This is a genomic window from Pelagibacterium lacus, assembly GCF_003345525.1.
Classification (GTDB): Bacteria; Pseudomonadota; Alphaproteobacteria; order Rhizobiales; family Devosiaceae; genus Pelagibacterium; species Pelagibacterium lacus.
In genome coordinates this window covers 1-40,934 of record NZ_QQNH01000025.1, presented here as the reverse complement: position 1 = coordinate 40,934, position 40,934 = coordinate 1, and the positions used below count along the sequence as shown (strand labels likewise).

General features: G+C 65.0%; 37 protein-coding genes and 1 pseudogene. 17 read left to right on the top strand and 21 right to left on the bottom strand.

The window, feature by feature from the left end:
* Nucleotides 1-155 (bottom strand): IS1/IS1595 family N-terminal zinc-binding domain-containing protein (locus DVH29_RS16740; RefSeq protein WP_369333223.1); only part of this gene is annotated, 155 nt, incomplete at its 3' end.
* Nucleotides 156-348: 193 nt separating this feature from the next.
* Between DVH29_RS16740 and DVH29_RS13665 the strand changes: the two genes are divergently transcribed.
* Nucleotides 349-1,368 (top strand): alpha/beta hydrolase, encoded by a 1,020-nt coding sequence (locus tag DVH29_RS13665; protein WP_147276097.1) that lies wholly within the window; start codon nucleotides 349-351, stop codon nucleotides 1,366-1,368.
* Nucleotides 1,369-1,489: 121 nt separating this feature from the next.
* A complete protein-coding gene (locus DVH29_RS13660) occupies nucleotides 1,490-2,224 on the top strand; it encodes a DUF1013 domain-containing protein (RefSeq protein ID WP_114646745.1) in 735 nt (244 codons plus the stop codon).
* Nucleotides 2,225-2,335: 111 nt separating this feature from the next.
* On the opposite strand, the gene DVH29_RS13655 is transcribed toward DVH29_RS13660, so the two are convergent.
* Nucleotides 2,336-2,512 (bottom strand): YdcH family protein, encoded by a 177-nt coding sequence (locus tag DVH29_RS13655; protein ID WP_114646744.1) that lies wholly within the window; start codon nucleotides 2,510-2,512, stop codon nucleotides 2,336-2,338.
* A gap of 147 nt (nucleotides 2,513-2,659) precedes the next feature.
* Between DVH29_RS13655 and DVH29_RS13650 the strand changes: the two genes are divergently transcribed.
* Together DVH29_RS13650 and DVH29_RS13645 are read left to right on the top strand one after the other, a co-directional pair.
* Nucleotides 2,660-2,875, top strand: coding sequence for a YdcH family protein (locus tag DVH29_RS13650; RefSeq protein WP_114646743.1), 216 nt, complete (start codon nucleotides 2,660-2,662; stop codon nucleotides 2,873-2,875).
* A gap of 68 nt (nucleotides 2,876-2,943) precedes the next feature.
* Nucleotides 2,944-3,756 carry a siderophore-interacting protein gene (locus tag DVH29_RS13645; RefSeq protein ID WP_114646751.1) on the top strand — a complete coding sequence of 271 codons (813 nt, stop codon included), beginning with the start codon at nucleotides 2,944-2,946 and terminating at the stop codon, nucleotides 3,754-3,756.
* A 16-nt stretch (nucleotides 3,757-3,772) separates the two neighbouring features.
* Here DVH29_RS13645 and DVH29_RS13640 read toward each other — a convergent pair whose 3' ends face one another.
* Entirely contained in the window at nucleotides 3,773-6,037 is a 2,265-nt protein-coding gene (locus tag DVH29_RS13640) for an AI-2E family transporter (protein WP_114646742.1), read from the bottom strand.
* 166 nt (nucleotides 6,038-6,203) lie between these two features.
* Here DVH29_RS13640 and purE point away from each other — a divergent pair, with 166 nt between their 5' ends.
* The 3 genes from purE to rpsU all read left to right on the top strand — a co-directional run bounded on the left by purE (nucleotide 6,204) and on the right by rpsU (nucleotide 8,138).
* Nucleotides 6,204-6,668, top strand: coding sequence for a 5-(carboxyamino)imidazole ribonucleotide mutase (gene purE / locus DVH29_RS13635; protein WP_114646741.1), 465 nt, complete (start codon nucleotides 6,204-6,206; stop codon nucleotides 6,666-6,668).
* Nucleotides 6,661-7,761: a 5-(carboxyamino)imidazole ribonucleotide synthase gene (locus DVH29_RS13630; protein WP_114646740.1), complete on the top strand. Its 1,101-nt coding sequence runs from the start codon at nucleotides 6,661-6,663 to the stop codon at nucleotides 7,759-7,761. Before purE ends, DVH29_RS13630 begins: the two co-directional genes overlap by 8 nt.
* 155 nt (nucleotides 7,762-7,916) lie before the next feature.
* Nucleotides 7,917-8,138, top strand: a complete 222-nt coding sequence (gene rpsU / locus DVH29_RS13625) for a 30S ribosomal protein S21 (RefSeq protein ID WP_114646750.1) — start codon at nucleotides 7,917-7,919, stop codon at nucleotides 8,136-8,138.
* A gap of 126 nt (nucleotides 8,139-8,264) precedes the next feature.
* Here the strand turns inward: rpsU and DVH29_RS13620 are convergent, their stop codons facing one another.
* The 7 genes from DVH29_RS13620 to DVH29_RS13590 all read right to left on the bottom strand — a co-directional run bounded on the left by DVH29_RS13620 (nucleotide 8,265) and on the right by DVH29_RS13590 (nucleotide 15,116).
* Entirely contained in the window at nucleotides 8,265-9,068 is an 804-nt protein-coding gene (locus DVH29_RS13620) for an alpha/beta hydrolase (protein ID WP_114646739.1), read from the bottom strand.
* Between the two features lie 64 nt (nucleotides 9,069-9,132).
* On the bottom strand, nucleotides 9,133-9,777 hold the full coding sequence (locus DVH29_RS13615) for a DsbA family oxidoreductase (RefSeq protein ID WP_114646738.1): 645 nt from the start codon (nucleotides 9,775-9,777) through the stop codon (nucleotides 9,133-9,135).
* 132 nt (nucleotides 9,778-9,909) lie between these two features.
* A complete protein-coding gene (locus tag DVH29_RS13610) occupies nucleotides 9,910-11,313 on the bottom strand; it encodes an NAD(P)(+) transhydrogenase (Re/Si-specific) subunit beta (RefSeq protein WP_114646749.1) in 1,404 nt (467 codons plus the stop codon).
* A gap of 7 nt (nucleotides 11,314-11,320) precedes the next feature.
* Nucleotides 11,321-11,623: a proton-translocating transhydrogenase family protein gene (locus DVH29_RS13605; RefSeq protein WP_114646737.1), complete on the bottom strand. Its 303-nt coding sequence runs from the start codon at nucleotides 11,621-11,623 to the stop codon at nucleotides 11,321-11,323.
* The gene (locus DVH29_RS13600; RefSeq protein ID WP_114646748.1) at nucleotides 11,623-13,056 is read right to left on the bottom strand and encodes a Re/Si-specific NAD(P)(+) transhydrogenase subunit alpha; all 1,434 of its coding nucleotides are present in this window, start codon (nucleotides 13,054-13,056) and stop codon (nucleotides 11,623-11,625) included. Before DVH29_RS13600 ends, DVH29_RS13605 begins: the two co-directional genes overlap by 1 nt.
* 40 nt (nucleotides 13,057-13,096) lie before the next feature.
* On the bottom strand, nucleotides 13,097-13,270 hold the full coding sequence (locus DVH29_RS13595) for an aa3-type cytochrome c oxidase subunit IV (protein ID WP_114646736.1): 174 nt from the start codon (nucleotides 13,268-13,270) through the stop codon (nucleotides 13,097-13,099).
* A 40-nt stretch (nucleotides 13,271-13,310) separates the two neighbouring features.
* Nucleotides 13,311-15,116: a M3 family oligoendopeptidase gene (locus DVH29_RS13590; protein ID WP_114646747.1), complete on the bottom strand. Its 1,806-nt coding sequence runs from the start codon at nucleotides 15,114-15,116 to the stop codon at nucleotides 13,311-13,313.
* Between the two features lie 204 nt (nucleotides 15,117-15,320).
* On the opposite strand from DVH29_RS13590, the gene DVH29_RS13585 reads away from it, so the two are divergent.
* From DVH29_RS13585 to dxs, 4 genes are all read left to right on the top strand, one after another.
* A complete protein-coding gene (locus DVH29_RS13585; protein ID WP_114646735.1) occupies nucleotides 15,321-16,805 on the top strand; it encodes a sigma-54-dependent transcriptional regulator in 1,485 nt (494 codons plus the stop codon).
* 151 nt (nucleotides 16,806-16,956) lie between these two features.
* Nucleotides 16,957-18,597, top strand: a complete 1,641-nt coding sequence (locus DVH29_RS13580; protein ID WP_158541677.1) for a L,D-transpeptidase family protein — start codon at nucleotides 16,957-16,959, stop codon at nucleotides 18,595-18,597.
* A 178-nt stretch (nucleotides 18,598-18,775) separates the two neighbouring features.
* A complete protein-coding gene (locus DVH29_RS13575) occupies nucleotides 18,776-20,380 on the top strand; it encodes a peptidoglycan L,D-endopeptidase MepK (protein ID WP_147276096.1) in 1,605 nt (534 codons plus the stop codon).
* 95 nt (nucleotides 20,381-20,475) lie between these two features.
* On the top strand, nucleotides 20,476-22,416 hold the full coding sequence (gene dxs / locus DVH29_RS13570; RefSeq protein ID WP_114646732.1) for a 1-deoxy-D-xylulose-5-phosphate synthase: 1,941 nt from the start codon (nucleotides 20,476-20,478) through the stop codon (nucleotides 22,414-22,416).
* Between the two features lie 36 nt (nucleotides 22,417-22,452).
* Here the strand turns inward: dxs and DVH29_RS13565 are convergent, their stop codons facing one another.
* Nucleotides 22,453-22,731, bottom strand: coding sequence for a DUF2312 domain-containing protein (locus tag DVH29_RS13565; protein ID WP_114646731.1), 279 nt, complete (start codon nucleotides 22,729-22,731; stop codon nucleotides 22,453-22,455).
* Between the two features lie 240 nt (nucleotides 22,732-22,971).
* Here DVH29_RS13565 and DVH29_RS13560 point away from each other — a divergent pair, with 240 nt between their 5' ends.
* Entirely contained in the window at nucleotides 22,972-23,451 is a 480-nt protein-coding gene (locus tag DVH29_RS13560; RefSeq protein WP_114646730.1) for a DUF1036 domain-containing protein, read from the top strand.
* The gene (gene pyk, locus DVH29_RS13555) at nucleotides 23,448-24,884 is read left to right on the top strand and encodes a pyruvate kinase (protein ID WP_114646729.1); all 1,437 of its coding nucleotides are present in this window, start codon (nucleotides 23,448-23,450) and stop codon (nucleotides 24,882-24,884) included. The genes DVH29_RS13560 and pyk overlap by 4 nt, the downstream gene beginning before the upstream one ends.
* Before the next feature lie 122 nt (nucleotides 24,885-25,006).
* On the opposite strand, the gene ykgO is transcribed toward pyk, so the two are convergent.
* From ykgO to DVH29_RS13510, 9 genes are all read right to left on the bottom strand, one after another.
* Nucleotides 25,007-25,132 carry a type B 50S ribosomal protein L36 gene (gene ykgO / locus DVH29_RS13550; RefSeq protein ID WP_114646728.1) on the bottom strand — a complete coding sequence of 42 codons (126 nt, stop codon included), beginning with the start codon at nucleotides 25,130-25,132 and terminating at the stop codon, nucleotides 25,007-25,009.
* A gap of 144 nt (nucleotides 25,133-25,276) precedes the next feature.
* The gene (locus DVH29_RS13545) at nucleotides 25,277-26,305 is read right to left on the bottom strand and encodes an ABC transporter ATP-binding protein (protein ID WP_114646727.1); all 1,029 of its coding nucleotides are present in this window, start codon (nucleotides 26,303-26,305) and stop codon (nucleotides 25,277-25,279) included.
* Nucleotides 26,302-27,282, bottom strand: a complete 981-nt coding sequence (locus DVH29_RS13540) for an ABC transporter ATP-binding protein (RefSeq protein WP_114646726.1) — start codon at nucleotides 27,280-27,282, stop codon at nucleotides 26,302-26,304. The genes DVH29_RS13545 and DVH29_RS13540 overlap by 4 nt, the downstream gene beginning before the upstream one ends.
* 19 nt (nucleotides 27,283-27,301) lie before the next feature.
* Nucleotides 27,302-28,246 carry an ABC transporter permease subunit gene (locus tag DVH29_RS13535; protein WP_114646725.1) on the bottom strand — a complete coding sequence of 315 codons (945 nt, stop codon included), beginning with the start codon at nucleotides 28,244-28,246 and terminating at the stop codon, nucleotides 27,302-27,304.
* Between the two features lie 9 nt (nucleotides 28,247-28,255).
* The gene (gene oppB, locus DVH29_RS13530) at nucleotides 28,256-29,179 is read right to left on the bottom strand and encodes an oligopeptide ABC transporter permease OppB (RefSeq protein ID WP_114646724.1); all 924 of its coding nucleotides are present in this window, start codon (nucleotides 29,177-29,179) and stop codon (nucleotides 28,256-28,258) included.
* 234 nt (nucleotides 29,180-29,413) lie between these two features.
* Nucleotides 29,414-31,036, bottom strand: coding sequence for a peptide ABC transporter substrate-binding protein (locus DVH29_RS13525; RefSeq protein WP_114646723.1), 1,623 nt, complete (start codon nucleotides 31,034-31,036; stop codon nucleotides 29,414-29,416).
* A gap of 161 nt (nucleotides 31,037-31,197) precedes the next feature.
* Nucleotides 31,198-32,484, bottom strand: a complete 1,287-nt coding sequence (locus DVH29_RS13520; protein WP_114646722.1) for an acetyl-CoA C-acetyltransferase — start codon at nucleotides 32,482-32,484, stop codon at nucleotides 31,198-31,200.
* Nucleotides 32,485-32,487: 3 nt separating this feature from the next.
* Nucleotides 32,488-34,455: a 3-hydroxyacyl-CoA dehydrogenase NAD-binding domain-containing protein gene (locus DVH29_RS13515; protein WP_114646721.1), complete on the bottom strand. Its 1,968-nt coding sequence runs from the start codon at nucleotides 34,453-34,455 to the stop codon at nucleotides 32,488-32,490.
* 64 nt (nucleotides 34,456-34,519) lie between these two features.
* Nucleotides 34,520-37,000: an acyl-CoA dehydrogenase gene (locus DVH29_RS13510; protein ID WP_114646720.1), complete on the bottom strand. Its 2,481-nt coding sequence runs from the start codon at nucleotides 36,998-37,000 to the stop codon at nucleotides 34,520-34,522.
* 293 nt (nucleotides 37,001-37,293) lie between these two features.
* On the opposite strand from DVH29_RS13510, the gene DVH29_RS13505 reads away from it, so the two are divergent.
* The 4 genes from DVH29_RS13505 (at nucleotide 37,294) to DVH29_RS13490 (ending at nucleotide 40,433) form a co-directional block, all read left to right on the top strand.
* A complete protein-coding gene (locus DVH29_RS13505) occupies nucleotides 37,294-39,015 on the top strand; it encodes a long-chain-fatty-acid--CoA ligase (RefSeq protein ID WP_114646719.1) in 1,722 nt (573 codons plus the stop codon).
* The gene (locus DVH29_RS13500) at nucleotides 39,012-39,416 is read left to right on the top strand and encodes a MerR family transcriptional regulator (RefSeq protein WP_114646718.1); all 405 of its coding nucleotides are present in this window, start codon (nucleotides 39,012-39,014) and stop codon (nucleotides 39,414-39,416) included. The genes DVH29_RS13505 and DVH29_RS13500 overlap by 4 nt, the downstream gene beginning before the upstream one ends.
* Nucleotides 39,417-39,505: 89 nt before the next feature.
* Entirely contained in the window at nucleotides 39,506-40,195 is a 690-nt protein-coding gene (locus tag DVH29_RS13495; RefSeq protein ID WP_158541676.1) for a DUF421 domain-containing protein, read from the top strand.
* Between the two features lie 28 nt (nucleotides 40,196-40,223).
* The gene (locus tag DVH29_RS13490; protein WP_114646716.1) at nucleotides 40,224-40,433 is read left to right on the top strand and encodes a TOBE domain-containing protein; all 210 of its coding nucleotides are present in this window, start codon (nucleotides 40,224-40,226) and stop codon (nucleotides 40,431-40,433) included.
* Nucleotides 40,434-40,436: 3 nt separating this feature from the next.
* On the opposite strand, the pseudogene tsaA reads toward DVH29_RS13490, so the two are convergent.
* Nucleotides 40,437-40,874 (bottom strand): annotated as a pseudogene (gene tsaA / locus DVH29_RS13485) (tRNA (N6-threonylcarbamoyladenosine(37)-N6)-methyltransferase TrmO); the annotation flags it as partial.
* Nucleotides 40,875-40,934: the final 60 nt, after the last annotated feature.

The window sequence follows — 40,934 nt, the reverse complement described above, 5'->3', positions numbered from 1 at the left end:
ATGTACATCTCGATCGCCATCGCCTTGGTCTTGGCGCTGAAGCGGGGCTGGCTGTCGGTGCTGTAGCGGCCGCAGGTACGGCAGCAATAGCGTTGATGGCCGGCCTTGCGCCCGCGTTTGATCAGGTCCGTGCCGTGGCAACTGGGGCAATCCATTGCGTTCCTCCTTGCGCAAATCACCCCTCCACAAGAATCCAAAAAGAGGCCCGTGTAAACAATCCCCGAACTTGGGGGACGATCCGGTCACGTTTTTGTCAGGGTTGCGAAACAGACTTGCTCCGAATCCGCCTTGTGGCGATTCTTGCATGTGAGGCGGGGGCGCCGCTTGGAATGGGTATTTGACGTCGGCATGACACAGACTGCCATTCGATTCCTGGGAGGGCTCGCCGTCCTCGCAGCCCTCGTCCTGCTGATCTACGGGCTGGTGATCGCCTTCGCCTATACCTTCCAGCGCGAAATGGTCTTCCCGCGCCGCTTCGTCAACGCCGTGCCCTTCCAGGCCATGGTCGGCCCCGATTTCGAGCGCATCGTGCTCGAAACCAGCGATGGCGAACGGCTCAAGGGCTATTTCAAGGCCCCGGTCGCAGAGTCCCCGGTCATCGTCGCCTTTCACGGCAATGGCAGCGTGCCCGAACCCATGGCGGTGCGTTTCGGCAATCCCCCCTGGGCCGATGCCGGGTTCGGCGTGCTCACCTTCGCCTATCGCGGCTATCCCGGCTCGACGGGCCTGCCCAGCGAGGAGGGCCTGCTGCTCGACGCCGAGGCCGCCATCGCCTTTGCGCGCCAGCGCGCGCCGGCCAGCCGGCTGGTGCTGATGGGGCATTCGCTGGGCACCGGCGTCGCCGTCGCCATGTCCGAGCGCCATCCCAGCCTGTCGCTGGTGCTCGAAGCCCCCTTCTCCTCGCTGCCCGACGTGGTCGCGGCCACCATGCCCTTCCTGCCCGGCCAGTTGCTGCACGATACCTTCCTCTCCGCGCGCCGCATCGCCACCGCGCAGGCGGGAACCATCATCATCGTCCATGGGGAGCGCGACACGGTGATCCCCGCCTTCCTCGGCCGGCGCCTCTTTGCCGCCGCCCCGCATGGGGTGTTCATGTCGGTGGAGGATGCGGACCACCTCAACCTGCGCGGCGTGCGCGACCGCGAAATCCTCGATATCGTCCTCAACGGCTATCCGCCCGAACCCACACCCCAGAGCGAGCCGGTCGGCTCCCCCGATCCGCTGCTGGCCGGCGCCGAGACCGCTCCGGCCATCCTCCCGGTCGGCTCGCCCGACCCGGTTGCCGACGGGGAAGCGCCGCCGCCAAGCTCGACCCTGCCCCGGGCCGAGATCGGCTCCCCGGACCCGATCCTCGCGGCAAGGCCATGATTGCGCATTGCATGCGCGGCCGTTCGGCCTTATATTAACTGCCAAATTCCCCCTCATTCCGATCACGGCGAGGCGGGCGGCCCCGGAGGAACACCGGGCCGCAGCACAGGAGAGATATACCATGGCCACGCAATTGCTGATGCCCAAGGCGACCGCCGTCTGGCTCGTCGAAAACACCGCGCTCTCGTTCAAGCAGATCGCCGATTTCTGCACCCTGCATCCGCTGGAAGTCCAGGGCATCGCCGATGGCGACGTCGCCGGCGGCATCCGGGGCGTCAATCCGATCCAGAACGGCCAGATCACCCGCGAGGAGATCGCCCGGGGCGAAGCCGACGAAACCTACCGGCTGCGGATTTCCGAGCCCAAGGTGAAGGTCGCCGCCCCCAAGCGGCGCGGCCCGCGCTACACTCCCACCTCGCGGCGGCACGAACGCCCCAACGCCATCAAATGGCTGGTGCGCAACCATCCCGAGCTCAAGGACGCCCAGATCATGCGCCTGGTCGGCACCACCAAGTCGACCATTGAATCGGTGCGCGACAACACCCACTGGAACGCCGCCAACCTTACGGCCATGGACCCGGTGACCCTGGGCCTGTGCAGCCAGATGGAACTCGACATGGAAGTGCGCAAGGCGGCCCGCGCCGCCGGCATCACCGAGGATGCGCCCGAAGGCACCCGTCTGATGACCGCCGAGGAAGCCCTGAGCCGCGCCCAATATGCCGGCGAAGAGGGCGAAGCCGGTGCAGAACGCGAGACCGGGGACAGCGCCTATGACGCCGAGCGCGAGGCCGAATCAGTGTTTGCCAAGCTCAAATCCCTCAAGGGCGCCGACGCCGACGAAGACGATCGCGGCTGACCACGCCGGACCCATGGTGCAGCGTCCGCATCGGAGCGGGCGTTGCCCGGGCAATAAAAAAGGCCGCAGCTTGCGCTGTGGCCTCACAGATTTGCATAAGAAACAGTCCGCCTAGTGGGCAGGGCCACGCTGGGCGCGGTTCATTTCATCCTTGAGTTCGAGCTTCTTGCGCTTGAGAGCCGCGATCAGCAGGGCATCCCGCGACGGGTGCCGCATTTCTTCGCTGATCTTGCGATCCAGATCCTGGTGTCGCCGCTCCAGAGAGGTGATGTAAGTCTGTGAGGTCATAGTCACTCCTTTCCATCAGTTGGACGACAATATCGTCACACTCTTTGCCGGCTTTGTCCAATGGCAAATCTGTGGCAAGAATGAAATGTCGTGACTGCGCCGCTCTTGATCGGCGCGGCCTCAATGCCTATCGGGGAGTGGCCGTCCATGCTCGCACTGGACAAGGAACTGGAAGCCAGGCTCGGCCTCGAACTGGCCACCAAACGCCAGGAGCATACCGATCTCGACGCGGCCATCAGGACGCTGCTTGCCTCGGGTATCGCCGATGCCACCCTGATCCAGCGCCTCAAGAAGCGCAAGCTGGCCCTAAAAGACCGCATCGTGCAGCTCGAACGGATCATCCTGCCCGACATCATCGCCTGACGCCATGTTAATTTGACTTTGCCGATCAGCATTTGTACGGCTTGTCCGAAACAACAATGGTGAACTTCATGTCAGGCACTGAACGCGGCGTCGAACGCATCCGCCACGAACTCAAATTCCGCATTGCCAGCGTCGTCGGCACCGAGCGCATCACCCCCAAGATGGCGCGCATCACGCTGACCAGCGACGATTTCGACAGCTTTGTTTCGCTGGCCTATGACGATCATTGCAAGGTGTTCTTCCCCGAGGCCGGGCAGAGCGAGTTTCCGCTGCCCCAGCGCGGCGAGAACGGACTGGTCTTTCCCGATGGCCGGCGTCCCGAAGCGCGCGACTATACCCCGCGCTCCTACGACAACGCGGCCAAGACCTTGATCCTCGATTTCGTGCTGCATGGCGACGGCCCCGCTTCGAGCTGGGCCGAGACCGCCGAACCCGGCGACCGGATCGGCATCGGCGGACCGCGCGGCTCCTTCGTCGTCAAGGGCGCATTCGACTGGTATCTGCTGATCGGCGACGAGACGGCCCTGCCGGCCATTGCCCGGCGCCTCGAGGAACTGCCCAAATCCGCCAAGGCCATCGCCATCATCGAAGTGGCCGACAATGGCGAGATCCAGACCATCGACGCCCCCAAGGGCGCCGAAATCCACTGGCTGAGCCGCGAAGGCGCCGAACCGGGCGACCCCGACCGCCTTCTGGGCGCCGCCCAGGCGCTGGCGCTGCCCGAAGGCGACGGCTATGTCTTCATCGCCGGGGAAAACCGGGTCAGCAAGGCGCTGCGCACCCATTTCGTCGATACCCTCGGGCACAATCCCGACTGGATCAAGGCGGCCGGATACTGGCAGGTCGGGGCGGACGATTTCGACGACGGCCACGCCCACTGAGACGGAACGCCGGAGGTCATCCGTCGATGGCCTCCTTTTCATCGGCCTCCTGGCGCCGCACCAGTTCGTTGATCTCTGCGGCAAGGTTTCGCGCCGAGGCTTCCAGGGTGTCGATCTCCGCGTCCTTGTAGATGCGCGGCTCCTGGTCGAAGACCGCCAGCACGGCGCCGATCTCGCTGTCCGCCCCCCGGATCGGCGCCCCGGCATAGGCCCGCACTCCGGTCTCGATGACGCCGCGCAGCCGGGCAAAGTCCGAATGCTGCAGGTCCTCGATGATCAATGACCCGCCGCTTTCGAGCACCTGCCGCGCCAACTGCTCGGCATGGCTGGCCTCCCCATCGGCCTCCGCCGGCCCGGCCAGCGGCAGATAGGTCACCATGGAGACCGTCGCCCCGATCTCCTGCGCCAGATGGCGCAGCACCTCGGCAATGCCCGGATCGGCGGCGGCGCGGGCCGAAAGCGCGCGCGCCCGGGCCCGCAGGTCGCCCAGCGCCTCCAGGCTGACCGCAGTGCCCCGCGTGTCGTCGCCCAGCGCCACGGCGATGGCCTGCTCGGCCTCGGCCACGCTGGCGGCCACGGCCGCGATGTCGGCGGTAGCCTCCGACCCGTTGCGGGCCCGCAGATCGGGATGGAAATAGCCGGTGACGATGGTGAGGCCGGGCTTGAGACGCTTGAGCCTGCGCGCCGCGTAGCGGGCGTAAATCTCCGGCTTTTCCTCCAGATAGCACAGGCAGGCGATGTCGGCTGCCCTGAGGTCGAGTTGGCCGATCCCCTCCTTGCGCAAGGCCAGCGGCGCCATGACGCGCACGCTGTGGCCCATGGCGCGCACCCGTTCGCCAACCATCAGCGCCATAGCGTGGTCGAGCTCGGTCTTGCCCCCGAACACCATGACGCGCGGCTGGGTTTCGCCCGGGCCCGTGCCTTCACCCTCCTCGATGCCCTCGATCACCTCCGAGAGGGTTTCCACCACCCGGTGGCGATGGGAAGGATCGGCGAGATCGCCGGCCACATCGGCCTGCGCCAATTGCAGCGCCGGCAGCGCGATGGCGTCATAGAAGGTGCCGATCGAGGTGGCCTCGATCTCGCGGTCGGCCAGTTCGGTCGCCTCCTCGACATTGCCGGCGATCAGCCGCTGGTAGAAGCGCTCCTGCGGCAACAATACCGGCGCGCTGCCGAGAAGGGTTTCGATGAAGCCCATATGCGGCACATAGCGCGCCATGACGACGAGGCAGACGGTCAGGGGCATGGAGACGATCAGCCCGATCGGTCCCCAGAGCGTGGCCCAGAACATCGCCGCGACCAGCACGGCCAGCGGCGTGAGGCCGGTGGAATCGCCGTAAAAGCGCGGCTCGACGATGTTGTTGGAGACGATCTCGATGACCAGATAGAGCCCGATCACCCCGAACAGCATGGTCCAGCCCGGATCGACGGCGATCGCGAGCATGACCGGGAAGGCCGCGATGATCAGCGTGCCCACGAAGGGGATGTAGCGGAAGATGATGGCCAGGAGCCCCCAGAGGATGGCATTGGGCACGCCGAGCAGCAGCAGCCCGCTGCCGAACACGATCCCGTAGCCGGCGCTGATCGCCGCCTGGGCCAGGAGATAGCGTCCCACCCGGCTCGAAGCCTCGTTCAGGGCTTCGGTGCTCGATCGCAGGTCGCCCCGGCTGGCCAGTTTGAGGAAGCGGTCGCGCAATTCCTCCCGCTCGAGGAGGAGAAAGATCAGGAAGATGGTGACGATGAGGGTCGAGGTCAGCGGGCCGATGATGGAAAAGAACACAGTCTGCGCCGCTTCCATCGAGCCCGCGCCGCCATCGACGATGGTGACGGGCATGGGCGCGCCTTCCTCGACCGCTCCTGCTCCCGCCCCCACCTGGGCACCCACCTGCTCGATGGTGGAGACCAGCCGGTCCACCACCTGCCCGCCGCCAAAAGTCTCCTGAAGCATGCGCAGCTTTTCGCTGATCGTCGCCTGGTAGCGCGGCAGGTCGGAGGCCAGCGAGAGGAATTGCGAGAACGCCACATAGGCGATGCCGCCCAGCAGGACGATGACCGCCAGCACCGAAGAGATCACCGCCAGCACATAGGGCAGGCCCACCCGGCGCAGGGCGTTGACCACAGGCCCCAGCGCAAAGGCCAGCAGCACCGCCATGACCAGCGGAACGAAGATGCCGCGCCCCAGATAGAGCACGGCGACGAGCAGAACGAAGGTCAATATGGCCGAGAGCGGTTGCCCTGTCGGCGGAGCCTGCACCGGCACGGCCGGCGAACGCTTGTCCATGGTTGTCCCCAAAAGCCCCCCTTTGGGCCTGCCCTATTAATGCGCGCGCTCTGTCAAACGTTCCGTCGCCCGTTCGCCTTGAACCGCAGGGTGATTTCGGCTACAGCCACGGCTTAGCCAAAAGAGGGTCGGACTCTTGGTGTCATCTCCCCCTATCGCCATCGTCATGGGCAGCCAGTCGGACTGGCCGACCATGCGCTTTGCCGCCGAAACCCTGGAAGCGCTGCGGATCGATTACGAAGCCCGCATCGTCTCAGCCCATCGCACGCCGCTGCGCATGGTCGATTTCGCCACCTCGGCGCGCGATGAGGGGTTCCGGGTGATCATCGCCGGCGCGGGCGGCGCCGCCCATCTGCCGGGCATGATCGCATCGATGACCACCCTGCCCGTATTGGGGGTGCCGGTGGAATCCAAGGCCCTGCGCGGCGAGGACAGCCTGCTCTCCATCGTGCAGATGCCGGGGGGCGTGCCCGTGGGCACCCTCGCCATCGGCAAGGCCGGCGCCATCAACGCGGCGCTGCTGGCCGCCTCCATCCTCTCGCTCAGCGATGAGGATCTTGCCGAACGCCTCGCCGAATGGCGCGAGCGGCAGACCAATGCGGTTGCGGAGTTCCCCAAGGACGATGACTGAGTCTTTCCCCCTCAAGCCCGGCGCGACCATCGGTATTCTCGGCGGCGGGCAATTGGGCCGCATGCTCTCGCTCGCCGCCAGCCGGCTGGGCATGCGCACCCATATCTTCTGCCCCGACGCCGCCAGCCCCGCCTTCGACGTCACCCCCTGGAAGACGGTGGCCGATTATGGCGACGTGGCGGCGCTGCGGGCCTTTGCCGGCGCGGTCGACGTGGTGACCTATGAGTTCGAGAACGTGCCCCTGGCCACCGCCCGGGTTATCGCCGAGCATGTGACGCTTTATCCCGGCCCGCGGGCACTCGAAGTCAGCCAGGACCGGCTGGCCGAAAAAGGGTTCCTGAGCCATGCGGGGGTGGCCATTGCCCCCTATCACCCGGTGCGCGCCGCCGACGATCTGCCGGCGGCGGTCGACGCCATCGGCCTGCCCGCCGTGCTCAAGACCACCCGGCTGGGCTATGACGGCAAGGGCCAGCGCATCCTGCGCAGCCCCGGGGACGCCGAAGCCGCCGTCGCCGAGATCGGCGGGGTCGACCTGGTCCTCGAAGGCTTCGTGCCGTTCGAAAAGGAAATCTCGGTGATCGTCGCGCGCGGACGCGATGGCGCGGCGGTAACCTATGACCCGGCCGAGAACGTCCACGCCAACCACATCCTCAAGACCTCGACCCTCCCCGCCGCCATCTCCCCGGCGGCGGCGGCCATGGCCCGCGACATCGCCACGAGGATTGCCCAGGCCCTTGACTATGTCGGCACCATGGGGGTGGAATTCTTCCTCGTCGCCGATGGCGAGGCGCCCGAACTCCTCGTCAACGAGATCGCGCCCCGCGTTCACAATTCCGGGCACTGGACGGAGGCTGTCTGCGTCACCGACCAGTTCGAGAACCATATCCGCGCCATTTGCGGCTGGCCGCTGGGCCAAACGACGCGGCTGGCCGATGTGGTGATGGAAAACCTCATCGGCAACGAGATCGCCGATATTGCCGGCCTCGCCGCCGCGCCCGGTGTCCGGCCCCATGTCTATGGCAAGGCCGAGGCGCGGGCGGGGCGCAAGATGGGGCACGTCAATCGCGTCGTGCTGCCCGAGGCCACGAAGTGAGCGGCTCGGCCCGCCAAACTCTGGACAAAGCCCGACTCTTCTGTTAATTCCGCGACCACGGCGACCGGTTTATGCCGGTCGGCGCCGTAACGCTTTTGCGTTTCGGTGTTTGATTTCCAACCGAATTTCTCTAACCGAAAGGGCGGGTGTTCCGCGTGCAAGTAGTCGTTCGCGATAACAATGTCGATCAGGCGCTCCGGGCGCTGAAGAAGAAGTTGCAGCGCGAAGGTGTGTTTCGCGAGATGAAGCTTCGCAACTATTACGAAAAGCCTTCCGAAAAGAAGGCTCGCCAGAAGGCCGAGGCTGTCCGCCGGGCCCGCAAGCTGGCGCGTAAGCGTGCGCAGCGTGAAGCTGGCATCACGACCGGTCGTCGCTAGTCTTTGTTTGGCGCGCTTCCGCTGGAAGCGCTTCAGCCTGCGACTGTTCGACACGAACGTATTTGCAAGAAACGCCGTCCCGCAAGGGCGGCGTTTTCGTTTGCGCTGTGTCGCGTTGAAACGCTTCTATCGGCCACCCGCCTCGGCAAAGAACGCCTGGGCCCGGCCCCAGATGCCGCGCGCCCAGAGATCGCCATGGTCGGCGCCCTCCTCGATCCACAGAAGATAGGGATTGGGGGCCTCCACATAGAGCCGTTCGCCATTGGAGACGCCGACCGTCATGTCGGCCGTGCCATGGGCGACCATGAGCGGCTCCTCGACCGCCCCGATCCAGTCATTGGAGCGGAACTGATCGAGCATCAGCCACGCCACCGGCGCGAAGGGATAGCGCTCGGCGGCGACATTGACCGCCGAATAGAACGGGGTTTCGAGCAGCAGCGCATCGGCCGCCCGCTGGCTGGCCACCCAGACCGCCGGCGAAGCGCCCAGGGAGCGCCCCCAGACGACGATGGCGTCCTCCCGCTCGGCCAGCCAGTCGAACGCTGCCAGCGCATCGGCGAGGATATGATCCTGGGTGATCTCGCCAGGCGACAGCGGGAAACCGCGATAGTCGACCGACAGGAACCCGTAGCCGGCTTCGACAAACGCGGCAAAGCGCTCATGCTCGGCGGAAAAGCTGCCCGTATTGCCCTTGAGATAGAGGATGGCCGGCAGAGCGTCGGCCGGCGGCGCATACCAGCCGGCGATCACCTCGCCCTCGCTGGTCGGGATGGAGACGATCTCGGCTGCCATCCCCACCGCCTGCGGGTCGAAGATCTCCCCGGCCGGGCTGAAAAAGAAGCTGCGCTGATTGACGTAGAGATAGGCGAGCAACCCGCCATAGACCACGACGAGCAGCACCACGACGCCGATGGCGATCTTCTTGACCATAAAAATCCCTCCCGGCCGCCTCAGGGTATTGCCAGCCCCTGATACCGCCGGGAGGACTGGGCGTCTAGTTCAGCGCCTCTTGCCCCAGCGCCACGCGGAAGGCCCGCGCGAACACTTCCGGCGGCTGGCCGCCCGAAATGGCGAACTGGTTGTTGAAGATGAAGAAGGGGACGCCATTGATGCCCTGCTGGCTGGCCGAGACCGCCATGGCCTTGGTGGTATCGAGTTCCGCCTGATCGGTGATCAGCGCCAGCGCCGCCTCGCGATCGAAGCCGTGCGCCGCGGCGATATCGGCCAGCAGCGCATTGTCGGTGATGTCGCGGCCTTCGAGGAAATAGGCGGCGGCGAAGGCCTTGGCGAGCGCGTATTGCTGCTCGGGCGCGGCCGAACGGATCAGCGTATGCGGCTTGACCGTGGGATAGCTCATGGGCTGGACGGAGAGATCGAGCGGCACGCCGGCATCGCGCGCCGCGGCCTCGACACGCCCCTGCATGGCCCCGATATCGCCGCCATATTTGGCCTCGAGCCTTTCCTTGGTATTCTGCCCCGCCTCGGGCGTCGAGGGGTCGAGGAGGAAGGGATGGTGGAAAATCTCCACCTTCACAGCGTCATCGAGCAGGGCCAGCGCCTGATCCAGCCGCGCCGTGCCGATCAGGCACCACGGGCAGACGATATCGGTGAACAGATCGATGCGAATGGCCTGGGTCATGAAAATCCTTCTCTGTTGCGCCCAAAATGGGCACGCGCCTGCCCGCGCTCAAGTACGCACAGCGGTGTAACCGAAAACAAAAGGGCCCGGAAATCGCTTCCGGGCCCTTTGCCGATGATCGCAATCGCGAAATCAGTGGTTCATCGACTTGACGATGGCCTCGGTGACCTTCTTGGCGTCGCCGAACAGCATCATGGTGTTGTCGCGGAAGAACAACTCGTTCTGCACGCCCGCATAACCGGCGGCCATGCCGCGCTTGATGAACAGCACCGTGCCGGCCTTCTCCACGTCGAGGATCGGCATGCCGTAGATCGGCGAGGTCTTGTCGGTCTTGGCGGCGGGGTTGGTCACGTCATTGGCGCCTATGACGAAAGCCACGTCGGCCTGGGCGAACTCGGAGTTGATGTCCTCGAGCTCGAACACTTCGTCATAGGGCACATTGGCTTCGGCCAAGAGCACGTTCATGTGCCCCGGCATGCGGCCCGCCACCGGGTGGATAGCGTATTTGACGTCGACACCGGCCGCCTTGAGCTCGTCGGCCATTTCGCGCAGCGCATGCTGGGCCTGGGCCACCGCCATGCCGTAGCCGGGCACGATGATGACCTTGGAGGCGTTCTGCATGATGAAGGCGGCGTCTTCCGCCGAGCCCTGCTTGACCGGGCGCTCCTCGACACCGCCGGCGGAAGCGGCGGCATCGTCGCCCCCGAACCCGCCCAGGATCACCGAGATGAAGCTGCGGTTCATGGCCTTGCACATGATGTAGGAGAGGATGGCGCCCGAGGAGCCGACCAGCGCACCGGTGATGATCAGCGCCGTGTTGCCCAGGGTGAAGCCGATGCCCGCTGCCGCCCAGCCCGAATAGGAATTGAGCATGGACACGACGACCGGCATGTCCGCGCCGCCGATCGGGATGATCATCAGCCCACCCAGAATGAGGGCGAGGATGGTGATCGCCCAGAAGGCCATGGGATCGGCAGTGAGCGAGAAATACCAGACCAGCACGACGATCGCCACGGCGACCGCGATGTGGATGAGGTGCCGCGCCGGCAGGAGGATCGGCTTGCCGCTCATGCGGCCGTCGAGCTTGGCGAAGGCGATGACCGAACCGGTGAAGGTGAAGGCACCGATGGCCGTGCCGATGCTCATTTCGATGAGCGCCTGCACATGGATATGGCCCGGCTCCCCGATGCCGAAGGCGACCGGGGCATAGAGCGCCGCGGCGGCCACGAACACGGCGGCAAGGCCGACCAGCGAGTGGAAGGCCGCGACGAGCTGCGGCATCGCCGTCATGGGCACGCCGCGCGCGATGAACGCGCCGATGCCGCCACCGATGGCAAGGCCCCCGATGATCAGCACCCAGGCGAAAGGATCGGTGGGCGCCGCGATGGCCAGCGTGGTGAGCACGGCGATGGTCATGCCGACCATGCCGAAGGTATTGCCGCGCCGTGCCGTGGTGGGCGAGGAGAGCCCGCGCAGGGCGAGAATGAACAGCGACCCGGCGACCAGATAGGCCAGGGCCGCGATATTGGCGGAAATCATGTCCTCAGCCCTTCTTCTTGTACATCGCCAGCATGCGCTGGGTGACGAGGAAGCCCCCGAAAATGTTGACGCTCGCCAGAATGAGCGCCACGAAGCCGAACCAGCGGGCCGGGCCGGGCTCGCCGACGCTGGCCACGCCCACGGCGAGCAGCGCACCCACCACGATCACCGAGGAGATCGCGTTGGTCACCGCCATGAGGGGGGTATGAAGAGCCGGAGTCACCGACCAGACGACGTAATAGCCGACGAAGATCGCCAGCACGAACACCGAGAGAAAAAAGAAAAAGGGATCAACGACGCCGCCCATTATGCCTCTCCATCCGATTTGATCACAGTCTTTTTCGCGGCAGGTTTTTTCGCTGCGGGCTTGCGGGCCGGGGCCTTCCTGGCCGCAGGCTTGGCGGCTTCGGGAGCGGCCTCAGCGGTTTTCGATGCAGCGCCGGTCTTGGCCGGGGTGCGCTTGCGCGCAGGCTTCTCGCCGGCCACCGAAACCGCACCGGCCGTCGCGACCTTGGCCTCTGCCGCCTTGGCGGCGGCGCCGGTCTTGGCGGGCGCCTTGGCAACGGGCTTGTCGGCTTCAACCGGCTTGGGCTCGGCTTTCGCAGCCGCGCTGGCGGCTTCGGCGAAATTGGGGTGGACCACCGCACCGTCGCGGGTGAGCAGCGTCGCCTTGACCAGTTCGTCCTCCCAATCGACCTTGAGCGCCTTGGCGTCCTTGTCGATCATGGTCTCGAGGAAAGCGAGGAGGTTCTTGGCATAGAGCTGCGAGGCGGTGGCGGCGATCTTGCCGGCGCGGTTGAGGAGACCGATGATGGTCACCCCGTTATGCACCACGACTTCGCCGGGACGGGTCAATTCGACATTGCCGCCACGTTCGGCGGCGAGATCGACCAGCACCGAACCCGGAGCCATGGATTCGACCATCGCTTTGGTGACGAGCCTCGGGGCCGGACGGCCGGGGATCAGCGCCGTGGTGACCACGATATCCTGCTTGGCGATGTGACCCGCGACAAGCTCGGCCTGGGCCGCCTGTTCCTCTGGGGTCAGCTCACGCGCGTAGCCGCCGCTGCCCGAAGCGTCTTTGAGCGCATCGGTCATGATGAACTTGGCGCCCAGCGATTCCACCTGCTCGCCCGCCGCGGCGCGCACGTCGGTGGCCGAGACGGCGGCACCGAGGCGGCGAGCGGTGGCGATGGCCTGCAGGCCGGCGACGCCGGCGCCCATCACGAACACCTTGGCCGCGCGCACCGTACCGGCGGCGGTCATCATCATGGGCATGGCCCGGTCATAGGCCAGCGCCGCCTCGATCACCGCCTGGTAGCCGGCGAGGTTGGCCTGCGAGGACAGCACGTCCATGACCTGGGCGCGCGTGATGCGCGGCATCAGTTCCATGGCCAGGACGGAGAACCCGGCTCCGGCCAGCGCGGCCAGCGCCGCTTCGTTTCCATAGGGATCGGCGACGGCGAGCACCAGCGCGCCCTTGGCCGCGCCCGACAGCGCCCCGACCTCCGGCCGCCGGACCGCGAGGATCACATCGGCGCCCTTGACGGCGGCGGCGGCGGTGGCCTCAAGGCTCGCCCCGGCGGCTTCGTACTGGCCGTCCAGAATGCGCGAGGCGTCCCCCGCTCCTTTTTCGACGCTGACCGTCGCACCGAACCCGATGAGCTTGGCGACGGTCTCGGGTGTCGCGGCAACACGGGTCTCGCCCCCCGCGCGCTCACGCATGACCGCAATTTTCATGAAAAATTCCCTCTTGTGACCCGCCATGCGGGCCTGTGCCCTAGGCGACGAAAACCAGATACAGAACGACCAGAACGGCCGCGGTGACGATGGTCGACCACTTCAGGCCACTCATGAAGGCACCGTAGGTCTTGGTGTGCTCGACGAGGTCCTTTTCCTTCTGCGACTCGGTCAAGGGCTTGTCGGTATAGGTTGCGACCATTTCTTCGGCCATGTCGTATTCCCCTGTTGATCTGAAAAAGCGATGGGCCCCTTTAGGGCTGAGTTTGCTCGAGTTCGTCAATGAGTCTTTCGATCATCGACAGTCCCAGCGACCAGAATTGCGGATCGCGCGCATCGAGCCCGAAGGGTGCCAGCAGTTCCGAATGATGCTTGGAGCCCCCGGCGCTCAGCATTTCGAAATAGCGTTCGGCAAAGCCTTCGCTCGATTTTTCATATTGCGCAAAGAGCGAATTAACCAGGCAATCGCCGAATGCATAGGCGTAAACATAGAAGGGCGCGTGAATGAAATGCCCGACATAGGTCCAGAGTGAGCCATATTCCTCGGGCAGGCGGATGCCCGGTCCCAGGCTCTCGCGGGAAATCTCCATCCAGAACCTGTCGAGTTCCTCGGCCCGCAATTCGCCTTCGCGGCGCGCCAGATGCACTTTGCGCTCGAAGGTGTAGAACGAGATCTGCCGCACCACGGTGTTGAGCATGTCCTCGATCTTTGACGCGATGAGCGCGAAACGCTGCCGGGGATCGCTGGTCTGGTCGAGAATGGCGCGGAAGGTCAGCATCTCCCCGAACACGCTGGCCGTTTCGGCAAGGGTCAGGGGCGTGGGGGCCATCAATTCACCCTGCGACGCCGCCAGCCGCTGATGCACCCCATGGCCCAACTCATGGGCCAGCGTCATCACGTCGCGCGTCCGGCCCATATAGTTGAGCATCAGATAGGGATGCGCCGTGGTGACGGTGGGATGGGCGAAGGCGCCCGGCGCCTTGTTGGGCTTGACCGGCGCATCGATCCAGCCGCTGTCGAAGAAGGGCTGCGCGATCTCGGCCAGCCGCGGCGAGAACCGCCCATACGCGTCGAGCACGGTGGTCTTGGCGGTTTCCCAATCGAAGATGCGATCGTCGGAGGTGGGCAGCGGCGCATTGCGGTCCCAGGGGTCGAGCTGGTCCTTGCCGAACCATTTGGCCTTCATCTGGTAGTAGCGATGGGAAAGCCGCGGATAGGCCTCGCGCACCGCCTTCTCCAGCGCCTCGACTACCTCGCGCTCCACCGAATTGGCCAGATGCCGGCTGTCGGCGACGTCCTCATAGCCGCGCCAGCGATCGGAAATCTCCTTGTCCTTGGCCATCACATTGGTGATGTGGACGAAAAGCCGCTTATTGTCCGAAAGGGTCTTCGACAGGGCCTTGAACGCGCTGGCGCGCTTGGCCTCGTCCTTGTCACTGAGCAGATTCAGCGTCTGCTCGAGGCCCAGCGTCTCACCATCGACCTCGAATTTGAGCGAAGCCATGGTTTCGTCGAACAGCCGGTTCCAGGCCGCGTGGCCGGTGACATATTTGTCATGGAACAGCTCTTCCACGCGATCTTCGAGCTGATAGGGCCGCGATTTGCGCAATTCGGTGAACCAGGGGCGGTAATGGGCCAGGTCGGCGCTGCGGCCGAAGGCGGCGTCGAGCACATCGTCCGCGATGCGGTTGATCTCCAGGGCGAAGAACAGGGTCCGCGTCGAAAATGCGGTCAGCTTGTCCTGGGTATCGCCGAGGAATTTGGCGCGGTCGGGATCGGCGGTGTTCTGCGCATAGTTGAGATAGGCGAACGAGCCCAGCCGCCCGAACACCTCGTCGAGCTTTTCATAGCGCCGGACCGCCGCGACCAGCCCATCGGACCCGGCGAGGCTTTCGAGCTTGCTCTTGTAATCGGCCTCGAACGCCCTGGTCTCGGCCTCGAGAAAAGCGAGGTCGGCCTTGAGTTCTTCCGACCCCACCCCGGGATAGAGATCGGACAGATCCCATTCGGGCAGATCGCCGAACTGATTGTGGGTCGATTGCGGGACGGCAGAGGTCATGATGGGTGGACTCGACGGAAATTCGGTATGGCGCCGCACCATATCGGCGCCGCCGCCATGTGCCAAGGGCACGCCTTGCCGCGCCCCATCCTTAAACGCCTGTTAAGCGATGGCTTCTAGCCTGACCCAAATCGGCACAGAACGGCGATTCGCAGCACCGATCGCCGTGCCGGCGTTTTGTTGGGTCCGGAGTCGCTCGCCCATATGCACAAGGTTCTCATCGTCGACGATGATCCCATCCATTGTCGATTGGCCGGCGAAGTGGTCGCCCGCGCCGGGTTCACGCCGCTGATCGCCCATTCCGGCCGCGAAGCCATGGATGTGCTGAGAAAGACCACCGGCATCGGCGCCATGATCCTCGATCTCGTCATGCCCGATATGGACGGCATGGCGGTGCTCGAAGCGCTGCGGCGGGAATCGATCGCCCTGCCGGTCATCGTCCAGACCGCCCAGACCTCCCTCGACGCGGTGATCTCGGCCATGCGGCTGGGGGCGGTGGATTTCTTCGTCAAGCCCGTCGCCCCCGAGCGCATCACTATCTCGCTGCGCAACGCCCTCAAGCTGGGGACGCTGGAGACCAGCCTCAAGGCCGAGCGCGCCCGCCGCGACGGCAGCTTCTCCTTTGCCCATATCATCGCCTCCAGCCCGGCCATGGCCCGTACCCTCACCGTGGGCAAAAAGGCCGCCGCCAGCACCATTCCGGTGCTGATCGAGGGCGAATCCGGGGTCGGCAAGGAATTGCTGGCCCGCGCCATCCAGGGCACCGGGGACCGGGCCGGCAAGCCGTTCATCACCGTCAATTGCGGCGCCATCCCCGCGAATCTCGTCGAATCCACGCTGTTCGGGCACGTCAAGGGAGCGTTTACCGGCGCCACCGCCGACGCGCCGGGCAAATTCCGCGAGGCCCATGGCGGCACGCTGTTTCTCGACGAAGTGGGGGAATTGCCGCCCGAGGTGCAGGTCAAGCTGCTGCGCGCCTTGCAGGAGGGCGAGATCGAGCCGGTCGGCGCGGCAAGGGCGACAAAGGTCAATGTCCGGGTCATCTCGGCGACCAATCGGCGCCTGCTCAACCTGACCAGGCAAGGCCTGTTCCGCGAAGACCTCTATTACCGCCTCAACGTGTTTCCCATCTACCTGCCGCCCCTGCGCGAGCGGCGCGAGGACATCCCGGCCCTTGTCGAGCGCTTCATCGCCCGCTTCGCCGCCGAGGAGGGCCGCCGGGTGGTGGCCATCGCCCCAGACGCGCTGGCCATGCTGAAAACCTTCGACTGGCCCGGTAATATCCGCCAACTGGAAAACGCGGTGTTCCGCGCCGTGGTGCTGGCCGATGGGCCGCTGCTCACCCTGGGCGACTTCCCCCAGATCGTCGCGGCGGTCGAGGGGCGCGACGCCGCCCAGCAGACCGGCGCGCGGGGCTTCACCCCCACGGTGCCCGTCCATATCGATGACGCCCCTGCCCTGCCGCGCCTGCCGGTCCCTGAACCGACGCCGGTGCCCGGACGGTTCCTCGACGATGCTGGCAATCTTCTGCCGCTGGCCGAGATCGAGCGCGACCTGATCGCCTTTGCCATCGATCACCACGCCGGACGCATGGCGCAGGTGGCCCGCCAGCTCGGCATCGGCCGCTCGACCCTTTACCGCAAACTCAAGGAATACGGGATCGAACCCGGAGCGCAACATGTTGCCTGAAAGCCTCAATGATCCGCGTTCGACGATGACGCAAATGCGAGCCGGTTGGCCGGCCCGCCATCCCCACATAGACTCCAATCTGCGGGCATCCGTCTCAGATTCGCCGGAGACGGCACCGGCACGATGGAAACGAATGGATATGGGCTTGGGGATGAAGACGCTCTTTCTCGCAGCGCTGGCGGGCGTGTCTCTGCTGGCGTTCCCTTCGGTGTCGTCCGCCTATCAGACGGTTTCGGTGGCCGGGGTCGAAGCAACCCGCATTCTCATCGCCCCGCCGCGCAACGATCTCGAACGGTCCATCCGGGCCGGCTTGCAGCAAGCGCTTGACGACGCCACCGGCGCCCGGGCCGGCGCCGATGCCCGCCAGCTCTATTATTTCTACGGCACGCGCCATTTCGCGCCGCTCTGGCTGGAGGAAACCACCGACGGCATCGTCTTTTCCGCCGCGGCGGAAAGCGTCATCGCGCTGTTCGAGGACGCCAATCTCCAGGGCCTCGATCCCGACGACTATCGCCTCGAAGGGCTCGATGTCGCCGCCGCGTCGGGCAACCCGCACGCGCTGGCCGGGCTCGAAGCCGCGTTTTCGGCCGCCATCCTGCGCTATGCCACCGACGCCCATGCCGGGCGGCTCGATCCCCGCACCGTCTCGGGCTTCATCGACGTCGCGCCCAAGACGGTCGACGAAGCCGAGCTGTTTTCAGCACTGGCCGCCAGCGGCGACCCGGCATCGGTCCTGATGCGCTACCACCCCACCCATCCCGAATTCGTCGCCCTGCGCGATCTCCTCGCCCGACACGAGGCCGGTGAGTTCGAAGCGCGCGAGCCGATCGCCGAAAGTGGGCTGATCAAGCTCGGCATGCACGATCCGCGCGTCCCGCTGCTGCGCGACCGACTGGAGATCGACGCGCCGATCGGCGGCGATGCAGCGGTCTACGACGCCCAGCTGATGGCCGCGATCGAGGCCTTCCAGACCCGGATGGGGCTCAACCCCGACGGAGTGGTGGGCCCGGCGACCATCGCCGCCATCAACGGCGCCAACGGGTCCAGCCGCGCCGAGATCATCGCCAATATGGAACGGTGGCGCTGGATGCCCGAGGATCTGGGCGCGTTCAACGTTTTCGTCAACATCCCCGAATATCGGCTCGACGTGGTGCGCGACGGGCGGTCGGTGTGGGACACAAGGGTCATCGTGGGGACCAAGGCCAACCAGACGCCGGTCTTTTCCGACATGATCCGCCATGTGGTGACCAATCCCTATTGGAACGTGCCCTCCTCCATCCTCTCGGGGGAAATCTTCCCGCAGGTGGCGCGCAACCCCAATTATATCGCCAGCCAGAACATGGAACTGCTCTATCAGGGACAGGCGATCGATCCGTGGACGGTGGACTGGAGCCGGGCCACGCCCTCCATGTTCCGCGTGCGCCAGAAGCCGGGCACCTCGAACGCCCTGGGACAGGTGAAATTCCTGTTCCCCAACTCCCACGACGTCTATCTGCACGATACCAATGCCCGCTATCTGTTCGACCGCTCCATGCGGGCCCTCAGCCATGGCTGCGTGCGGGTGGAGGACCCGTTCGGCTTTGCCGAAGCCCTGCTCCAGTTCGAGCCCAGCCTCACCGTGGCCTCGCTGGAAACCACGCTGGGCGGCAATGAGCGCTGGTTCAACATGGACCGCAAGGTGCCGGTGCATCTCGCCTATTTCACCCTGCGCATCGATCAGGACGGCACGGTCCGCTCGTTCGGAGACCTCTACGACCACGACGCGAAGATGATCGAACTGCTCGGCCTCTGACCCCGGATACGTTAAACTCCCGTTAGCCTTTTCGCCATGCTGGCGCCGGATTGTGTGGTCATATTCGGACCAAGGGTACGGCTCGGGATGGCGTACACATCCCGTTAGCGTTAACAATCTCGCATGATGTTGATGCTAGTCTGCAGCCGATTTTGACACAAAAACGGGCGAACCGGGTGTGACTTCCAGGGGATCGAAACAGGCCGGCACGGCCATGCGCGCCATCATGGCACTGGTCTTGGCCATGGCGAGCCTTCTGCCGATGACGGCGCCCGCCCAGGCGGCGAACGACCGCGAGCTCTATCTCTATTATACCCACACCAAGGAAACCATCCGCATCGTCTACAAGCGGAACGGCAAGTTCGTCCAGTCGGCGCTCAACGAGCTCAACGTCTTCCTGCGCGACTGGCGGCGCAACGAGCCGGCCCGCATGGACCCGGCCCTGTTCGACGTGTTGTGGGAAGTCTATCGCCAGACCGGGGCCAGCCAGCCCATCCACATCGTTTCGGCCTATCGCTCGCCCCAGACCAATGCCATGCTGGCCTCGACCTCCTCGGGCGTGGCCGACAATTCCCAGCACATGCAGGGCAAGGCCATCGATTTCTACATCCCCGGCGTGCCCGTGTCGCGCATCCGCGAGCTGGGCTTTCTCACCCAAACGGGCGGGGTCGGGTATTATCCCAATTCGGGCAGCCCCTTCGTCCACCTCGATACCGGCAGCGTCCGCGCCTGGCCGCGCATGACCCAGGCCCAGTTGCAGCAATTGTTCCCCGATGGCCGCACCCTGCACATTCCCTCCAATGGGCGCGTCTTGTCCCAGGAAGGCTATCGATACGCCCAAGCCGAATGGCAGCGCTGCCATCGGGTGCCCTGCAATGCGGGCGCGGCCATGGGCGGCTCGGACGTCCAGGTCGCCAATAGCGACCGGCCCCGCACGCTTTGGGACATGATCACCGGCGGCAACAACAACCAGCAGCAGGCGCCGATCCAGGCGGCGGCGGCCCAGCCCGCGCCGCAGCAGCCGCAAGCCGCAGCGGCGGCCCCCGCCGCCCCCGTCCAGCAGGTTGCCGCCATCGCGCCTCCGGCGCCGCCGGCCCGCCCGGGCGATCTCATCGCCGGCACCATGGTCGCCGATGCCCCGAGCGCACCGGCCAATATCCCCTTCCAGGTGATCGACGCCCAGCAGATGATCCAGCAGGTCGCCATGGCCGACACGACGGACGCCCAGGCGCCCCTGCCCCCCTCCATGTCGCGGACCCTTGCCGAAATGCGCGAGGCCACCCCTTCGGCCTATGCCCCGTCCGGCGGCCGGCTCGAAGTCGCTTCGATCGAGAACGCCCCCACCCCGCTGGCCCGCCCCGATTTCGGCCCGGCGGTCACCGCCTCGATCGCGCCGCAGGCCCTCGAACAAGCCTCGTCCCCGGCCATAAGCCCCGACAGCGCCAATGACGACCTCGCCGCCTTTGCCGCCCTGTTCGACGGCGCCGTGCTGCCCCAGGCCGACACATCGGATGCCGCCATGGACAATGCCCGTGCCAGCCTGGCCGTCGCGGCCGGCGAACTCTTCGCCCCCCAGGTCGAAACGGCCTTGCAGGCGCTCACCGCACCCTCCGCCCTCTCCAGCGCGCAATTCGCCTTTGACGCCGAACCCATGGCTGCGGGCAGCCCGGGAGACATGGTGCCCGCGACGGGCTTCACCCGCACCGCGTCGCTGGGCCATTCCAGTTCCGCCTTCGGCCCGGCCCAGACCATATGGGTGCATTACGACAGCGCAGCGCAGTGACATAGTCTGGTCCTCTTCGGTTGCCAAAAAGGCGCGGTCTGACTACATCAGACCAATACGGCGTTCGCGTCGCACAAACGTCATAAGGCCTGCCATTGTCCGAAAAACCGTCCACTCCGCTCCTCGATGCGATTTCTTCGCCTGCCGACCTCAAGGATCTCAAGCGAGACCAGTTGATCGACCTCGCGGCGGAATTGCGCGCCGAAGTGATCGACGCGGTGTCGGTGACCGGCGGTCATCTGGGCGCCGGGCTGGGCGTGGTCGAATTGACCGTCGCGCTGCATCACATCTTCGACGCGCCCCATGACCGCATCATCTGGGATGTGGGCCACCAGGCCTATCCGCACAAGGTCCTGACCGGCCGCCGCGACCGCATCCGCACCCTGCGCCAGAAGGACGGTCTCTCGGGCTTCACCAAGCGCGGGGAAAGCCCCTACGACCCGTTCGGCGCCGGCCATTCCTCCACCTCGATTTCGGCCGGGCTGGGCATGGCCGTGGCGTCAGAGTTGAGCGGCCAGACGCGCAATGTGATCGCGGTGATCGGCGACGGCGCCATTTCCGCCGGCATGGCCTATGAGGCCATGAACAATGCCGGGGCCATGGATGCGCGCCTGATCGTGGTCCTCAACGACAACGACATGTCAATCGCCCCGCCCACCGGCGCGATGAGCGCCTATCTCGCCCGCCTCGTCTCCGGCCCGGCCTATCGCGGCCTGCGCGACGCGGCCAAGCAGGTGAGCCAGATCCTTCCCCCCTTCTTCAAGGACAAGGCGCGCAAGACCGAGGAATATGCGCGGGGCTTCTGGACCGGCGGCACGCTGTTCGAGGAACTGGGCTTTTACTATGTCGGCCCCATCGACGGGCACAATCTCGACCACCTCCTGCCGGTGCTGCGCAATGTGCGCGACGCGGACAAGGGCCCCATCCTCGTCCATGTGGTCACCCAGAAGGGCAAGGGCTACGCCCCCGCCGAGGCCTCGGCCGACAAATATCACGGCGTCTCGAAATTCAACGTGATCACCGGCGCCCAGGCCAAGGCCCCCTCCAACGCCCCCTCCTACACCTCGGTCTTTGCCGAAAGCCTGATCGCCGAGGCGACGCACGACGACAAGATTGTCGCCATCACCGCCGCCATGCCGGGCGGCACCGGCCTCGACAAGTTCGCGGCGAGGTTCCCGGCCCGGACCTTCGATGTCGGGATCGCCGAACAACACGCGGTCACCTTCGCAGCGGGCATGGCGACCGAAGGGCTCAAGCCCTTCTGCGCCATCTATTCCACCTTCCTGCAGCGCGCCTATGACCAGGTGGTCCATGACGTGGCAATCCAGAACCTGCCGGTGCGGTTTCCCATCGATCGCGCCGGCTATGTCGGCGCCGATGGCCCGACCCATGCGGGGGCATTCGACGTCGCCTATCTGGCAACGCTTCCCAATATGGTGGTGATGGCCGCCGGCGACGAGGCGGAATTGCGCCATATGGTGGCGACCGCCGCCGCCTACGACCAGGGCCCCATCGCCTTCCGCTATCCGCGCGGCGACGGCATGGGCGTCGAGATGCCCGAACGCGGCAGCCTGCTCGAGATCGGCAAGGGCCGCGTGCTGCGGGAAGGCACCACGGTCGCGCTGCTCTCTTTCGGCACGCGGCTGGCCGAATGCCTCGCCGCCGCCGAAACGCTGGGCGCCTACGGATTTTCGACCACCGTGGCCGATGCCCGCTTCGCCAAGCCGCTCGATGAAGGCCTGCTGGCCGATCTAGCCCGCAACCACGCGGTGCTGCTGACCGTCGAAGAGGGCGCCATCGGCGGCTTCGGCTCGCATGTGGCGACCCGCATGGCGCAACTCGGCCTGTTGGACAACGGGCTCAAATTCCGCCCGCTGATGATGCCAGACCGCTATATCGAGCATGCGGGCCAGCCCGACATGTACGCCCAGGCGGGCCTCGATAAAGCCGCGATCGTCGAAACCGCCCTGCGGGCCCTGGGCGATCAGGACACGGCGCGCGCCGCCCTGCTCAGCTCGGGATTCGACGCGATCTGACCGAAAGGGCCGGCCGGAACGGACTGGCGAAGCGGCTTATTCGGCCGCTTCCTCATAATCGGCAACGCCGCCTTCGACCATGCCCAGCGCGTGCAGATAGAGATCGAGGATGGCTTCCTGCTCGGCCCGCTCATTGCGGTCCTGCTTGCGGATGCGCACGATCTGGCGCATCACCTTGGTATCGAAGCCCGAGCCCTTGGCCTCGGCATAGACTTCCTTGATATCGTCGGCGATGGCCTTCTTTTCTTCCTCGAGCCGCTCGATGCGCTCGATAAAGGCGCGCAACTGGTCCCGGGCGATGCCGTGGTCTGCCATGAATCACTCTTTCATTTGCGTAAAATGATAGTGAGCCTATCAACGCCATCGGCCCATCGACTGCAAGCCTTGCCTGCGAAAACCCACAGCGGCTTTTTGCCCTGTGGATAGCGCCGACGCAATTGCGCCGCATGGGGCGGCAAGATGGGTGGCCCGAGGGTTTTCACCCTTGGTCCCTCTCTTCTGCACCACAAGGCGTCCCGCCCATTGACATCCTTCCCCCCCTTGCCCAGAAACACCATGGCATTTCAAAACCGCAAGCGATCCGTCACCGTGCTGTCATTGCTCCGCAATAGCCTTCTCGCCATTGCCGTCCCGTTGACGGCCATCGTCGGCACCGTATCGCCGGCCCAGGCCGATCTCCGGATCTGCAACGAAACCCAGAACACCATCTCGATCGCCTTCGGCTATCGTGCGGAATCGGGCTGGCAATCGGAAGGATGGTGGGTGGCGGGCCCGGAGGCCTGCGCCATCGTCTATCAGGGCGATCTGAAGTCGCGCTACTACTACCTCTATGCCGTCGACGACATGGCGGGCGGAGCCTGGGACGGGTCGGTCTATATGTGCACACAGGATGCCAGCTTTACCATCTTCGGTGTCGAGGATTGCCTCGCCCGCGGTTACGAACGCACCGGTTTCTTCGAGATCGACGTGCAGAACCGGACCGACTGGACGATGCAGCTCACCGAAGCCAACTCAACGAATATGGACCTGCAATGAAGAGATCGCGCCGCGTCAAAATCCTGGCTACGCTGGGCCCTGCCTCCAATGACATCAAGGTCATCGAGGAACTGGCGCGGGCCGGTGCCGACGTCTTCCGCATCAATATGAGCCATGCCAGCCATGAGCTGATGCGCGAGACCGTCGCCAAGATCCGCTCCGTCGAGCGGACACTCAAATATCCCATTGGCATCCTCATCGACCTGCAGGGCCCCAAGCTGCGCATCGGCCGCTTTGCCGAGGGCTCGGTAATGCTGGCCAAGGACGAGACCTTCACCCTCGACGCCTCCGACACCCCGGGCGACAAGACCCGCATCTACCTGCCCCATCCGGAGATATTCTCGTCCATCGCCGTGGGCGATCGGCTGCTGCTCGATGACGGCAAGATCGAATTGCGCGTCACCGCGATTTCACCCGAGGCGATCAACACCACCGTGGTCTATGGCGGCAAGCTCTCGGACCGCAAGGGCGTCTCCCTGCCCGATACCATGCTCGCCGTGGGGGTCCTCACCGACAAGGACCGCGCCGATCTCCAGGCCGCGCTCGAAATGGAAATCGACTGGGTGGCGCTGTCCTTCGTGCAGCGCCCCGAGGACATGATCGACGTGCGCAAGCTGGTGCAGGGCCGGGCCGGCGTTCTCGCCAAGATCGAGAAGCCCCAGGCCATCGAACGGCTCGAGGAAATCATCCGGCTCTCGGACGCCATCATGATCGCGCGCGGCGACCTGGGCGTGGAAATGCCGCTCGAAACCGTGCCTGGACTGCAAAAGCGCATGATCCGCATGTGCCGCCGCCTCGGAAAGCCGGTGGTGGTGGCCACCCAGATGCTCGAATCCATGATCACCGCGCCGGTCCCGACCCGCGCCGAGGTCTCGGACGTCTCCATCGCGGTGTTCGAAGGGGCCGATGCGGTCATGCTCTCGGCGGAAAGCGCTTCGGGCGCCTATCCGGTCGAGGCCGTCACCACGATGAACAAGATCGCCGAGGCGGTCGAGCAGGACGCCAATTATCGCGGCATCATCCGCGCCCAGGCCACCGAGCCCGAGGCGACCGCCGCCGACGCCATATCGGCCGCCACCCGGCAGGTGGCCGAAACCCTCGATCTGGCCGCCATCGTCACCTACACCTCCTCGGGCTCCACCGGCATCCGCGCCTCCCGCGAACGGCCGAGCAAGCCGATCATCGCGCTCTCGCCCAAGATTTCCACCGTGCGCAGGCTGTCCATCGTCTGGGGCCTGCATTGCGTGCAGACCGAGGACGCCATCTCCCTCGAGGACATGGTCGGGCGCGCCTGCTCGATCGCCTATGTGGAAGGCCTGGCGCGTCCGGGCGACCGGGTGGCCATCACCGCCGGCGTGCCGCTGGGCACCCCCGGCGCGACCAACATGCTGCGCATCGCCTTTGTCGGCCAGGACGGCGCTGGCGGGTCATAACCGGCCCAGACGCAAATCAGCAGGAAGGGCCGGTCGACGCACCGGCCCTTTTTCATTGCTTGGACTGGCCACGAAAAAAGGCCCGCCGAGGCGAGCCCTTTTCAAACAGCCTAAGCGGCAGCTCAGCCCTGGCGGGCCTTCATGCGCTTGTTGACCTTGTTGATGATATAGGTGCGGCCGCGGCGGCGGACCAGCTTGTTGTCCCGGTGCCGCGCCATGAGCGCCTTGAGCGAGTTGCGGATTTTCATATTCTAACCTCGGGGCCTTAAAAAAATCGGCGGAGCACACGGCCCCGCAGCATCAGTTGGCGCGGAACATAGGGGCAAAGCCCAAAAGTGTCAACGCCGAGTCACACCGCCTCAACAGCGTTTTTCGAGCGTTTCGACAGGATTTCAGCGCCTTTCCCGGGTGCGGGCACTTTCCGGATCGGCCTTGATCTCCTCCCAGCGGATGCAGGACACTTCCGACGCCACATCGGTGAGCTCGAGCGGCGGCACCACCTGGGCGCAGCGCTCGACCGCATAGGGGCAGCGCGTGCGGAAATAGCACCCCGAAGGCGGGTTGATCGGCGAGGGGATTTCCCCCTCCAGCCCCTCTATGGTGCTCTCCCGCGCCAGCCTGGGGTCGGCGATCGGCACAGCGGTCAAGAGGGCCCGGCTATAGGGATGCCGGGGCTCGTTATAGAGCGTCTCGCTTTCCGCCAGCTCGGCGATGCGCCCCAGATATAGCACCAGGATGCGGTCGGAAACATGCCGCACCACCGAAAGGTCGTGGCTGATGAAGATCAGGGTCAGCCCGAACTCGTCCTTGAGATCGGCCAGGAGGTTGAGGATCTGGGCCTGGATGGAAACGTCGAGCGCCGAGACCGGCTCGTCGCACAGGATCAGCTTGGGCCCGGTAACCAGCGCCCGGGCAATGCCGATGCGCTGCGCCTGGCCGCCGGAAAATTCATGCGGATAGCGGTTGGCCATCTCGGGCAGGAGCCCTACGGCATCCATCATCTCGCGCACGCGCTTCCTGCGTTGCTCGGCCTTCATCTCCGGCTTGAGGGTGCGCAGGGGGTCGGCGATGATCTCCCCCACCGTCATGCGCGGATTGAGCGAGGCCAGCGGGTCCTGGAAGATGATCTGCAGGTCGGTACGCGCTTTGCGCATGTCGCGCTTGGAGAACTCGGTGAGGTCCTTGCCCAGCCACAGCACCTTGCCGTCATCGGGCTCGATGAGCTGCAGGATGCACCGGCCGAGGGTGGATTTCCCGCACCCCGATTCCCCGACGATCCCGAGGGTTTCCCCGCGCCGGACGCTGAAGCTCACATCGTCGACCGCCGTCAGCATCAAGGGCTTCTGGAAGATGCCGTTGGCAATGGCAAAGCGCTTGGTCAGGTGCTCGACATCGAGCAATACGCTTGCATCGGTATTCATTGCGCCGCCATGTCCTCTTCGCTCATCTCGCCTTCGTAAAAGCACGCGCTCAGCCGGTTGTGCTCGCGCCGGATCAGGTCCGGCCGCTCCTTGATGCAGCGATCGAAGCGATAGGCACAGCGCGGGTTGAACGCGCATCCGGGCGGCAGGTTGGTGAGATTGGGCGGCAGCCCCTTGATCGGCGCCAGCCGCTCCCGGCCCTGCTGCACATGCGGGGTCGAATGCAGGAGGCCGAACGTATAGGGATGGCGCGGATCGTAGAACAATTCGTCCACCGTCCCCTTCTCGACGACCCGGCCCGCATACATCACCATCATCTCGTCGGCCAGCCCGGCCACCACGCCCAGATCGTGGGTGATGATGATCAGCGCCGTACCGAACTTGTCGGTCAATTCCGCGAAGAGCTTGAGCATCTGGGCCTGCACGGTGACGTCCAGCGCCGTGGTCGGTTCATCGGCGATCAGCACCTTGGGATCGCACAGCAGCGCCATGGCGATCATGACGCGCTGACGCTGACCGCCGGACAATTCATGCGGAAACCGGCGCAGGATGCGCCCCGGATCGGGCAGATGCACCGTCCGCAGCATGTCCTCGGACTTGGCCACCGCCTCCCTGCGCTTCATGCGCTTGTGGATCATCAGGACCTCGGCCATCTGGTCCTCGATGCGCAGATAGGGATTGAGCGAGGTCATCGGGTCCTGGAAGATCATCGCCATGTCGCGGCCGCGGATCTTGTTGAGCGCCCCCGGCTTCATGCCGATCAGCTCCTGGCCCTCGAACCGGACCGAACCGTCCACCACGCCATTGGAGGCCAGAAGCCCCATGGCGGCCATGACCGTCTGGCTTTTGCCCGACCCCGATTCCCCAACGATGGCCAGGGTCTTTCCCTTGTCGATGGAAAAATTCATCTTGTCGACGGCACGCACGACGCCATCGGGGGTTTTGAACGACACCGAAAGATCGGTGACTTCAAACATACTCATGATCGTCCTTTCCTCACCGGTCGCGGGGGTCGAGCGCGTCGCGCAGGCCGTCGCCGACGAAGTAGAAGCTGAACAGGGTGACAATGAAGAAGAACAGCGGGAACAGCAGCTGCCACAACGTGCCATACATCACGGTGCCGGCGCCCTGGCTGATCAACGCGCCCCAGGAGGTGAGCGGCTCCTGCACGCCCAGCCCGAGAAACGAGATGAAGCTCTCGGTGAGGATCATCTGCGGCACCAGCAGCGTCGCATAGACGACCACGATGCCCAGCAGGTTGGGGATGATGTGGCGCAGGATGATGGTGAGATGTCCCGCCCCGCCCGCGCGCGCCGCCTCGACGAATTCCTTCTCCTTGAGCGACAGGGTCTGCCCGCGCACGATGCGCGACATGTCGAGCCAGGAGATGAGCCCGATGCCCACGAACAGCATGGTCATCGACCGCCCGAACACCACCAGCAGCAGGATGAGGACGAACATATAGGGAATGGACAGGAGGATATCGACCAGGCGCATCATGATCGAATCCACCCGTCCGCCGAAATATCCGGCGATGGCGCCATAGAGCGTGCCCACCACCACGGCGATGCCGGCCCCCACCAGTCCCACGGTCAGCGAGACCTGGCTGCCCTGCACGGTGCGGGCATAGAGATCGCGCCCCAGATCGTCGGTGCCGAAATAATGGCCGGTTTCAAAGGACGGCATGCCCTTGAGCCGCACCTGTCCCAGCACCGACCAGTCCACCTGCGCATTGGTCCAGGCGGCGAAGAAATGCCCGGTGAAGGCAAACAGCCCCACAAGGAGCAGCGCGACGAGGCTGACCACCGAGGGCGCGTGGCGGAAGAAGCGCCGCGCCGCATCGGCCCAGAGCGAGCGCGACCGGGTGCCGACCTCGTAATTGGCGTCGTCCACATCGACCGGATCGGCCGCGGCTTGTACCCGAATAGGCCTCAAGACCATGTCCGCCTCCTAGTACCGGATGCGTGGGTCGATCCACGCATAGAGGATGTCGACCAGCAGGTTGAAGGTGATGGTGAGCGCGCCGAGGAGAATGGTGATGCCCATGATGACCGAATAGTCCCGGTTGAACGCCGAATTGGTGAACAACTGCCCGATGCCGCCGGTGGAGAAATAGACGTCGATGACCACCGAACCGGTGACCATGCCCACAAAGGCCGGCCCAAGATAGGACAGCAGCGGCATGAGGGCGGGCTTGAGCGCATGGCGCACGATGATACGGATCGGGGGCATGCCCTTGGCCCGCGCCGTGCGGATGAAATTGGAGCCCAGCACTTCGAGCATGGAGGAGCGCGTGATGCGCGCGATCGACGCCATGTAGCTGGTCCCGAGGGCAATCACCGGCATGATGACATAGGGCCATTGCCCGCCGCGCCAGCCGCCCCCCGGCAGCCAGCCGAGCCACAGGGTGAAGACGATCACGAGGATGGGCGCCATCACGAAATTGGGCAGGACCTGCGCCCCGATCGACGTGCCGACGGCGAAATAATCGAGCCAGGAATTGTGACGCACCGCCGCGGCGATGCCCAGCGTGCACCCGACCAGCACCGCGAGGATGAACGACCAGGTGCCATAGGTGAAGGTGACCGGAAAGCCCTGCGCGATAATGTCGTTCACCGAGCGGTCGGTATAGGCGAAGGACGGACCGAAATCGAAGCGCGTCAGGATGCCGACCATGTATTCCCACAGCTGGATATGCCAGGGCTGGTCCAGCCCGAACTTGGCATTCACATTAGCCAGCACCTGCGGCGGCAGGGGACGCTCGGAACTGAACGGCCCGCCCGGCGCAAGCCGCATCAGGACGAACGAAAAGACGATGAGAATCAGCATCGTCGGGATCGCAACCCCGAGGCGCTTGAGAATATATTTCAGCATGTCGGTGATCCGTGCCTGCGCCCCACGGCCTCGGGTCCGCTCCCAATGCAGGCCGGAACCCTCCGGCGATCGGGATGCATGCCATATGCGGCCATCGGCCCATGGCAGTCAGCGCTTTGCGAACTCGGTGCAAAGGCGCGCGTGAGGCAGGTGCGCCCTGTCATTTCTTACCCCGAAAAGGGGATGTCCCGCGCCCCTTAACACGCGGCGCGGGACATCGTGCTCAAAAAACCGTTACTCGGCGATCTTGTAGAGGTCTTTCGAGTACCAGTTGGCTTCGAGATTGTTGACCGGCCAATCCTGGATCTGCGGATTCAGCATATAGGCATTGGCATAGTGGTAGACCGGGATGATCGGCATTTCGACTGCTACGATCTCTTCGATCTGCCGGTTGATATCGGCGGCATCCTCGAGACCCTTCGCCTCGTTCAGCATGGCATCGACATCCGTGTTGGAATATTTGGCGTCGTTGTAGCCGGACGTGGTCTGGAAGAGGTCGAGGAAGGTCGAGGGATCGTTGTAGTCAGCGCACCAGCCGCCGCGCGAAACGTCGAAATCGCCGTTCTCACGCGAGTCGAGGAAGGTGTTCCACTCCATGTTTTCGAGCGTGGTCTGGACGCCGAGCTTCTGCTCCCACATCTGCCCGACAACGGTGGCGAGCTGACGGTGCGCATCGGAAGTGTTGTAGAGGATGCCGAGCTGGAGGCTTTCCCCATCGGGGCCGTAGCCGGCCTCGGCGAGGAGTTCGACCGCACGCGCGTCGCGCTCGGCCTGCGTCCAGTTCTCATACTCGACATTGGGCGTGTCCATATTGGCCATGCCGACCGGCGCGAAGACATAGGCCGGGGTCTGGCCGGCCTGCAGCACCTGATTGACGATCACGTCGCGGTCGATGGCATAGCTGAGGGCCTGACGCACGCGCTCGTCATGGGTGGCCTCGGGGCCGTTATCGCGCAGGTTGAAATTGTAGTAATAGGTGCACAGGGTCGGGATGGAGATCGCGGTATCGGGATACTCCTCCTCGAGGCGCGGGAACTGGCCGATCGGCACCTCCGTGCGGTCGAGCTCGCCCGCCATGAACCGGGTCAGGGCCTGGTTCTCGTCATTGATCACCAGCGCGGTGACGGTCTCGATGACGGTGTTCTCGGCGTCCCAATAGGTCTCCGACTTCTCGCGCACCGAACGTTCCTGCGGCACGTGCTCGGTCAGGATATAGGCGCCATTGGTGACGATATTGCCCGGACGGGTCCACTGGTCCCCATGCTCCTCGATCACCCATTGCGGGGCGGGGAAGGTCGAAGCATGGCTCATCATCATGTAGAAATGCGGCAGGGGCGCCGACAGGCGGGCCACCAGCGTGTGGTCGTCGACGGCTTCGACGCCCAGATCATCGACCTCGGCCTCGCCGGCGATGATGGCCGAAGCGTTGTCCAGCGACATCAGCTCGCCGAACCAGGCATAGGGCGAAGCGGTTGCCGGATCGACCAGGCGCTTCCAGGCGTAAACGAAGTCATGGGCCGTCACCGGCTCGCCATCGGACCAGACGGCGTTGTCGCGCAGGGTGAAGGTCCACTCGGTGAAGTCTTCATTGGAGGACCATTCGGTGGCCACGCCCGGAACCGGATTGCCATCGGCATCCTGGTTGATGAGGCCTTCGAACAGGTCACGTACGATTTCCGAACCCGACACGTCCTCGACGATCTGCGGATCGGGCGAAGTGAATTCGTCCAGGATGCGATAGGTGAACGACTGGTCGTCGGCCAGCGTGGCCCCATCGGGAACATTGGCCGCCATAGCGGGCGCGACAAGGCAGGTCGTCGCAGCGAGCGCCGCCAGTAGCTTGGTGGTACGTGTCATAATGGTCGTCTCCTTTAGAATTGGACGTCAGATGTTTCCAGCCCATGGCCGCCCTCCTTGAGATGATCGGGGCGGCTCGATAGCGAACACCGGGAAAAATCGTCTCCCGCTGATCTGAAACGGGAGCCTATCCCTGCTCAATCGGCTTTGACAAGCACTGTTTAATTCCCCCGTTCGACAAGCGCGGCGACCCCCATTCCCCCGGCCGTACAGACCGAAATCAGGGCGCGGTTTTTCTCCAGCGTATTCAACATTTTGGCCGTGGAACCCAGGATGCGCGCGCCCGTAGCGGCGAAGGGATGGCCATACGCCAAAGAGGAGCCAAACACGTTGATTTTATCCACAGGAATGGCCCCTAGCGGATCATCTCGCCCCAAAACGTCGCGATTGTAGTCGGAATCTTCCCATGCAGCCAGGGTGCACAGGACCTGGGCGGCGAAGGCCTCGTGCAGCTCGAAAAGGTCGATATCGCCGAACCCGATCCCGGCCCGCCGCAGCAGGTCGGAAACCGCTATGGTCGGGGCCATCAGCAGCCCGTCCCCATGCGCGAAATCATTGGCCGAAACCGCCCCCATGGTGAGATAGCCGAGGATGGGCAGGCCGCGCTCGCGCGCCCAGTCCTCGCTGGCCAGCAGCACCGAGGCAGCGCCATCGGTCAGCGGCGTGGAATTGGCCGCCGTCAGCGTCCCCCGGCCCGAGCGCTTGTCGAAGGCCGGCTTCATGGTCGCCATCTTTTCCAGGCTGGCGTCAGGGCGGACATTGTTGTCCTTGTAGATGCCAGCACAGGGGACGATCAGGTCGTCGTGGAAGCCCTCGTCATAGGCCCGCGTCGCATTCTGGTGGCTGCGCAGGGCGAGGACATCCTGGGCCTCGCGCGAAATGCCCCACTCTTTGGCCATCAATTCGCAATGCTCGCCCATGGAGAGCCCGGTGCGCGGCTCCTGCGTCGAGGGGGCGACCGGGGCGATCTCGCCGAAATTGAACCCCTTGAACGCGGCGAATTTCTCGCCCGCACTGCGGGCCCGCGACAGGGCGATCATGCGCTTCTGCATCCTGGGGCCCAGCACCACCGGACTGTCCGAAACCGTATCGGACCCGGCGGCGATGCCGCTGTCGATTTCGCCCGTGGCGATCTTGGCCGCCAAGACCAGCGCCGCCTGCAGCGAGGTGCCGCAGGCGATCTGCAGGCTGGTGCCCGGCGTCGCGGGCGACAAGCCGGCGTCGAGCAGCGCTTCGCGGGCGAGGTTGAAATCCTTGGAATGGGACAGCACCGAGCCGGCGAACACCTCGCCGATCTTCTGGCCTTTGAGGCCATATTTCTCGGCCAGCCCGCCCAGCGCCGCGCCCAGCATGGAAAGGTTGGATTCGTTCTCATAGCCTGTATAGGCGCGGCAGAAGGGAATCCGAGCCGAGCCCACAATGGCGACCTTGCGCAAAACCTGTGTCATGACCTAAGCCCTTCCATCCTGGCGTGCCTTGAGGGGACCGCCGAGGAACGGCGCGAAGCCCGTGCCCAGGATCATGCCGATATCGGCCATGTCGGCACTCTCGACCACGCCTTCGGCGACGATCACCTCGGCGGTATCGACCAGCGGCTGGACGAGGTCGCGCCCCAGCCCGGGCAGGTTCCCATGGGCGGGCGGCTTCTGCTTCTGCGCCTTGCCGTCTTCCCATTTGTAAAAGCCCTGCCCGGTCTTGCGGCCGAGCTTGCCCGCGGCGATCAGCTTTGCGAACTGGCTGTCCTGGGCGACCTTCTGGCCCAGCTCGCGCGCCACGAACGCGCCCACGTCGAGCCCCACCATGTCCATGAGTTCGATCGGCCCCATGGGCATGCCGAAAGCGACGGCGGCGGCGTCGAGCTGTTCCGGGCTCTCGCCCTTTTCCACCCGGTCGATCGCCTCGAGCATATAGGGCATGAGCGCCCGGTTGACGAGAAAGCCGGGGGCCGACTTGACGACGACCGGGCTCTTGCCGATGGCCAGCACGAAGGACGCGCCGAGCCGGATCGCCTGCTCGTCATTGAGCTGGGAGCGGATCACCTCGACCAGCGGCAATTGCGCCACGGGATTGAAGAAATGCAGCCCGATCAGCCGGCCCGGGTTCTGCAGCGTCTCGGCGATGCGTTCGAGCTCGATCGAGGAGGTGTTGGTGGCCATGATGGCGCCCGGCTTCATGATCGGCTCGGCCTTGGTGAAGATCTCCTGCTTGACCTCGAGCTTTTCGACCACCGCCTCGATCAGCACGTCGCAGCGGGCAATGCCCCTGCCCTCGACATCCGGTTCGAGCCGCGCCATCGCCGCGTCGACCGCCTGCTTGGTCTTGAGCCTTTTCTTGAACAGCTTCTTCGCCCGCTCCAGAGCAGGGTTGATCCGCTCCATATCCATGTCCTGCAGCGTCACCAGCATGCCGCGATAGGCGCACCAGGCGGCGATATCGCCCCCCATCACCCCGGCGCCCACCACGTGCACCCGGGTGAATTTGGGCTTGTCCTTGCCCTTGATCCCCAGCTTCTTGAGGCTTTCGGAAAGGAAGAACACCCGACGCAGGTTCTGCGCCGTGGGCGAAGCCATTAACGGCACGAACCCGTCGGCCTCATGGGTCATCATCGCCCTGGGATCGTCGCCATATTTCTCGAACAGGTCGATCAGCGCATAGGGCGCGGGATAGTGATCCTTGCGCACCTTCTTGCCGGTTTCCTCGCGCATCTTCTCGGCGATCCGGCCCCGCACCGGCCCGAACGCCATGGCGCGCTTGGTGAACGGCGCGGGCTCGGAGGCCTTTTTGTCCAGCACCGCCTTGCGCCCTTCCCAGCGCAACTGGTCCGCATGCCGCACCAGCTTGTCGACCAGATTGAACGCCTTGGCCTCGCGGGCACGAAGAATCTTGCCGGTGAGCATGAGCTGCATGGCATCGATCGGCCCCGCCTGGCGGATCGAGCGACCGGTGCCGCCAAAGCCGGGGAAGATTCCCAGATTGACCTCGGGAAAGCCGATCTTGGTCGCGTCGTCGTCCACCGCGATGCGGTAGTGGCAGGCGAGCGCCAGCTCCAGCCCACCCCCGACGCAGAAGCCGCCGATCCCCACCACGAAGGGAACCGCGATGTCCTCGATGCGCTGGAACACCTTGTGCGTGCGCGCCAGCGCCTCGGGCAGCACTGCCGGATCGCTCATGGTGTCGAACTCGGTGATATCGGCCCCCGCGACAAAGCCCGGCTTACCCGACTGCAGCACGACGCCGACGATCTCCCCGCCCTTGGCTAGGGCTTCGATATGGGTCATCACCGTTTCGAGCTCGGCGATCACCTCGCGGCTCAGGACGTTCACCGAACTGTCTTTGACATCTATGGTCAGCCAGCCGATTTGCTCGATATCGACCGAGAATTCCCAATGCCTGGTGGGCGGCATATCTGAGTGCGCCAAGGCGTGCTCCTTTCGTGGACAGGACTGGGGCAATGGTGCAAATCTGAACGGGTTCCGCAACTGCCTATTCGGCGGCCGAGTCATATTGGTCCGGTTGCCGCACGGGCCGGGCCAGGGCGTCGGCGGCGAAGTCGTCGACCTTGATCGCCTGTTCGGTGGCCTGGTCGGCCGCCCGCAGGATGCGGGCCTCCTCGGGCGAAAGAATCTGGCGTTCCACAGCATCGGCGATCGCATCCCGATCCAGCCGCCGGCTGATCTCTCCCTTCTTGAGCGCCCGGAAGAATTTCCGTTCCACCTCCTCGGCCGCCACGACCTTGGCCAGCGCGTCCTCGAGCCGACCCACGGGATCGGCCGGATCGAAGCTCACATGGACGCCGCAGGTCAGCCGATCGCGGAATGCCGATGGCGCGAGCACCGACAGAGCCAGCCGGTAATTGGCCTTGTCGCGGGCCGGACGCGCCCTTCGGCCCAGGGGAAAGATCAGCACTCCCAGCGCAAACCGCATCAGGGGATGCGGGAAATTGTCGATCACCCCGCCCAGCCCCGTTTCGATGGCCGCGATGCGGTCGCGGGCAATGGCGTCGATCACCGGGATGTCCTCGGGCATGCGCCCGTCATCCTCATAGCGCTTGAGCGCCGCCGACAGCAGGTAGAGGTCGGAAAAGACGTCGGCCATGCGGCCCGACAGCATCTGCTTGCGTTTCAGATCGCCGCCGAGAAAGGCGACCGTCCAGTCCGCCGCGAGCGCAAAGCTCTGCGCATAGCGGTGCAGCGCCCGATACCAGATCTTGAGCTCATGCTCGACCGGGGACGAGGCGAAACGGCCCAGGGTGATGCCGTGGAACCACGACGCGGTCATGTTGCGCAGCATGAACCCCACATGGCCCGAAAACGCCCTGTCGAAATCGACGAGCCCCTGCCGCTTGTCGGGGTTCTGCGCCGACCGGACTTCCTCGAGCAGATAGGGATGCGCCCGCAGCGCCCCTTGCGCGAAGGTGATCAGGGTGCGGGTGAGGATATTGGCGCCCTCGACGGTGATGGCCACCGGCACGGTCTGATAGCCCGAGAACAGATAGTTCGACGGCCCGTCCTGCACGGCACGTCCGCCCTGGATATCCATGGCATCGTCGACCCGGTCGCGCATTTCCGCCGTGGTGCGGTATTTGAGCGCCGCCGAGATCACGGCGGGCTTCTGCCCGTCATCGACGATGGCCGCCGTCATGGCGCGGCTCGCCTCGAACTGGTAGGCGGACTTGACCAGCCGCGCCAGTCCCTCGCCCACCCCTTCCATCTGGCCGATGGGAATGCCGAACTGGCGGCGGATGCGGGCATAGGCCGAGGTGACCCGCAGCGCCGCCTTGATCGAGACGGTGCCGATCGCCGGCAGCGAAATGGCCCGGCCGGTGGCCAGGCACTCCATGAGCATGCGCCAGCCCTGGCCGGCATAGTCCGGCCCGCCGATCAGGAAATCGAGGGGGATGAACACGTCTTTGCCCGAGGTCGGCCCGTTCATGAAGGCCGAGCGTGCCGGCAGGTGCCTGCGCCCGATCTCGACCCCGGGATAGTCGGCCGGAACCAGCGCCAGGGTAATGCCGATCTCGGCGCCCTTGCCCAGGTGATTGTCGGGGTCATGCAGGTTGAAAGCGATGCCGAGCAGCGTCGCCACCGGCGCCAGGGTGATGTAGCGCTTGTCCCAGGACAGCCGCACGCCGAGAACCTGCTCGCCCTCATACTCGCCATAAGTGACCACGCCCACATCGGGCATGCCGGCGGCGTCGGACCCCGCATGGGGGCCGGTCAGCGCAAAGCAGGGAATTTCCTCGCCCCGAGCCAGGCGATGGAGATATTTGCCCTGCTGCGCGGGGGTGCCGTATTTTTCCAGCAATTCGCCCGGACCCAGGGAATTGGGCACCATCACCGTGATGCCCGCCGCCACCGAGCGCGACGCGATCCTCGAGACCACCTGGCTCTGCGCCTGGGCCGAAAAGCCCAGCCCGCCATGCTCCTTGCCGATGAGCATGCCGAAAAAGCCCTTGTCCTTGAGGAACTGCCACACCTCCTCGGTCAAATCCATGCGGTTGTGGCGCGTGTCCCAGTCATCGATCATGCGGCACACCTCTTCGGTGGCCCCGTCGAGAAAGGCCTGCTCCTCGGCGCTCAGCGCCGGCTTGCGGATGGCGAACAGACGGTTCCAGTCGGGGCGGCCGGAAAAGATCTCCGCATCCCACCCCACCGTGCCCGCATCGAGGGCTTCCTGTTCAGTGCGCGAAATGCGCGGCAGGATCGATTGCACCATGCCATAGGCCGGCCCGGTCACCGCCAGACGCCTTATGGCCGGGACGGCCAGAAGCGCCAGCACGAGGGCCGGCAGCAACGCCATGATCCAGCCCGCCACATTGCCCGAAAAGGCCAGCCCGTCCTCGGGGCGCAGCATGGCCAGGAGCCCGATGGCCAGCGCCGCCAGGGCCCATTGCCAGAGCGGGGATTGGCGAATGGCCAGCACCAGGAATGCGATTACGGCCAGAACGATGAGCACCCATGCCATAAGGTGGCCTCCTTTGCTGGGGTTTCCCCCCTTTTCACCGGCCCGCGGAAGTTGGGTTCCAGCATATACCCATGGACGCTTACGTCAATACGTTGCCTCATAGGTAATTTATGAACTTCTGCGCCGCACGATCCGCGGGCTCCGGCGAATATTCTCCTTCTCCCCGGGAAACGGACCAGCGCCGGTTTGGTTCACTGGGTCAGGTTCTTCTCCAAGCGACATATGTTTGACGCTAACGTCATCCCGTGACATATTTTCGAGGGGGCGGACAGACGGCCAGGAGGAGACCGAGAATGACCAGCACAGACGTCAACGCCCATCCCTGGATCAAATCCTATCCCGAGGGCATCGCCTGGGATACGCCCATCGACACCACCCCGGTGCATGAACAGTTGCTCGCCTCCTGCGCCAGAATGGGCGACGCCACCGCGCTCGACTTCATGGGGGCCACCACCAGCTTCCGCAGCCTGGGCGAGCGGATCAATGCCCTGGCCGGGGCATTGCAAACCGATCTCGGCGTCAAGAAGGGCGACCGGGTGGCGCTGCTGATGCCCAATACGCCCTTCTACGTCATCGCCTATTACGCGGTGCTGCGGATCGGGGCGACGGTGGTCAATTGCAATCCCCTCTACTCCCTGGGCGAGCTCAGCCACATCGTCTCCAACTCCGGGGCGGAAATCCTCATCACCCTCGACCTCAAGGTCACCTTCTCCAATGCCGAAAAGCTGGTCGGGCAGGGCCATGTCAAAAAGCTGGTGGTGGCCCATTTCCCCGACGCCCTGCCCGGCGCCAAGAAGATTCTCTATTCGCTGCTCAAGTCCAAGGACCTTGCCCGGCCCGAGCACTCGGCCGCCGCGGGCGTGGTAGTGAAATTCGCCGATCTGCTCGGCCGCAACCGCACCCCCTCCGCCGTCGCCATCGACGCCGAACGGGACGTGGCCGTGCAGCAATATACCGGCGGCACCACCGGCACGCCGAAAGGCGCCATGCTCAGCCACGCCAATATCGCGGCCAACCGGGCCCAGCTCGACATCTGGGGAAGCGGCCTGTTCCGCCCGCCGACCAAGGTTGTGGCCGTGCTGCCCTTCTTCCACATCTTCGCCATGACCACCTGCATGTCGCTGCCCCTGTGCGGCGGTGCCCAAGTCGTCATGCTGCCCCGGTTCGAGATGAAGGCCTTCATCGCCCTCATGAAGCGCACGCGGCCCAATGTTCTGATGGCCGTCCCCACGCTGCTGCACGCTCTGGCCCACAATAAGGGCGTATCGGCCGACGTGCTGTCCTCGCTCAAATTCGCCATCGCCGGCGGGACCAGCCTTTCCAACGAAACCCGCGACGCCTTCGGGGAGAAATCCGACGCCCTGCTGGCCGAAGGATACGGGCTGACCGAGGCGTCCCCGGTGGTGACCTGCGCGGCGCTGCAGGAAGCCCCCCGGCCCGGCGCGATCGGCCTGCCCATACCGGCCACCGATATTCGTATCGTCAGCCTCGATGACCCGGAGCAGGAGGTCGCCAGGGGCGAACGCGGCGAACTGGTGGTCAAGGGGCCGCAGGTGATGCTGGGCTATTTCTCCGACGACGCGGCCACGCGGGAGGTCTTCACCAGCGCCGGATATCTGCGCACCGCCGATGTGGGCTATTTCGACGAGGACGGCTATGTCCATCTCGTCGACCGCATCAAGGACCTGATCATCTCCTCGGGCTTCAACGTCTATCCGCGCGCCATCGAGGACGCCATCTACAAGCATCCAGCAGTCGACGAGACCAATGTCATCGGCGTCAAGGACGCCTATCGCGGCGAAGTCCCCGTCGCCTATGTCAAGCTGCGGGAGAACGAAAGCCTCGACGAGGCCGGGCTGAAAGCCTTTCTGCGGGATCACTTGTCCAAGCATGAAATGCCGCGCGAGGTCATCTTCCGCGACGAACTGCCCAAGACCATGATCGGCAAGCTCTCGAAAAACGACCTGCGCGCCGATTATGAGAAGACCCATAGCCCCGAAGGACAGACCAAGTGACCGACACCGACGAAAAGCGCGATCTGTTCGCGATTGCCGACCTCGCAAAGGAGTTCGACATCTCGACCCGCGCCATTCGGTTCTATGAAACCAAGGGGTTGCTCAAGCCCGAACGGGTGGGCTCGACCCGCGTGTTCCGCCGCCGCGACCGGGCGAGGCTCATCCTGATCCTGCGCGGCAAGCGGCTGGGCTTTTCGCTGCGCGACATCTCGGAATATCTCAGCCTCTACGACGCCGACAGCACGCGCACCGCCCAGGTGCGCATGCTGGTCGACAAGGTGGACGAACGCCTCACCCAGCTCGAAGCCCAGATGACCGACCTGCGGACCACCATCGCCGAACTGACCGAAATCCGCGGCCTGGCCCGCGAAAGGCTGAGCCAGGCGCCAAAGGAGGGGTGAAGCACGCCGAGAGGCAACCAAACCCACCGATGCACGTTCAGTCGCTGCCGAGGCCCGCAGCAGCCTTTGGTGACAAGGTGGAGAGTGGAATGGATCAGACCATCGTGGCGTTCGATCTCAAGCGCATGCTGATCGGCGACGCACCCCCGCTGTTCTTCCTCGAAATCATTTTCCGCACAGCGGTCATCTATTGCTACTCGCTGTTCCTCATCCGCTGGCTGGGCAGTCGGGCCATCGGACAATTGACCATCGTCGAATTCCTCCTGGTCATCGCCCTGGGCTCGGCGGTCGGCGACGCGATGTTCTACCCCGAGGTGCCGCTGCTCCACGCCCTGCTGGTCATCACCCTGGTGGTCCTCGCCAACAAGGCCCTCGATGTGATCATGGGGCGAAGTGAACGGGCCGAGGATTTCATAGACGGCCATCCGCACACCGTGGTCCGCGATGGCGTGCTGGACGTGGAATCGCTGGCCGCCGGGCAGCTCAGCCGCGAGGAAATCTTCCAAGAACTGCGCAAGAAGGGCATCCGCAACCTCGCCGAAGTCGACCGCGCCTATATCGAGCGGGACGGCGTGGTCACGGTCTTCAGGACGCGCGACGGACCCGCCAGCGGCTTGCGCATCGAGCCGCCCTTCGCCATCGCCAGGCCCGAGCTGGTCGACCCTTCGACCTATGGCGATGCGGTGGTCTGCGCCAATTGCGGCTATCATTCAGGCCCGGGAACAGGGCAATGTGACAATTGCGGCCGCCGGGCCTGGACCCCGGCGCAGCAAAAATAGGCCACGACAACACCGAGACGGGATCAACATGCAGATCAGTGCACGCAACCGGCTGAAAGGCACGGTCATCGAAGTCACGAAGGGCGCCACCACGGCGCATGTGCGCATCGATATCGGCGGCGGCTCCACCGTCACCGCCTCGATCACCAATGAGGCCGTCGACGAGCTCGACATTTCGGTGGGCAAGACCGCCTATGCCGTCGTCAAGGCGTCCGACGTCATGGTCGCCGTCGACTGAGGATCACACGGGCCCGGCCGGCCGGTGCTCCGCTGCGCCTGTTTCCGCCTGGGCCGCGGCCAATGGGCTGAACACCGACCGGTCGGGCTTGATGTCGAGCAGGGGCGTGCCGTCGAGGCAGTCCATGCCCTGGACGATCAGCACCGATCCCTCGACCCGCACCAGCTTGACGATCGAGGTGCCGATCGGGTTGGGCCGCACCGGCGAGCGGATGGAGAAGGTGCCGCGCACATCCCCATCGCTCTTGGGGCTTTGCAGCACCAGGTCGCGCCGGGCCTTGTCGAGCCAATAGATCACTTCGAGCCGGGGATAGGTGTCCACATGGCGCAGCCCCTCGACCCAGGGCTCGAATATCTCGATGCGGCACAGGGGGCCGTCATGGCTGCCCTGCCGCGGGCAATCGGAACGCGACGTCCAGGGGGTGAGAACGGCGGTGCAAAATTAGTCCACGGTAGCGGCTGGATTGTCCTGCTGCGGGCGGCTTAAAAGTCGTCCACCTAT

What these genes read in the sequence shown, in the direction of transcription:
- DVH29_RS13660 (WP_114646745.1), top strand. Translation starts at nt 1,490, where the DNA reads ATGGCCACGCAATTGCTGATGCCCAAGGCGACCGCCGTCTGGCTCGTC.
- DVH29_RS13540 (WP_114646726.1), bottom strand. Translation starts at nt 27,282, where the DNA reads ATGTTTGAAGTCACCGATCTTTCGGTGTCGTTCAAAACCCCCGATGGC.
- DVH29_RS13595 (WP_114646736.1), bottom strand. Translation starts at nt 13,270, where the DNA reads ATGGCCGAAGAAATGGTCGCAACCTATACCGACAAGCCCTTGACCGAG.
- DVH29_RS13615 (WP_114646738.1), bottom strand. Translation starts at nt 9,777, where the DNA reads ATGACCCAGGCCATTCGCATCGATCTGTTCACCGATATCGTCTGCCCG.
- DVH29_RS13630 (WP_114646740.1), top strand. Translation starts at nt 6,661, where the DNA reads ATGACTGAGTCTTTCCCCCTCAAGCCCGGCGCGACCATCGGTATTCTC.
- DVH29_RS13620 (WP_114646739.1), bottom strand. Translation starts at nt 9,068, where the DNA reads ATGGTCAAGAAGATCGCCATCGGCGTCGTGGTGCTGCTCGTCGTGGTC.
- DVH29_RS13535 (WP_114646725.1), bottom strand. Translation starts at nt 28,246, where the DNA reads ATGGTCTTGAGGCCTATTCGGGTACAAGCCGCGGCCGATCCGGTCGAT.
- DVH29_RS13525 (WP_114646723.1), bottom strand. Translation starts at nt 31,036, where the DNA reads ATGACACGTACCACCAAGCTACTGGCGGCGCTCGCTGCGACGACCTGC.
- DVH29_RS13640 (WP_114646742.1), bottom strand. Translation starts at nt 6,037, where the DNA reads ATGGACAAGCGTTCGCCGGCCGTGCCGGTGCAGGCTCCGCCGACAGGG.
- DVH29_RS13665 (WP_147276097.1), top strand. Translation starts at nt 349, where the DNA reads ATGACACAGACTGCCATTCGATTCCTGGGAGGGCTCGCCGTCCTCGCA.
- DVH29_RS13495 (WP_158541676.1), top strand. Translation starts at nt 39,506, where the DNA reads ATGGATCAGACCATCGTGGCGTTCGATCTCAAGCGCATGCTGATCGGC.
- DVH29_RS13505 (WP_114646719.1), top strand. Translation starts at nt 37,294, where the DNA reads ATGACCAGCACAGACGTCAACGCCCATCCCTGGATCAAATCCTATCCC.
- DVH29_RS13490 (WP_114646716.1), top strand. Translation starts at nt 40,224, where the DNA reads ATGCAGATCAGTGCACGCAACCGGCTGAAAGGCACGGTCATCGAAGTC.
- DVH29_RS13510 (WP_114646720.1), bottom strand. Translation starts at nt 37,000, where the DNA reads ATGGCATGGGTGCTCATCGTTCTGGCCGTAATCGCATTCCTGGTGCTG.
- DVH29_RS13565 (WP_114646731.1), bottom strand. Translation starts at nt 22,731, where the DNA reads ATGGCAGACCACGGCATCGCCCGGGACCAGTTGCGCGCCTTTATCGAG.
- DVH29_RS13590 (WP_114646747.1), bottom strand. Translation starts at nt 15,116, where the DNA reads ATGACCTCTGCCGTCCCGCAATCGACCCACAATCAGTTCGGCGATCTG.
- DVH29_RS13655 (WP_114646744.1), bottom strand. Translation starts at nt 2,512, where the DNA reads ATGACCTCACAGACTTACATCACCTCTCTGGAGCGGCGACACCAGGAT.
- DVH29_RS13545 (WP_114646727.1), bottom strand. Translation starts at nt 26,305, where the DNA reads ATGAATACCGATGCAAGCGTATTGCTCGATGTCGAGCACCTGACCAAG.
- pyk (WP_114646729.1), top strand. Translation starts at nt 23,448, where the DNA reads ATGAAGAGATCGCGCCGCGTCAAAATCCTGGCTACGCTGGGCCCTGCC.
- oppB (WP_114646724.1), bottom strand. Translation starts at nt 29,179, where the DNA reads ATGCTGAAATATATTCTCAAGCGCCTCGGGGTTGCGATCCCGACGATG.
- ykgO (WP_114646728.1), bottom strand. Translation starts at nt 25,132, where the DNA reads ATGAAAATCCGCAACTCGCTCAAGGCGCTCATGGCGCGGCACCGGGAC.
- DVH29_RS13645 (WP_114646751.1), top strand. Translation starts at nt 2,944, where the DNA reads ATGTCAGGCACTGAACGCGGCGTCGAACGCATCCGCCACGAACTCAAA.
- DVH29_RS13560 (WP_114646730.1), top strand. Translation starts at nt 22,972, where the DNA reads ATGGCATTTCAAAACCGCAAGCGATCCGTCACCGTGCTGTCATTGCTC.
- purE (WP_114646741.1), top strand. Translation starts at nt 6,204, where the DNA reads ATGGGCAGCCAGTCGGACTGGCCGACCATGCGCTTTGCCGCCGAAACC.
- DVH29_RS13650 (WP_114646743.1), top strand. Translation starts at nt 2,660, where the DNA reads ATGCTCGCACTGGACAAGGAACTGGAAGCCAGGCTCGGCCTCGAACTG.
- DVH29_RS13585 (WP_114646735.1), top strand. Translation starts at nt 15,321, where the DNA reads ATGCACAAGGTTCTCATCGTCGACGATGATCCCATCCATTGTCGATTG.
- DVH29_RS13580 (WP_158541677.1), top strand. Translation starts at nt 16,957, where the DNA reads ATGAAGACGCTCTTTCTCGCAGCGCTGGCGGGCGTGTCTCTGCTGGCG.
- DVH29_RS13600 (WP_114646748.1), bottom strand. Translation starts at nt 13,056, where the DNA reads ATGAAAATTGCGGTCATGCGTGAGCGCGCGGGGGGCGAGACCCGTGTT.
- DVH29_RS13605 (WP_114646737.1), bottom strand. Translation starts at nt 11,623, where the DNA reads ATGGGCGGCGTCGTTGATCCCTTTTTCTTTTTTCTCTCGGTGTTCGTG.
- DVH29_RS13520 (WP_114646722.1), bottom strand. Translation starts at nt 32,484, where the DNA reads ATGACACAGGTTTTGCGCAAGGTCGCCATTGTGGGCTCGGCTCGGATT.